Here is a 49,292-nt window from a genome sequence, read left to right as displayed (position 1 = left end):
AACGTGCTGCCCGATAGCAAGCCAGCCCACCATTGCGACGGACTTCACGACTGATCGTAGAGGGAGATCGACCTAATGTGCGGGCGATCGATCGTAAAGAACACTGCGTGCTGAGCCCTCGGGATATCTCCTCCCGTTCATTTAGACTGAGTGCCTTCGGCGCTCGTCGCCGCTCGGCTGGGCGTATGCCACCAGCGGGGGAGATCACGGAGAATACGGATGAAGATCCCCGATCAAAAAGGCGTCCGATCGACTTCATAGACTCGCCAGCCTGCCATCGGTCCCAGATCTCCGATCGCTGAGCAGCAGAAAAATACATGCGACGCCGACGCTTCATGTCCACACTCCTCTTTGACAAAAGAATAGTGTGTTGCATTCATCCCGTGAGCCCACCACGCTTACCGGACAAAGAAAACGGCACCATACGCGTTTCGCCTTGCCGTAACGGGCCCCAATAGCGATCGCAGCCAAAGTCGATCCGCCAAGAACGACGACGGCCGGCGCGGGATATTGGTAGACGCTTGTCAGCTGGCCGTAGATCGTGGTCATGATGAAGGCGACAGTCGGCCAGCCCGGCCATTTCAACCAGGCCGGGATCGCCCGCCCCGCGCCCCGCTCGCTCGCCCATTCCGAGAGCGCACCTTCGGGGCACAGTATTCCGCACCAGAAGCGGCCCACCAACGCGGTGCTTAGCAATACGAACGGCCACCACACTCCCCAGAAGGCAAACTGCGCGAAGCGGACCGCATTGTTCCAGATAAAATCTGTCCGCGTCGGCAAGGGCATCAGCGCCGGGCCTAGCAGAAGGGCCAGATAGACCGCGATCATGCCCCATTGCAAAAGGCGGATGAGCCGCTGCTGGCGGAGGAGCCATTGCCCCGCGCGATCCAGGTGATCCGGAACGGGTCTCAGCATCACAGTTATGCAGCGAGCGAAAGCTGCCGGCGCGGCCGCAGAAGATACCCGATTGCGAGCCAATAGGCGGCATAGAGAAGCAACGGAAAAAGTTCCGGTCGGGCCCGATAGCCGGAGAGACCCGCAATGAATGCCCCTAGTCCGCTGCCGTCATCAAGAACCCGGCTCGTGTCCCAGATCGGACCCGACAGTGGCGCCACAAGCCCCAGGCCGATCGCCCGGTCGACCGCAGTCATCAAGAGTCCCGCGCCCACGACGAGGAGCAGCGCTTCACTCACGCGGAAGAACAGGTTCCATGACAAAGCACTCGCCCCCCACCGCAGCATCAGGTAGCTAAGGCCCGCTGCAAAAATGCCGAGTGTTGCCGAAACCAGGTTCGAAAGTACACCCGTGCCAGACGCTCCTGCCAGCAATCCGTAGAGAAAGACGACCGTCTCGCTGCCTTCGCGGCCGATCGCAACTGCGGTGAGGATCGAAAGGCCCAGCCATTTGCCGAGCTCGCTCGACCGGCGCGCGACAGCCCCGAGCTCACTGCTCATCTGCCCTCCACCGCGGCGCATCCACATGACCATGTGCACGATGAGGCAGGCGGCGGCGGCGACCATGACCAATTGCAGAATGTCCTGCCCGTCGCCCGACAGAAAGCTCTCAAACGAGACCAGGACCACTGCCAGCGACAGGGCGAGGAGAAGACCGGAGGCGATACCGGCTGCCAGCGCCAAACATGCCTTTCGCTTGCGCTCTGGACCGCCTCTGAGCGACCATGTCGCCAGAATGCCAACCACAAGCAGCGCCTCGAGGCTTTCGCGCCAGACAACAAACGTCACCTGAAACGCCTGTGCTCCCGTCAGCGTCATCGTGCGATCAGCCTTGCCGGCGGCATATCAAGGTGAAAATCGTCAAAAAAGGCATAGTTGCCGGGAGCGAGGTTGCGAATGACGATGAAGCTCTTCGCACCTGGTGCTAGCACTTTTTCCTTCCGGAGCGGCAGGCTTTCAAATTCGACCGGGCTGGAGCCGTCGTTCTGAAGCTCGAGCTTGAAACGGGTGTTTGCCGGAACCTCGACCACCGCCGGCGATATCACGCCGTTGCTCATGTGAATGACGAATGTCGGATAGTCATCTTCGGCACCAGCTGGCATGGCGGTTGCCAATAATGATAGAACAGATAATGCCGGTAGGGCGGCGGAGACACGCTTTGCTGACATGGGTGGGGAAGCTCCACTACGGTCGTGGTTCAGACGGTAATCAGTATCCACCCTTCTTGCCGACGCCGGCAAAAACGAAATCGTAATTGAGCGTGAACTCGTTGGGCCAGGCGGCGACGCCGGTCTCCTTATCGACGTGGCGCCCGAATGCCATTTCGCCATGCCCGCCAGGATGCACCGTCAGGACGAGACGGTATTTGCCGGGGCCGAAGAGCTTGACGTTGTCGCCGTAATGCGGTCCGTCGCTGGCAACCATTGGTCCAAGCGCGCCCGAGGCTTCCCGACCATTTGCGTGGTTCGTCAACTGATATTCGACGTGCAGGTTGGGAAGCCAGTCTCCTTCCGCGAAACCGTTGGCATTGTCAGCGGTTGCGTGAATGTCGGCTTCAAGATGGATATCCGATTGCGAGGCCTCAAGCATCATTCCCGGCGGGTCCATTTCGACCGGTTGCAAAAAGACCGCCGCGACCTCCATCCCCTTAACAAGTTGCGGCTCGCCGATCGGATATTCGGCCGCCCGCACGAGCGCGGGCGCAGTTGCGAGCGAACCGATTGCGATGACCGTAGCCAGTGTAAATCTTGACATGAAAGAGCTCCGTTGCTGCCGCTGGACCCGTTGTTGTTTGAACTATTCAAACATGATTTGCTTACTCACCTTTATGGCCGTCAATCGTGCCGCTCTTTGTTCCAGCGCAAATACGAAGCCAGGCGCCGCGTTTGAGATTTCGCAATGAAGCGATGACTGAAGAAGGGATAGAGGATGGGGTCGACAACTACTTGAGGGTTGAACGTGCAGGAATTCGCAGCCGCCTTCGCAGTCTTCATCGCGCTGCATTCGATCCCGGCGATCCCGGCTCTGCGTTCGTGCATCATCAGCATCGTCGGAAGACCGGCCTACTTCGTCGTCTATTCCGTCATCTCAACGGCGGTTCTCGTCTGGGTCTTTCGCGCCGCGCTGATGCTGGACTACATCCCGCTTTGGGATTTTCGGCCCTGGCAGGCAATCGCGACGTTTGTCCTGGCCCCGGTGGGTATTTTTCTGGTGATTGCCGGGCTCTTGAGCGACAATCCGCTGTCGATCTCGCTAGCACGAGGATCGACGCCCGGAGCGGTCGTCAGCATCACGCGGCATCCGGTCTTATGGGGCTTTTTTCTTTGGGCGGCCGGGCACGTGATCGTCAACGGAGACCTTCGCTCCCTGCTGCTTTTCGGCGGATTTGCGCTCTTTGCCATCGGAGGCATCCCCATGGCGGAAAAACGCGCCCAGCGCCGCCTTGGCGCCGGCTGGGCGACTGTTGCAGCCCGCACATCAAATGTGCCGCTGCTTGGCGTTTTGACAGGGCAAATGAAGCCGCGCTTCGACATGCGTCTCGGCGTGGGCGCCTTGGCCACCGCTGCTTTGGTGGTGTGGTTGCTAGTGGCTGGCCACAGCTATCTGTTTGGGACCGACCCGCTTTCCCTGCTCGGTTGAGCCGGGCCAGGGCCGGCAGGCCGTTCTCCCTGCCAGGTCTGCGCAAGTGGCCGGATCGGCAATGCCAGTAGGTCGATTGCTCGTGAAGCAATGTGGTCCACGACATCAGCGACCGTTTCCGGCTTCTGATAGAAGGCCGGGACCGGCGGCATGATGATGCCGCCGCACTCGGTGACGGTAACCATGTTACGCAGATGGCCAAGGTGAAGCGGTGTCTCGCGAGCCAACAGGACGAGTCTCCGCCGCTCCTTTAGCTGCACGTCGGCTGCGCGCACGATCAGGTTGTCGGAGAAACCTGCGGCGATCCCCGCCAGTGTCCGCATCGAGCATGGCGCGACGACCATGCCATGAACGGGAAACGAGCCGCTGGCGATGGCTGCTCCGATGTCGGCGGCATCATGGGCTTTGCGCACCTTGAGCAGAAGCTTGCCATAGGCATCCGCGCTGATCTCATGGGCAAGCGTGCGCCGTCCCGCTTCCGAAACCACGAGATGAACGTCGATGCCGTGTGCAATAAGCTTGTCCGCAATTGCGACACCGAAGATAGCGCCCGAAGCGCCGGTGATCGACAACACCACGCGAGGTGCTGTCAGAGGGTCATAAATCACGTTTCACCCTTTCCCAAATGGCACCGGCGCGGGCCGAAACCTCGGGCGGCATCGACAAGACACGCCCCCAGTCGCGCTCCGTCTCCGAGCCGATCTTGTTGGTCGCATCGCAGCCCATCTTGGCGCCCAAGCCAGGTCTCGGCGAAGCAAAGTCAAGATAGTCGATCGGCGTGTTTTCGATGACGGTCAGGTCGCGGCTGGCGTCGAAGCGCGTCGACAGGGCCCAGATGACGTCGGCCCAATTGCGGACGTTGATGTCGGGATCGACCACGATGATTAGCTTCGTGTAGTTGAACTGCGGCAGCATCGACCAGAGACCCATCATAATCCTCTTGGCCTGTCCCGGGTAACGCTTGTCGATCGAAACCACGATCGCGCGATAGGAGCAGGCCTCCGGCGGCAGCCACAAATCGCATATTTCCGGAAACTGCCGCTTGACGATCGGCACGAAGAGATCCGTCATCACCTCTCCCAATCGCGACGGTTCATCGGGCGGGCGGCCGGTGAATGTAGAGAGATAGAAGGGTTTTTTCCGACTTGTCATGGCCGAGACGGTCATTACCGGGAATGGCTCGACGCTGTTGTAATAGCCTGTATGGTCGCCGTAGGGTCCCTCGGGCGCGCACTCCGTGGCTGACACCGTACCTTCCAGGATAATCTCCGCATTGGTCGGAATTGGCATCGGAACGGTCAATGCGGAGCTCACTTCTGTCCTCGCCGATCGCAGGAGGCCGGCAAAGTTGATCTCGCTGACGCCTTCCGGAAGGGGCATGACCGCCGAGAGAATGCTGATGGGGTCTGCGCCTATCGCGATTGTGACGGGCATGTCCAATCCTTTGCGCTGCCAGGCCTGATGATGTTTTGCTCCGCCGCGATGATCCAGCCAACGCATAATGAGTGAGCGTTGGCCATGCACCTGCATCCGGTATATCCCGACATTGATATCGGACGGATCGTCCGGAGAGCGCGTAATCACCATCGGCCAGGTGACGAGTGGCGCCGGCTCGCCCGGCCAGCACCATTGGATCGGAAGCAGCGAAAGGTCCACGTCCTCTCCTGCGCGCATCACCGCCTGCGCCGGCGACCTTGCCCGGCGCTTGGGTCGCATTGACATCGCCGCTCGCACAAGCGGCAACTTGTCCCAAGCCTCCCGGATGGTCTTCGGCGGGGTTGGCCGATGCAGCTCGCCCAGCATGGCCGCAAGGTTTGCTAGGCCTCCGGTCGGCAAGCCGAAGCCGAGTTCAATCCTTTCACGGGTACCAAAGAGATTGACGAGAACAGGAATGTCCTTGGTCCTGCCGGACGCATCGACCGGCGTCTCGAAAAGAAGGGCCGGACCGTCTTCTTCCATGGACCTTCGGTGGATCTCTGCCATCTCGTGGACGAGTGAGACCGGCTCGCTGATACGGTGAAGCAGGTTGCGCCGTTCCAGGTCGAGCGCAAAGCTTTGGAGGTCTGGAAATGTGGCAACGGGAGCGGCGTGATTATTCATCCGCATGCCCATCGGTAAAAAAATCCGGCCTGTCTTTGAGATGGCGCAAATACCGGCCGATCAGCCGGCGCTAAAACCGGTTCCCGCTACCAATGAGGCGCGCATGTTATTCCGACCACGGCTGATGGCTTCCTTGCACGCGGTTCCGTTACCGCTTGCTCAAGGCGTTTCGGCTTTCCTGTTTAGACAGATCCTCGAACGGTATCCAGGACTCTTTGACCGGCTGGGAGCTTTCAAGGAAAAGCGAATTGCGTTTGTTCCGACGGATTTGCCCTTTTCCTTTCTGGTCGATCCGTCCTGCAAGACGATAAAGGCGGTCCGAAAGAGCCACCCGATTACGGCAGACGCGACGGTCGAAGGTCCCCTGGCGCTCTTGCTGGCGCTGGCGGAGGGGCGCGTTGATGGCGACGCCGTGTTCTTTTCGCGCCGCCTGACGGTAACCGGCGATATGGAAAGCGTCCTTGCTCTTCGAAACGCTCTCGACGACTGCGATATCGACATTGCCGAAATCATCGCCAAGGCCGCCGGCCCTCTGCACCCGATGCTGAGGTCATTGATGGTTTCGATCCGCAAACGGGCCCTAACGTCGGAGGGGCTCTCATGGAACTGATTTGTCCCGCAGGGACTCCGGCAGCCTTCAAGGAGGCCGTCGACGCAGGCGCCGACGCCGTTTATTGCGGCTTTCGCGACGAAACCAATGCCCGCAATTTCCCCGGCTTGAATTTCACGCGGGAGGAGCTTGCCGCGTCAATCGAATATGCCCGGGCCAAAGGTGTCCGAACCTTCGTGGCGCTTAACACGTTCATGACGGCGGGCTGCGAGAAGCTCTGGTGTTCAGCCGCCGACGACGCTGTGGCGATCGGGGCGGATGCGCTCATCCTGGCTGACTTCGGCCTGATGGCCTATGTCGCGGAACGCCATCCCCAACAGCGCCTGCATGTTTCCGTGCAGGCGTCTGCGTCAAACCCTGATGCGATCGCCTTTCTCGTAGATATGTTCAGCGCAGCACGCGTCGTTCTACCGCGCACGCTGACAATTCCCGATATCGCCCGGCTTGCCCGCAAGATCAAATGCGAACTGGAGGTCTTCGTCTTTGGCGGCCTGTGCGTCATGGCAGAAGGACGTTGTTCGCTATCCTCTTATGCCACGGGAAAGTCGCCGAACATGCAAGGCGTCTGCTCGCCTGCCAGCCATGTGCGCTACCGCCAGGAGCCGGACGGCCTCGTCTCCGAGCTTGGCAATTTCACCATCAATCGCTTCGGGCCTAATGAGGCTGCGGGATATCCCACCTTATGCAAGGGCCGTTTCGACATCGCCGACAGCCAAGGCTACGCGTTCGAGGATCCGACGTCGCTCGACGTCATGGATGAGATCGATTCGCTGAGGGCAGCAGGCGTTTGCGCGCTTAAAATCGAAGGGCGCCAGCGCGGCAAAGCCTATGTCGGCGAAGTCGTATCTACGCTTCGCGCCGCGGTCGATGCGGCCCCGGCCGAACGGTCTCGCCTGCTTGCCCGCCTGCGGACATTAAGCGAGGGGCAGAAAACAACGCATGGCGCCTATGAGAAACGGTGGAGATAACGACGTGACCGATCATTCGACGACGCTTGTCCTCGGTCCCGTCTATTATCTCTGGGACGCCGATCGCTGGCGTGATTTCTATTTCCGCATCGCCGACGAAGCGCCGGTCGACACGGTCGTCATCGGCGAAACGGTTTGCTCGAAACGGCTGCACATCACCGAACCGGTTTTTGCGGATGTCGTCGACCGGCTGGAAGCGGCGGACAAGTCCGTCAGGCTTTCAACGCTTGCCCTGATTACGCTTGATCGCGAAAGTCAGTATCAGCGCGATCTTATCCGTGGCGGTGGCCACGTCATCGAAGCCAACGACCTGTCGGCCCTCAATTTGCTGAAGAGCCGCAACCACGCCGTCGGGCCTCTCGTGAATGTCTATAACGGCCCGGCGGCGCGGTTCCTTGCAAAAAGCGGAGCATCGACGATATGCCTGCCGCCGGAGTTGCCGGCGGTGTCCGTCAAGGCGATCACGACGGATTGCCCGGAACTCGCCTTCGAGCTTTTCGCATTCGGCCGCCTGCCGCTTGCGGTGTCGGCGCGCTGCGCGCATGCAAGGGCGAAAGGCAGGATCAAAGACAATTGTCAGTTCGTCTGTGGCGAAGAACCTGATGGTTTGACCGTAAAGACGATGTCGAACCAGCCGTTTCTTGCGCTGAATGGCGTTCAAACCGTTTCCTATACGTGCCAGGCGTTGCTGCAGACGGACGCGGATATCAAAGCGCTCGGCGTGTCGGCGCTGCGGCTGTCGCCGCAGGTCTGCGATATGGTCGAGGTCGCCGGGATCTTCCTCGATCTGACGAAAGACAAGATCGATCCTGACGAGGCGGCGCTTCGCCTGCGAACGGCCTATCCGGCCGTACCCCTGTCGAATGGCTTTCACCATGGTCACGCAGGGGCCGAATGGGTCGCCCGCAGCCGCAACGCCACGATGAGGGGCCCCAATGAGTGATTCCAATTCCGTTCTGGCCGCAGCCAACGTCCAAGCTGTCATCCACCAGGTCCGCGCGATTATTCGCACCAACGCTCTGGATTGCAAGTGCCGTGATGTGGTCGATGACGCGCTTGAGGATCTCGAGCGCCGAGAGACGGCAGTCGCCACCAAGGAACTGCTGAAAGCTGCCGTCGGGCAAAGGGACAAGATCATAAAGCTCACAGAATTGTTGCGCGACCTCGGTGATGTGTCGACCGGCTCCGATGGTGGGGTCATCGACGAGGCCGCGCTGCTGTTTGAAGATCTGGCCATGCAGGCGCAGATGGGATCGCAATTCCTGCACGCGATCGCACGCAGCAGCGATATCCCGGCCGCAAGCCCGAGCAACCGGGATGATCCGGGACGTCTGCACTGGAGCAAAGACCGACCCGCTTCGGCTTGCAGCGTTGAGGGCGCGCAATGAGATCGGGACTTCATTAATGGCCTGCGACCTTACGACACATCGCCGTGACACTGTGATCGCGATGGCCGCGTCCGGTATGGCGCTGTCAGGCGAGGCGATGTGTTTCATCGATGCTTTTGAAGACTGCAGTGTTCCCTCGGCATCGGCCTTTCGCCGACATGATCGGTCTCTGCTACTGCGCCTTTGCCGCCGCCTCAACACCTGTGCTGTCCACATTTTGACGCAGATCAAGATGATCCGCCCGAAATCGCCCTAACTATGATCGGCAGAGGAAGAACCCGGAGAACCAGGATGCAAAAAGAGAAATTCGAAAAGATTCTGCGGGGCCGATTGCAAGATCTGAACCGGCGCCTGCACCTCGTTGATAGCGATCTGGGGCGGCGAAAGGATGCCGACGATGAGGACCGTGCCGTCGAGCTCGAAAACAACGACGTGCTGGAGGGCTTTGGACGCGCGGGCCAGGAAGAGGTGCGCGCCATCAACGCCGCCCTGCAGCGCCTGGAAAGCGGAACCTTCGGCATCTGCGTAAAATGTGGCGCGCCGATTTCGGAAGCGCGTCTTGAAGCTGTTCCGTTCGCCGTCAAATGCCAATCGTGCCTCAGCGAATAAGCCGCACGACGATATTCAAGGAAGGCACGTGCCGGCGGTCGTCAGTGGATGTTACGCACTGCAACAAGGGGAGCACCAGGTCATGGAGTATGGCATCGTAGCAGCCAGGTTGGACGCGGACGAGAAGTCGGGATGCATCATTTTGCAAGTCGGTTTACAATGCCGGACCGTCCTGGTGACGCGCCGCGCCATACTGAACGTCGCCTCCCCGCCGCGCTCGAGCGAGGCGCATTTCCTGGAGCACGTCAGGACGTTTTGCGAGATTGCCGTCAATCGTATGCAGACGCTGATTGTCAATCAGGACATCGTTATCACGGCAGACGACGTGCGGGGCTGGCGCCGGCATTGGCCGTCATCTCCAGCGAAGCTTTTCTCTCGCTCGAATGAAACCCGCAACAGCTGGCGTCACATTGGCAAACAGCCACATCATCTGCGGCTGGTCTCAGCCAAATCCCCGGAGGAAAAAAGCTGTACCGTGGAAGGAAGCTGAGCGGTTGGACAGCCGACGGGGAAGGTCAGTGCCGCTGGCAGGGATCTGATTTCCACTTGGAGACATCGCCGGCAGAGATATGGATACGGCCGTCAGACGCAATATCCTTGACGCAGTGCTTCGCGCGCACGATGTCGCAGAAAAGCCCGATATCTTCCTGCAGCCGCGTCTCGTCAGCACGCGGCGGAGAGGCGACGTCGAGGAGCGCCTGTTTGTCGACAACGGCAATCTGATTGCATCCGGCCTCCTCAAGGATGATCATGGCATTTTCGCCGGAAGAGCGCAGGAAGGCTGTAACGAACTTCAAAGACATCGCGATACCTCATCGCTCGATGAACAAGCGCCCCAGGGGCGCTCATGGCGCATAGAATATGCCGCGCTGACAAATATCGCCGCAACGCGAAGCGATGTCGTTGAGGAAGATCAAAATCGCTAGATGTTTCGATGTTTGTGGGCGGGTTATTCCGATTCCATCATCAATGCCGTGCTGAGGTATCCGAGTGCGATCGTATCGCCAAACGCGAAAATGAAGACGCCCTGGGCCACGTAGCTTTCCACCGGGCCGAGCGAGGCTGCTGAATCCGAAAAACCTGTTGTCCAAAGAATTGAACCCGCTACGCTCCCGATGAGGAAGCCGATGGCCATTCTGACGATGATAAACCGGACGAGCTGGGGCATGGCGCAAAAAATCCTTAACGCCTCATACGGAAAACAGCAAAACGCCTAAAAAAGTTCCACAAGCAGGGCAAGCTCTTGACCTTCGTCAAAGCGGTCCCTCCCCTTTCCGATCAAATAGTCCCGATCAGATTGACGGGGAAAGCATGACCCAATTTTCGATGGCTGCCGGTGCCTTTGCGCTTATTGCAATGCCGGGTCCGACCAATACGCTTCTTGCGCTCGCTGCCTACCGACGGGGAGTATGGCAACTTGCAATTCTCGCAACAACTGTCGTTGCTGCTTACCTGTTAGTGGTGGTTTTGCTTACGGTCCTTACCGGAGGGTTGCTGCATTCCCATCCACAGGTCGCCGCCGCCCTCAAGCTGGTCTCCGCTACCTGGGTTTTATATCTTGCCTTCCGGTTGTGGTCCGCGGCCGGTCCACTATCGGCCGCCGACCTCTCGGTGCGTCATGTCCTGATAACGACGTTGCTCAATCCGAAGGCAATCATCATCGGGTTGGCCATGGTCCCTGCGGCCGGCGTTTCGACGCAAATCCCGCACCTCCTGGCCATCGCCTTTGCTGTCGCTGCAGCCTCGACGCTTTGGCTTGTACTCGGCAAGCTTGTGATTGGAGGGCAGGAAACGCTGTCGCTGCTCGTGCGCCGGTGCAGTTCCGCTGTCCTCATGCTGTTTTCAGCCAGCTTAGCCGCCAGCCTTTTTACCTGATGGAAGGCACGTCCTGTCCGGCCAGAGAGCCTCGGAATTCCTGAATTGGGGAGAAAATCGCATAGAGTGCTCAAAGCAGAGAGACAATAGCCTTTAGGCTTCTCTGCTGACCTTGACTGCATCGCATTTGAGATACATATATTCAAGTCATCTGACCAAATCGTCCTTGAAGTTGGTAGGCAATTAACTGTTATCCGTGACGCGAGGGGTCTTAGACATGGCTGCGAACACCAAAATGATTCATGTTCGGGTCGATGACGACATCCGTGAGGAAGCTTCCTCCGTTCTTGAGTCGCTTGGGCTTTCGGTTTCCGAGGCCATTCGAGTGTTTCTTCATCGTGTAGTCGCGAGCCAGAGTTTTCCTCTTGAACTCAAGGTACCCAACGAAACGACTCGTGCCGCTCTCGCAGAAGCTCGTAAGATCAGGAAGGCCCGTAAGGCTCGCTTTGCGACACCCGATGAGCTTTTCGCTGATCTCGATGGCAAGAAGTAATCAACTTCGATCGTAGTTGTGCGAGAAATCAAGTTGAAAAAGACAAGCGCTGCCAGACGAGCCCCGCGTCCAAGAGCCTCTGATTATACGAAGCAATTTAAAAAAGACTGGGACCGGTATGACAAGGCCGGCAAAATGGATATGAACCGCGTCATCGAATTGATGATGATGATCATCCTGAAGACGCCACTTGAAGCAGAGTGGGCCGATCACGAACTGTCGGGTAAAGAGTGGAAAGGGGCAAGGGAAGCCCATATAGGCGGGGACTTTCTCCTCGTCTATGATGCCGATGACGACTTCGTAGAATTCGTCAGGCTGGGTACGCATTCAGAGCTATTTGGGCGGTGAAGTCGCAAGAGGCGCGTTGCTCGCATGCAGCGCACTGAATCTTGTGGCATGTGCTCGATAATTCCGTGGATGCCTATGCGCACTGGATTTCGACCACAGTTTTCATAGGCCGTCCGTTACTGACACAGCCTCCGTAAGCAAACTCCCGAAGATGAGCGCGCCGAGCTATTCGAGCGCGTTGTTGAGATATGTCAAAGTCTGCCTCCTGAACGGCATATATTTACGCAAAGGTCTTGAGGCCAGTGAGGCAATCTCGCCGCGAACGCCGCAATTGCCTGAAGTAAGGAGTATTGTAATGGGTTCGTTCAGTGCGTGGCATTGGCTGATTGTAATGGCAATCGTTCTGCTGCTCTTCGGCCGCGGCAAGATCCCGACGTTGATGGGGGACGTCGCAGAGGGCATCAAGGCCTTCAAGAAGGGGATCGCAGACGGGGACAAAGTCTCTCCCGCGCCCGACGAAATAGCCTACGGCCAGATAGAGCAATGATCGGCAATCGCTGACGAACTGCCGCTTTCATGCAAGGGTCCGGCGGCTGGTCCTTTTCATCGTACCAGCCCGCGCAAAGGTCATTTCTTCGGAAATGACCGTATTGGAGCTGTCGAGGATCGCGCGCCAAATGCGGTTGCCGATCCTGAGGCTCAGCCGCCGCTTACCTGCGTCCTCACCTTCTCCCATTTCCACGGTACTTGCAACCAATCCCATTTGCAGCTTTCGCTTGAACTCACCTCCGGAGAGGCCGAACCGCGAGGAAAGCTCTGCAGGGTTCAGAACAAAATCGCCATTGTCGTCACACGTTATCTGCATACTGGATCCTCTTTCCGGCCTCGTCATGATCAAGTCTCTAGGCGACGCACGACAGACAGACAGTGAATAAGTTCGCCTGCGAACGTCTGCGCCAGCTCACGTGCCGCTTGATTCGTGTAGCTCTCGGCAAGTTCGAGATAACAGTCTAGCAGAAGCTCGCTCAGTCCACGAAGGTTTGGCGCTTCCTGGCAGCGCCGCCGTTAGAAATGATCGCATTGCTTGATGCGTGCCGAAGCTATTGGGAGACGACCAAGGGGATATTAGATCCGACAATCCAACCCTTTTTGCACTTTATGCTCACTATTTCTCGGCACCCGGTGCCGATGCGTCAGGGCCGCCGGCTGCGCAGTTGAAGGCGGCATTGGCCCGCATCGGCTTCGATGCCGTCAGGTTCAATCGCGACCGGATCGCCTTCATCCGCCCCGGCATGGCGACGTCGTTGAACGGCGTTGCACAGGGCTTCATAACCGATCGGGTCTTCGACTTATGCGCAATGCCGGTGTCACCAGCAGCCTCCTCAACATGGGCGAGGCTCGCGCGGTCGGCGCTCAGGCGGACGGCAGCCCGGGGCGCGTCGGGCTTGCATCGCTAGAAGACAGCTTGAAGGCAGATGCTGTGCTGGAGATCGTCGATCAAGCCGTGGCGACGTCGAGTGCGGCCGGTTTTCATTTCGACGCATCCGGCCGCTTCGGTCCATATTCTTGACCCGCGCACCGGAGCCGCCCCGCAGGTCTACCGCCGCTTGAGCGTCCTCGCCAAGGAGGCAGCCACGGCATATGCGCTGTCGACTGGTGCCGCCGCGACAGATCCCGGACATGCTGGCTCCTTACGGCGAGGTGAGCGTCGACTTGATGACGATGTCAGGCAAACGCCTTCGTTTTTGCTAACCACAGCCAGGAGCGGTTCATGCGGCCTTGGCCTTTTCCTACCTATTCATTTTGGACGGCCGGGCTTTTGATCCATCTCAAAGTGCAGGATGGACTTTTCTGTAAGCTGCCTTGCATCACACGAACAATGGGTGGGAGGTTCGCCATGCGCGTCAACACCATTATGACATCGACGGTCATCACGATCCAATCGACGGCGACGGTCGCTGAGGCAGCAAATATCATGTTGAGCAACCGTATCAGCGGTCTGCCGGTCGTCGATACACAAGGCACGCTTCTCGGCCTCATCAGCGAGAGCGATCTTCTGCGGCGCAGCGAACTTGACACCGAGCGCCAGCGTTCGTGGTGGCTGGCGCTGCTGGCAAGCCCCGGAAAAGTTGCGGAGGAGTATGTGCGGGCACATGGACGGAAGGTCAAGGAGGTCATGTCTGCGCCAGTGACGACGGCATCGCCCTACACGACGCTTGGGGAGGCGGTCGATCTGATGGAGAAATCGAAGGTGAAGCGGCTGCCGGTTGTTGCGAACGGCCGGCTTGTCGGCATTGTCACCCGCTCGGATTTTCTGAAGCCGCTACGCAAACCTCAGGCAGAACCCGGTCAGCCGCTGCCCGACGCAGCCATCGCAGCGGCGATTGCCGAAGAGCTGGCTGCCCAATCCTGGGCCAAAAATCGCCTTATCCGCGCCTACGTCAAGAACGGCGTCGTGACGCTCAACGGATCGGTGCTGGATGAGCGCGAGCGCGGTGCGGCGATCGTTGCGGCCGAGAATGTCCCGGGCGTCAAGATGGTTCGCGATCAGCTTGCCTGGATCGATCCGAGCTATGGTATCGTCGTGCAGGCACCGTAAGGCTTCCGGCCCGGGGGCTCTCCTGTTCTCGGCTGGAACATGTTTTGCTGGAGTACTCTCATGGCACTGACACTTCGGACTATGACACAAGGAGAGTGTGTTTCCCTGCTTGAACAGTCGCGTTACGGCCATCTTGCCTGCTGCAGCGATGGCCAACCCTACATCGTGCCGATCTACTTCTCCTACGATAAAGGTGTCCTCTACAGCTTTTCCATGCCGGGGCAAAAAATCGATTGGATGCGGTCAAACAGTAGGGTTTGCCTGCAGACGGATCACCTCAGCGACGTCGGCTGGCAAAGCGTCGTGGTGACGGGAGAGTACGAGGAGTTCCCGGATACCGATCTGCTGCACAGCGAGCGTCTGCATGCCTGGTCGCTACTGCAAAGGCATTCGGATTGGTGGGAAATGGGATCGCTCAAGCCGCAGCCTCAGGCGATGCAATCCCATTCTCCGCACATCTTCTATGGTATCCTGATAAGGGAAATGGCAGGACGAGCGGCGCTTTCGGGCGATTGAACCGCCGAAACCTGTGGGCGAGCGGCTTTAACCGGAGTAGAGGTTTTCTATCTGCGCGGCAGATGGTTAGGCACCAAATTGGCCTTCCACCCGGACGATCGTTTAACGAAAGGATATTCCGTGCGGCTGCTGCTTGCTGCCTTTGGTTGGGGTTTCGTTGCAATCGGCGTTGTCGGCATCTTCGTGCCGCTGTTGCCGACAACACCATTCCTGATCGTTGCCGCCGCGATATTTTCTCGCTCCTCCCCGCGCTTTGAAGGCTGGCTGCTTGCCCATCCCCGCTTCGGTGAGCCGCTGCAAACCTGGCGCCGCCAAGGAGCGATCCGGCGGCGCCATAAATTTGTCGCCTGCGTCTCGATGGCGTGCAGCTTTGCAATTCTGCTGGTGTTTTTCACACTTCCGGCAGTCGCGATGATTGCTGCTGGAGTTCCGATGGCAACTGCCGCAGTCTATGTCGCGTCCAGACCTGAACCGGGACACTGAGAAACCGCTAACAATTTTTCGCTCAGCCCCGCTTGGAATGCTCCTGCATGCATGTGGCGCAAGGCGCCTATCCGGGGCTTCCGGTAGAAGAGCATGCGGATTTCGCTAAATAAGGACATCGGTTTCAGAAAGTCGCGGACAAGCGTTTCGCTAAGTCGCGGACAACGGATGCGATCGAGTTCCGGTTGCCATGTTTCTGTTAGGAGTGATTGATTTCGGTTATTTCGCCGCCGGTCAAGAGCGTCGGTGTTTTTCGCTTTCGCATGCTGTCGCCTTCGAGCGTTATGCGGTGTGCGTTGTGAACGATACGGTCGAGTATGGCATCGGCTAAGGTGGCTTCTCCGATCATTTCGTGCCAGGCGGCGACGGGGAGTTGAGCCGTGATCAGTGTCGATCTGCGCCGATACCGCTCCTCGAAGATCTCCAGGAGATCGAGGCGCTGCCTGTCGTTCAAGGTATGGGTTCCCCAGTCGTCCAGCACCAGCAACTGAACACGTGCCAATTTGTCGATGAGGCGCGGAAAGCGGCCATCGAGCCGTGCAAGTGCAAGGTCTTCGAACAACCGTGGCATGCGAACGTAAAGCACGGAATAATCGAGGCGGGCTGCCTGTCGCGCGAAGGCGCAGGCGATCCAGGTCTTTCCGGTGCCCGTTTGCCCTGTCAGGATCAGATTCTCATTTGCCTTCAACCATGCTCCTTGCGCCAAGGCGAGAACGTTGCGGCGATCGAGGCCACGATGGGCGCTAAAATCGATGTCTTCGATTGAGGCATTGGCAAAACGAAGCTTTGCCGCTGCCAATCGATTGGTCAGCCGCTTGTCCGTTCTCATGGCAATCTCACGATCGAGCATCAGGCCAAGCCGTTCGTCGAAGCTAAGATCATTTCCATGAACCTGTTCGCTCAGCTCGCGATAGGCAGTCGCCATTCCGGCAAGGCCAAGGGCATTCATCTGGTCGAGGGTTGGGTGTGTCAGCATCTGGTTTCCTTTCTCATTGGTAGTAGGTTTTGCCGCGGATATTGCCGTGCGCCGGCGCCGGCTTGACGGCCTCACTCATCGCCGGGGCTTGGTCGAGACCGGATTTGAGAATGTTGGCGACGGACGAGTAGCTCAGGGCGTTGATGATCAGCGCACGCTCGCAGGCCATTTCCAGGCGCTCGGATTTGTAGCGCCGCGCAAGGGAAAGAACCCCTTGCGCAGATCGGTAGCCTTGCTCGGGATGCGGCCGGTCGCTCAGCAAACGCTCGATAAAGATCGCCGTATTGCTCCCGACTTTTGCCGCTTCCTTGCGCAATGTGTGGGGTGTCGTGTTTGCATAGCGCTGGTGCGACTTCGGCATATGCTCATTGACGGTAACATGGCCGGAGCGCTGAGAGCTGCGGATATGGCTGGCAACCCGCTTGTGATCAACGAAGATCTCGACGGCCCGATACGACAGCCTAACATCGACCCGCCGGCCGATGAGACCGTGCGGAACGGAATAGAAGGTCTTGTCGACTTCGACGTGGTAATCGGGATGGACCTTGGCGACCTTCCACTCCGCATACTCGAATGGTGTGGCGGGCAGCGGTTTGAGTTGGTTGCGTTCAACCTCGTCGAACAAAGCACGCCGGGATTTGCCGTAGCGGCGCATGGTGCGGTTATTGAGATCCTCGATCAAAGAGGTGATCCGAGTATTGAGATCGGCAAGGCTGAAGAAGCGGTCGTTTCGAAGCCTGGCCAGAACCCATCTCTCGACGATCAACACCGTCCCTTCGGCCGATGCTTTGTCCCGAGGACGTTTGGGCCGGGCTGGAACGACGGTTGTGTCGTAATGCTCGGCGAAGGCGGCAAACGTCGCATTCAATGTCGGCTCGAACCAGAGAGCTTTTGCTACGGCAGATTTGAGATTGTCGCAGATCGTTGTCTTCGTCACGCCGCCGAAGTAGCTGAAGGCCCGTTGGTTCGCCTCGATCCAATCCGGCAGCTTCTGACTGAGGCTCGCATAGGAAAAGGTCAATTGCGACGCGCTCAACACCGCGACGAAGATCTGGGCCGCGCGGATCTCGCCGGTCAGCGGATCAATCAACGGAATCGTATGGCCGGCATAATCGCATTCCATCGCAACACCAGCCACGTGCCGGCTGCGATAAGTGGGTTTGACGCGGCTTTCATATTCGGCAAAGCGGCAGCAGAACCACGTGTAGCCGTATCCGTCTGGATGGGTCTCACGATATTCCTGCCATAGCAAATTGAGCGTTACGCCTTTGCGCTTCAGTTCGCTGGCGATCTTCGGCCAATTCGGCTCATCGGTGTCGCGCGGAGGTCGTCCCATCCGGCGGAACAGCCGCTGCTCGAGAACGTAGTCTTCGTTCAGGCCAGGTGGCAGCGGCCACACTGCAAGTCCTGCTTCTCGAGCCCGCAGCAAGTACGTCGAGACCGACGTCTTGCTTATCTTCAGACGTTCCGCGACTGCCCGTATCGGCAGTTCTTGCTCAAACGTCAGCCGCAATATCGACCGGATGTCCTTCACGTCAGTATGTCTCGCTTGCTTCCGTCTGGGCATCGGGTCCTCGCTCAATACACGAGGGCAAAATGCCAGATCGGCGCTCACGAAAATCGATCTAAATCCGCCAACAATTTTGTCCGCGACTTAGTGAAATCGCTGTCCCGGACTTACTGAAATGCGTGTCCGCGACTTACTGAAATCCTTGTCCCGAACTTTGTGAAACCCGCAGAAGAGCACGCGCATCGTGTTGGTTGAAGCGCAATGGAACCGGAGGATTAGAGGTGCGTTTCGAGGTATGACCTGAGGACCGAATGCGCCAACAACCGCTCCCGAAGGAGCCGCGAGGATGAGTATCGAAGGGCATACGACAGCGCCAGGTGCGAACGTCCATGAGAACCATTACTGCGGCTATGAGGATGCATCTGGCATCCGTTGCACGGAATGGGGCTGTTATGGCTTCGAGGAGCGCACTGGCGCCATGCGCTGGTATTGCCGCAAACACCAGCCGTTAATCTATCGCGGACTGCCTCCACACGGCAGCGTGCAAGGCTTGAGCGGAAATTAGCCTCCGCTCGTTTACTGCTCTCGGCACGACCGGACGTGCGTGGCTTGATTAGCCAGCAGCTCTAATGGTCGCTCTGTTCGCCGGATATGAAGGCGCTGCTGGCGTCGCTGACGATGGCGACGTGAGAATATGCCGCCCGTGCCGCCGCAGCCCCGTCGGCGCGCAGGATCGAGGCGACGATCATCTCGTGTTCGCTGAAGGATTTTGAAAGGCGGCCCGGCAACCGGAACTGCGCTCGTCTGAAGGGTGCCAGACGAGCTCTCGTCTGTGTGACCAACTCGTATATGTGATCATTGTGCGCGCCGCGATAAAGCCGTGTATGAAACTCGACATTGTAGACGGCATAATCTTCATAAGCGCCCTGATGAACCAGGCGGGCGGAATTGCGGTGCCCGAGCTCCATTTCCCTGCGCTCGTCGACCGTCATTCTTTCTGCGGCCAGCCGGGCGCAGATGCCTTCCAGTTCCGCCATCGCCTCGAACATACCGTGTAGGTAAGCCCCGCTGACATTGGAGACGACGGCGCTCCGATTGGGCTCGCGCCCGACCAGCCCCATGGCTCCGAGCTCGCGAAGCGCTTCCCGGACCGGCGTTCGAGAAACCTCGAAGCGCGAGGCCAAGGAGATTTCGTCGAGCCTTTCTCCCGGGTGCATCTCGCCTGTCACAATCATGTCCGCGATAGAGCGAACAAGCTGCTCGACGGTCGTTCCCTGGCGAATGACTTCCTTGCGTCTGTTATGCTTCAATCCAAGAATCCATGCATCTCCATCTGCATACAGATGCGACGCGCTTCCACGGATGTCAAATCATGCGTGCATCACTCTGGTTTTATCTGCTTTTTTCCCTTCGTCTCTCCGTTTGATACGCATACCGCAGAGAGCTGCAGATGGAAGGAACGGCGAAATATTTTGCATGCCTATTTAATAATCTCATTGGCGTGAATCTGCATACACTTTTTGCACCTGTTCCTGATCTTCGCGGCGCAGTGCAATGATATCAATCGCTTAAAATCTGGCATGGGTATTGCATACACTTTCATGCAGCATTTTAACTGGCCACAGGCCGACAGGGGGCACTTCCAATGACCAAACTCCTTTCGATGAACCGCCGAAATTTCCTCCAAGCCTCGGCAGCGGGCGCTCTGCTGAGTGCGGCGCCTGGCTTCCTGTCTTCGCAAGCATCCGCTCAAGGCGCACTGACCGTCGGATTCATCTATGTCGGCCCCAAGGATGACTACGGCTACAACCAGGCGCATGCCGAAGGTGCGGCAGTTATCAAATCCATGCCTGGCGTTACGCTAGTGGAAGAGGAAAACGTTCCCGAAACCGTCGACGTTCAGAAGACGATGGAGTCGATGATCAACCTCGACGGCGCGGCGGTGCTGTTTCCGACCTCGTTCGGCTACTTCGACCCCCATATGCTGGCCATGGCGGCCAAATATCCGGAGGTCCAGTTTCGCCATTGCGGCGGGCTCTGGCAGGAATCCAAGAACCCGATGAATACCGGATCGTATTTCGGCTATATCGGCCAGGGCCAGTATCTCAACGGTGTCGCCGCCGGCTACGCAACGAAGAGCAAAAAAATCGGTTTTGTTGCCGCAAAGCCCATTCCGCAAGTGGTCCAGAACATCAATTCCTTCCTGCTGGGCGCGCGATCGGTCGATCCCTCGATAACGTGTCAGGTGATTTTCACCGGCGAATGGTCGCTGGCGGTCAAGGAAGCGGAAGCGACCAATGCTCTTGTCGACCAAGGCGCTGACGTCATCACGTGCCATGTCGACAGCCCGAAAGTGGTCGTCGAAACCGCAGCCGGGCGCAATGCCTTCGTATGTGGTTACCATGCCAATCAGAGCCCGCTTGCACCGGAAAAATATCTGACGGGCGCCGAATGGGCGTGGGGGAACGTCTATACAAGCTTCATCAAACAGGCACAAGCAGGTGAAAAGCTTGGCAATTTCGTCCGTGGCGGGCTGAAGGACGGCTTTGTGAAGATGAGTCCCTTAGGCCCGGCGGTCTCCGATGAATCGAGGAAAAAGTTCGAAGCAACGCTTGCCGAAATCATGGCCGGCAAATTCAGCGTGTTCAAAGGACCGATGAAGGACAACAAGGGCAACGTTATCGTTACCGCCGGCAGGAGCTTCGCCGAGGACGCGATCGAGCTGGAAAGCATGGATTATCTCGTCGAAGGTGTCATGGGTTCGACGGCCTAGGGCTTGGGAGACGCGCCATGACGGTCGATGCGAACATTCCCGCAATCATTACGCCGGACAAATTTTCCATGCTCGACGCGGTTCGGGAATGGGCAGCAAGGCGTGCCGAACCGATCGTGATCAGCGTGGGCGCCGTCGTGATTGGCCTCGGGCTTTTCTGCCTCTTCATTCTGGCCGTCGGAAAATCGCCGGTCATGCTTTTCCAACTGATGTACACGGGCGGTTTTGGTAGCTGGTTCTCGCTGCAGAACAGCTTGAGCCGGGCCGCGCCCCTGCTCCTGACGGCACTATGCGTCGCGCTTCCGGCGAGACTCGGTCTTGTCATTATCGGTGGCGAAGGGGCCGTGGTGCTCGGCGGCGTCGCGGCTGCGGCTGCGGCACTTCCCATTGTCGGCATATTGCCGCCGCTCGTGGTTTTTGCGGCGATGGGGATCGCCGCGATGACTGCGGGCGGCGCCTGGATCGGCCTTGCCGGATTTCTTCGGCACAAACGCGGGGTCAACGAAACCATCTCCTCTCTGCTTCTCGCATATATTGCGATTGCGCTGATGAACCAGTTCGTCGAAGGGTTGCTGCGCGATCCGGCCAGTTTGAACAAGCCGTCCACAAGGCCCTTGCCACCGGACTATATGCTCGGAAACATCCCGGGGATGGACGTGCATTTGGGATTGGTAATCGGGATCGTCGCCTGCTTGTGCACCTGGATATTGATCGAGGCAACCAGTTACGGTTTCGCGGCACGGATCGCAGGCGGCAATGTCCGCGCCGCCCAGATCCAGGGCCTGCCTGTCGGGCGGCTGATCGTCGGCTTTACGGCAATCGCCGGAGCATTCGCGGGTCTAGCAGGGATGATCGAAGTGGCGGCAGTCCAGGGCAGCGCCAATGCCTCGCTTGCGGCGGGCTACGGCTATACCGGCATCCTCGTTGCCTTCCTCGCGCGGCACGATCCGCTGGCGATCATTCCCGTCGCAATCCTGCTGGGAGGCATCGATGCATCGGGCGGCTTGATCCAGCGTCGGATGGGACTTCCCGACGCCACGGTTCTGGTCATGCAGGGCACGCTCTTCGTCGTCATATTGTTCTGCGAGACATTTTACGGGCGTTTCAAGGTGTTTAACCCCGATCTCTGGAAAAGGACGGCATGATGGACGAGACAGGAGTAGGTCTTTGGGGCGTGCCGCTTGCCATACTTGCCGGCGCGGTTCGCGTCTCCACCCCTTTCATCTTCGTCAGCCTCGGCGAAACTATCACCGAGCGCTCCGGACGCATCAATTTGGGCCTGGAAGGAACACTCGTCTTCGGAGCGATGACGGCCTACGCGGTGGCAGTGATCAGCGGCTCGCCCTGGCTCGGCGTTTTGGCCGCAATGTGCACGGGAGCGGTCTTCGGCCTCGTTCATGGATGGATTTGCAAGTGGCCCAAGGTCAACGATATCGCAATCGGCATTGCCCTGATGCAGTTCGGGCTAGGCTTGGCGTTTTTCCTCGGCAAGCCCTACATCCAGCCCGCTGCCCCGCGCCTACCTTCGATCCCATTTGGTGCCTGGTCGCAGGTTCCGCAGATTGAGGCGGCGCTCAACATCAACGTATTGTTTCTTATCGGAGCCGTTCTTGCGGCCGTCCTGTGGTGGGCATTTCGCAATACGCGGATCGGCATCGTCCTTCGCGTGGTCGGTGACAGCACGGACGCCGCACGTGCCATGGGCATCGACCCCGATCGAGTGCGGCTGCTTGCGACTGCCGTCGGCGGCTCGCTGGCTGCGATCGGCGGCGCGTACCTCTCGCTCTATTATCCCGGCTCTTGGAATGAAGGTATCTCTTCGGGTCAGGGGCTGATGGCCGTGGCACTGGTGATCTTCGCCCGCTGGAACCCCATCGGCTGCTTTCTGGCGGCTCTCCTTTTCGGCGGAGCGGGAGCCCTGGGACCGGCGTTGCAGTCGGTCGGCGTGTCGCAGGGATACTATCTCTTTTATGCCACCCCCTATGTGCTGACCCTCATCATATTGATCGCGACCTCCTCTCCGACACGCGCGCTTGCCGGAGCACCAGGCGCCCTGTCGCTCACCAAGTAGTAGGAAGGGAATATTCGATGAATGCTTTGGGTGGAATGGACGCGATGGTGGAGACAGAAGGCACATATGTCACGGCGGACCCATACCCCTGGCCCTATAACGGAGACTTGAGGCCGGACAATACCGCGCTCATCATCATCGACATGCAGACGGATTTCTGCGGTGAAGGCGGATATGTCGATCATATGGGCTACGATCTTTCCCTGGTCCGCGCGCCCATCGAACCGATCAGAAAGGTCCTCGCCGCCATGCGTGCGAAGGGATACCACATCATCCACACCCGCGAAGGCCATCGTCCGGACCTCGCCGATCTTCCGGCAAACAAGCGCTGGCGTTCGCGGCGCATCAATGCCGGCATCGGCGACCCCGGCCCCTGCGGCCGGATCCTCGTGCGCGGCGAGCCCGGCTGGGACATCATCGACGAGTTGAAGCCGATCGACGGCGAAACGATCATCGACAAGCCCGGCAAGGGCTCCTTCTGCGCCACCGATCTGGAGCTGATCCTCAATCAGAAGCGCATCGAGAACATTATCCTGACCGGGATCACCACCGACGTCTGCGTGCATACGACGATGCGCGAGGCGAACGATCGCGGCTTCGAATGCCTGCTTCTGCAGGATTGCTGCGGCGCTACCGACTACGGCAATCACCTCGCCGCGATCAAGATGGTGAAAATGCAGGGCGGGGTCTTCGGTTCCGTGTCCGATTCCAAGTCGCTGGTCGCCGCCCTTCCCTGATCACATTTCTGGAAATGCCGTCCTCATCAGCAAACAGGAAAGCAAGCCCGAATGAGCACTGTCCGCGATACACCGCTGCCCGAGGCAGGCAAAGCTGTTGGGATCGAGACGCATGGAATGACCATGCGCTTCGGAGGCTTCACCGCGCTCGACAATGTCTCCATGAAGATCCCTTCCGGCACGTTTCACGCGCTCCTAGGCGAAAACGGGGCCGGCAAATCCACGCTCGTCAAATGCATCATGGGTTTTTATCATCAAACGTCCGGGTCACTGTCGGTTGGTGGCAAAGAGGTTGCGGTCGCCTCGCCGAAGGATGCAGCGGCATATGGCCTCGGCATGGTCTATCAGCATTTCACACTGGTGCCGTCGCTCACGGGCGCGGAAAACCTGGTGATCAATCGCCCGAACGTCCCTGCTGTCATCAACTGGGCGAAAGAGCGTGCAGATCTCTTAAAATTCATGGAAAAGATGCCGTTCAAGATCCCTCTCGACCGCCCGGTCAGTCATCTGGCGGCGGGCGAGAAGCAGAAGCTGGAAATCGTCAAACAGCTCTATCTTGGGCGCGGATTCCTTATTCTCGACGAGCCGACATCGGTGCTGACGCCGGCAGAGGCCGATGAAATGCTGGGCCTTGTGCGTGGCATGACCGAGCGTGGCGAACTCAGCGTTTTGATGATTTCCCACAAATTCCACGAAGTGACGAAATTTGCTGACGCCATCTCTATTCTTAGGCGCGGCAAGCTCGTAGGAGGCGGGAACGTCGGGGAATTGAGCATCGCCGATATGGCCTCGTTGATGATCGGCGACGTCAAGCTCGCCTCGCTGGACATGCGCATCCCCGTCGCCGAAACCGCAAAGCCGGTGCTGAAAGTCGAGCAGGTAAGGGCCTCTGATCGCTCCGGCCTCAAGACCATCGAAATCGACAAGCTTGGCATCCGATCCGGCGAGATCGTCGGCATCGCCGGCATTTCGGGAAACGGTCAAAAGGAACTGACGGAGATATTGGCAGGACAGCGGCTGGTGAGCGCCGGCACCATAGAGGTGCACGGTGAAGCCTATGGCGCGACACGCGCCGAGACGCGCAGGAACAGAGTTCGCTTTATCCCGGAGGAGCCGCTGCAGAACGCCTGCGCACCGCGCATGACCGTCAGCGAAAACCTTGCCTTCCGCACCTTCGATCTCAGGGACGGCGGCAAGGACGCCATCTGGCTGAACAAGGGGCGGATGCGAAAGCAAGCCGTCGATCTGATCGCCGACTTCAAAGTCAAGACGGCGTCCTCCTCGTCGCCGATCGCAGCTCTGTCCGGCGGCAACGTGCAGCGCGCAGTCCTTGCCCGCGAACTCACCGGAAAGGTCGACCTTCTGATCGTCTCCAATCCGTGTTTCGGACTCGATTTTGCCGCGGTCTCAGAAATACGCGCACGCATCATCAAGGCACGGAACGCGGGGGCAGCGGTCCTGCTTATCTCGGAAGACCTCGACGAACTCCTGGAACTGTCGGATCGCATCATGGTCATTTCCGAGGGGCGTCTCGTCTACGAAACGCCCGCACGCGGCGCGAACATCGAGGTGATCGGAGCGCATATGGCGGGGCACCACTGATGGACCAGATCCGCGCGTTGCCGTTCGCATTCCCGCTGCAAAAAGGTCATCTGGCGCTCATCGTCATCGACATGCAGCGCGATTTTGCGGAGCCGGGCGGTTTTGGCGCGAGCCTCGGCAATGATGTGAGCCGGATCACCAGGATTATTCCGGACGTGAAGCGATTGATCGAAGGCTTCCGGCGCGCCGGGCTTCCTGTCATCCACACGATGGAATGCCACAAACCGGACCTTTCCGATCTTCCTGATGCGAAACGCAACCGCGGTAGCCCGAAACTTCGCATCGGTGACGAAGGGCCGATGGGACGGATTTTGATCACAGGCGAGCCGGGAACCGCGATCCTTCCTGAGCTTGCTCCTACTAAGGGCGAGGTCGTCATCGAAAAACCGGGAAAAGGCGCCTTCTATGCCACGGATCTCGGGAAAGTACTCAAGGAGAAGGACATCCGGCAGCTTGTGTTTGCCGGTGTGACGACGGAGGTCTGCGTTCAGACCACCATGCGAGAGGCGAATGACAGAGGCTACGAGTGCCTGCTAGCGGAGGAAGCCACCGAAAGCTATTTCCCGGAGTTCAAGGAGGCCGCGATCGCCATGATCCGTGCACAAGGCGCGATCGTCGGCTGGACTGCGCACGTTGATGACATATTGGAGGCGATCGGTGCCTGAGACAACACGCGAGCTGTTAACCTCCAGCGGGTGGAAGAATTTGCCCTTCAACACCTTTCGCGACGGGGTGACGATTCACTGGATCAAGCCTTTCGACGGTGACTCGCCAGGTGTTGCCGTCTTGAAATACGCAGCAGGCGCCTCCGTTCCGCGCCACCGTCACGAGGGACTGGAAACCATCCTGGTGCTTGAAGGAACCCAGTCGGATGAAGCAGGCGATTACGCTAAGGGCACCTACATCGTGAATGCAGCGGGCACCGAACATTCTGTCTGGAGCGAGACGGGGTGTGTTGTTCTGATCCAGTGGGATCGGCCCGTAACAATACTGGGAGGCTAAAGATGAGAGATTTTCCTCCCCTGGACATCGCGTCGCTTCACGGGTTTTACGCTGCGGGTGGCAGTCCGATGGAGATCGTAGAGCAGGTTTTTGCTCGACATGCCGAAGTCAACGATCCCGGCATCTTCCTGCACCTCGCCAGCAGATCGGCGCTCCTGCAGGAAGCGGCGGATCTCGGCGAGTTCGATCCGGTCGCCAAACCGCTCTGGGGAATTCCTTTCGCGGTGAAGGATAATATCGACGTCGGCGGAATGCCGACGACGGCAGCCTGCCCCGCTTATTCATATTTGCCGGAGAGCGATGCGACGGTCGTCCGGCTGCTCAGAAACGCAGGCGCCCTGGTCGTCGGGAAAACAAATCTCGACCAGTTCGCCACAGGCCTCGTCGGCGTGCGGACACCCTATGCCATACCAAGGAATGCGTTTGATCCCAAGCTTGTGCCTGGAGGATCGAGCTCCGGGTCGGCGGTCGCCACAGCTCAGGGCATCGTCAGCTTCGCGCTTGGCACCGACACGGCCGGATCGGGGCGTATCCCCGCCGGTCTTAACAATATCGTCGGATTGAAGCCCAGCCTGGGCGCGATATCCACAACTGGCGTGATCCCAGCCTGTCGGACGCTCGATTGCGTATCTATCTTCGCCTTGACGGTTGATGACGCATGGAAAGTGTTTCGAGTTGCTGCGCGCGAAGACGCGGCCGATCCCTATTCGAAACCGATCCGGGCAGCCGAGCTGACTAAACTCCCGAAACTGGTCGTCGGGATTCCCCAGCGGAAGGATCGCCAGTTCTTTGGCGACACGGCGATGGAGGCGTCCTATTCAAAAGCGCTCGATACGCTGCGAAGTCTCGGTCACGATCTCGTGGAAATCCCCTTTGAGGATTTCGACCGTGTTGCCAAGCTGCTTTACGAGGGGGCCTGGGTCGCTGAGCGTTATGCCGCGATCAGGGATTTCTTCGACAGAAATGAGGCGTCGCTGCACCCTGTCACGCGCAAGATTTACGGCGATGCCAAGCGCTTGTCGGCGGCCGACGCCTTCGGCGGCTTTTATGCGGTGCAGACACTGAAAAAGCAAATCGCACCGATCGTCGCGTCGGTCGACGTGATTTGCGTGCCGACCGCGCCGAGGCATTATACGACCGCCGAACTCGACGCCGAGCCCGTTCGTGAAAATTCCCGGCTCGGTACCTATACGAATTTCGTGAATCTGCTCGACATGTGCGGCATCGCCGTTCCGACAGGGACCCGAACGGATGGACTTCCGGCGAGCGTCACGCTGCTCGCCCCTTCCGGCCGGGATCATGTGACAACCTCGCTGGCTCGCGATCTTCACATCGCAAGCGAAGCAACGCTCGGCGCTACCGGACGACCGCTGCCTCCACAGGGTGCTGATGAAACCGCAAAGGTCGAAGGCATTGAGTTGGTGGTCGTTGGGGCGCATCTGAGCGGAATGCCGTTGAACAGCGAACTGCGGGCGCTTGGTGCCCGCTTTCTAAGAGAAGTCCGCACATCGCCAGACTACAAGCTATTCGCTCTGATAGGTCAAACGCCTGCCAAACCCGGTCTCATCCGCGTCGAACCGGGCGAAGGGTCAAAGATTTCCGTTGAGATTTGGAACTTGGTGCCTGCCGCATTCGGCGCGTTTGTGGCGCAGATCCCCTCGCCCCTGACGATCGGTACGATTGCGCTGGAGGACGGTTTGGCGGCCAAGGGCTTCCTGGTCGAACCAGCGGCGCTCAAGGAGGCCGAGAACATTTCGAACTATGGCGGGTGGCGCGCCTATATTCAAAGCCAGGCAGCGGGCATATTGCAGGATCCATCAGCGCCGAAATCCGCAGCGAGCACAATCGTCTCAAGCTCATGATAGATGCGTTTGGCGGGTGTTCTTCAGCGGTCGGGTGGCTGAATTGAAGACGTTACGACCATGTCCGGTTTCTGCGCCTGTAGTCGAACCGAGCCAAATTCGATCTTTGCAAGGATTAGCGGAGGATCAGGTTCGGTCGGGCGCAACAGGCCCCCTTGCGGCCAGACGCGCTTCAGCTCTTCCCTCGACATCGCTGCGACGTTCACGTCGATGTCGGTAAGCGTGCCCGGCACACGATAGGGACAACGCCGCTTTGAACAATTGCTGGCGGAAGAAAACTGCCAGAGAAAGTAGTTCTGCCAGTTTCCAAGCGGAAAGACCTTGCGGATGTCCGGCTTGTATCGCGCATACCACAGCGGAAGCCTCGCCAACACACTGTAGTCCCGGCGATATGCGGCAATATAACGTGCAGTGTCATGGTTGGTATAAAGGATCGGATAGCGTCCGGTTCTCGCCCTGATATGGCCGACAAATATCTGCGCATCCTCGAGCGACATGAACTGGTTGGCATCGATCCCCTCGATGTCGAGGATCATCAGATCGTTCGCATCAGGCGTCGCGTAGTCGAGAAAGTGATTGGCCTGGTCGATGGGGTTGCCCGGACGAGCGACATGGTAGGCGCCCCACAGCAGGCCGTTTTGGCGGGCAATCATCCGGCGGCTCGTATAGAGTTCGCGGCTTACCGCGTATTTCCGCCACATGGTCTTGCAATGCGCAAAGGTGTCCCCACGGTGCTCTCCGTCGCAGCTGAAGCTCTCGGGCAAGCCATCGGATGCCTTGGAGATAAAGGCCGCGATGCGCTCGTCCTTGAGCAGCGCCTGCCAATCGATCGCATTCATTTCGTAGGCGTCGACAACCAGCGCATTGTTCGAGCTTTTCCACGGTGACACGTCTGCCGCACGCAGGGCTGCTGCATCCATGATGAAAGCAAGCAGACTAAGGCAGGAGAGAATCGATGTTCGGAGCCCCTTCATCGATCCAAAGTAGAATATCCTAAGTTTATAATATATTAAGAATAAAATCTTCTTAGTGCCCCGCATTGGGCTGCTGGTTGAGCGCCACCTCCGTGGCGCTCAGGAGCACGACGTATTCCTGCCGCGTTCGTGAAAACATTTCAGTTTTCACCTCACGCTTCAGTCTCCGTCGTTCAAATGTGCCAGTCCGTTGTCGCAGACTGGGCGCTGGCAGTGGCAGGAGCGTCATCGAGCGAATAGGCATGGATGTAGTCTATCTTCATCTCAGCGCCGTCGCTAAAGCTGGCTCCCGGAGTTCCGGCGGTACCGCCCACGGCCAGGTTGACCAGCATGTACATCGGGTCGTGCATGTCGGCCGGCGTATCGGCATGCGCAACGGCGACGTCATCGAAATACCAGACGATCTGATCTTCGTCCCACAAGACGCCATAGGTGTGAAAACCGTCGGTGCTCGGGACCTTGACCGGCGTCAACTCCGATGTGCGCGAGCCGGTTTCGTTGCTGTGGACCGTCACGTTGACGGTGTTCGGGTCCTGCCCCCGCATCTCGACGACATCGAGTTCGGGTGGCCACGATCCGTCCGCAGGAAGGAGCCAGAAGGCCGGCCAGGCGCCCTGTTCGGCCGGCATGTCGGCGCGAACTTCGAAGTAACCGTAGGTCTGGGCGAAAGAGGAATGCGTGTTCAGGAGCCCCGACGTATAATCGTAACCATCTATCTGCGATTGGATCGCTGCAGAGGCCGGCGCCGCCTTAATTGTCAGCACCCCGTTGTTGACAGAGAAGGGATTGACGGCCGAGGTCGCAGAATAGGACGGGTTGATATACCACTGGAGCTCCCCATTGGCGGAGAGAGTGCTGCCCTTCTCCGGCGCCCACCAGAATTTGGCATCCCAAACGCCCTGGTCGCCATTGCGCAGCGACAGGCTGTTGAATTCGTCCGCAAATGTGGGTGTGAGTGCGGACCGGTCGAGCGTCAGCTGGAATTGATCGGCATCAAGGTCGGCAACCGTCTTGTTCGCAAAGACCAGGCTTTCTCCGCCGCCAAGATCAAGCCGGAGGTTGGAACCCTCCTGCGTCAAGTGGCTCACGACCTGATCGAAGGTCGAAAGTCCGTAGCCGTTCAATCGGACAGTATCGTCGGTGCTGAAATCGACGATAAGGTCGCTGCCATTGCCGCGCGTGAGGATGAAGGTATCAGCACCGCCGGCGCCAATGAGGACGTCATTTCCCCCACGACCATCTATCGTCTGGCTGCCGGACCCGCCGGTGATGATATTATCCACAGCATTGCCAAAGGCGTAGCGGCCACTGCCGGTCACGGTCAGATTTTCGAAGTTCGCAGGGAGCGTATAGCTCATCCAGGTGCTGATCGTATCGACCCCGGCGTTCGGGGCCTCGACGGCGCGATTGATGCTGGAATAGAGATAGTAGATATCGTCGCCCGTTCCACCCTGCATGGTAACGTTTACGGAGCTGTCGCCCCAGATCGAATCATTGCCGCTCGTGCCGTTCAGCACGGAGCCTGAACCTTTGGCCGAGAACCAGGCGCTCGATGCACCGCTATAAAAGAGTGATTTACCAACGGCGTTCGTAACCGAGCTTGCCATATATAATTCTCCTTCGTTTTCTGCCTTGTGATCAATAGACGACGATTTAGGCGGTTTTGACACCTGTCGATTTGGTTTTGAGCGTCAGCCTCCACGGAAAGCCTGCAACAGACCTAATGGAAACATGGCCGCGCGCTCGCTGCTGTGCCATCATCTGGCGTTCGGATCATGTTGATCCATTGTGAGACGGCGAATATTCGCGCGCCCAATCACTCAATCCTCCTTGAAAGCACGAGCCACCTGATCGGTCAGCGGCTTCGTCAGATAGGCGAGAGCGGTTCGTGCGCCCGTTTGCACGAAAGCTTCCACCGGCATGCCGGGGACCGGAATCAGATCGCCCAATCGTTTCCATTCGTTCTCAGGAACAGAAATCCGGACTGTATAGTATGCCGTGCCCGTCTGCCGATCCGTCGTCAGGTCAGCAGCCACCTGCTGCACAACGCCATTGATCTCGGGCGTGTTTCTTTGGTTGAAGGCGGAAAGCCGCAGCGTGACTTGCTGGCCGACGGAAACCTGATCGATGTCCTGGGGCAAAACACGGACTTCCGGTATCAGCCTGTCGCGGGCGGGAACGATCTGCAGGATCGGCTCGCCAGGCGGAACAACGGCGCCGGCGGCATGGACCGTAAGCTGATGCACGATGCCCGCCTGAGGCGCCCGGATGTCGACACGCTGCAGCTCGTCTTTCGCGGCAACCAATCGCTCGGAGAATTCACCGATGTCGCTCTGCGTCTTGCGCAGTTCGTCCGATACCTCACTGCGATGATCGTCGTCGACCTGAATGATCTGCAACTCCGTCTCGGTCACCTTGCCGTTCGTTTCGGCAAGGCTTGCGACGAGACTGCCGAGTTCACCCGTCAAGCGCGCCGATTCACGTTCAAGCGCATAGAGGCGGTTGACTGGGACGATACCTTGGTCGAACAGACGCCTGACGCTCGCAAGCTCTTTGTCGATGAGTGCCATCTCCGCCTTCTTGCCGGCCTGCTGTGCGAGAAGTCCCTCCATTTGCTGCCGCAATTGCTGGATGCGCTCGTGCAATTGAGCCTTCCTGCTGGCGCGCGATGTCCGCCGATCTTCGAACAATCGCCGTTCGCCATTGATGATGCCGCCCTCCTCGGCATCGATACCCTGCTCCAGCAGGCTAGCGGGAAAGGTGATCTCCTCAACGCCATCCCGTTCGGCACCCAGCCTGGCGGCTGCGGCGGACAGTTCGTTCAAACGCCGGGAAATGATCGCCCTGTTTGCCCGCAATTGCGTGTCGTCCAGATGCACCAGGATCTGCCCAGCCTCCACAAGCCCGCCGTTTTTGACGAAGATTTTCCCGACAGTGCCTCCCTTTTGATGCTGAACGGGTTTGACATAGCTGTCGACGACGAGCGTGCCACTCGCAATCACCGCGCCGGAAAGATAGGTCGTGGCTCCGAGGCCGCCGACCACGCCAACCAGAAGCAGGACCAGCGCGAGTGCGATCGTCGTAAGGCGGCTGATCGCGGCTTCGGATATCGGAGCTGGCTTGCCGGTCAACTGTCACCTCCCGCGATGACGGTCAGCGTGTTGCTGCGCTGAGTCGTCGAAACTGTTGCCTTTTTCAGAACCTCGTCTTTCGGCCCGAAGGCCTGGAGCTGGCCGTTTGCGAGAACGAGAACGAGATTGGCGGCGGCCAAAGCACTCGGCCGGTGAGCAATGACAATGGCAATGCCCTTGCGCGCCCGGATGTCGGCGATCGCCTGGGCAAGCGCTGCCTCGCCGTCGCTGTCGAGGTTCGAATTCGGCTCATCGAGAACGACGAGGAAAGGATCGCCGTAAAGCGCGCGCGCCAGGCCGATGCGCTGGCGCTGTCCGGCAGAGAGCATCGAACCGTTTTCGCCGATCTGTGTATCGAAGCCGTCGGGGAACTGCACGATCATCTCGTAGACGCCCGCAGCCTTTGCCGCGGCGATGATCTTCTCGGATGGGGCATTTCTGTCAAAACGGGCGACATTCTCGGCGATGGAGCCGTCGAAAAGCGACACCTCCTGCGGTAGATAGCCGATCGACCGACCGAGCGATGACGGGTCCCACTGATCAAGCGATGCCTTATCGAGACGTACCGCGCCGCCCATAGGTCTCCAGAGGCCGACAAGTCCGCGGGCAAGCGACGACTTCCCCGATGCGCTCGGTCCGATGATGCCGACGGCATCCCCGGCCTCCGCCTTGAACGAGATTCCCCGCAGGACCATCGTGCGGGTACCGGGGACTGCAAGGTGAAGCGCTTCCACGGCAAGACTTGCGGTGGGTGCTGGCAGGTCGACGTGCCGTTTGTCGGCTGGCAGCAGATCCAGATGCTTCGTCAGCCTGCTCCAGCTTTGCCGGGCGGCGACAAAGCCTTTCCATTGTCCGATTGCAAGCTCAACTGGCGCCAGTGCCCTGCTGACGAGGATGGAGCTTGCAATCATGATGCCGGGCGTCGCCTCTTGCCTGACGACGAGGACAGCGCCAACCGCCAGAACGCCGGATTGCAGCATCATCCGAAGGACTTTCGAGATCGCTGTCAGACTGGTGGTGAGCGTTGTCGCCGAGATATGATTCGCAAGATACCGGTTGTTGACCTCCGTCCATTTGGCGGCCAGCAGCGAGCCGAATCCCATGGCCAGCACGGCCTCGGAGTTCCGCCGTGTCGCTTCGGCAAGGTTCAGCCGCCGCGCCGCCAGCTCCGCGGCAATCTTTGCGGGCCTGCGGGATTTGTATTCGGCAAGCGCCGCGAGGCCTATCAAAAGAATTGCCCCCCCAAGTGCCGTGACGCCGATCCAGAAGTGAAAGAGAAAGCACAGGCCGATGTAGAAAAGCATCCATGGCATGTCGAACAATGCCGTAGGCCCGGGACCTGAGAGGAAGCCTCGCACGGTGTCGAGATCGCGGATCGACTGCAGGCCGTCGCCCGGCATTCGCATCCGCGAGGGCAACAGGATGAGGGAGCTAAAGATATCGCCTCCCAGACGTTCGTCGACGGCGGCTCCGGCGCGCATCAAAAGCATCGACCGGATAAAATCGAGCAATCCCTGGAAGATGAAGAGGGTCGCCGCAATGATCGCAAGCCCGGCAAGCGTCGGCAGGCTTCGGCCCGGGATCACCCGATCATAGACTTGCAGCATGAAGAAAGAGCCGGTGAGCGCCAGTATGTTGACGATGCAGCTTGTCGCTCCGACACCGAGGAAAGCGCGCTTGAGGGAAAAAAGCGCCGCCACAAGGAAAGCCTGTGGTGGGCTGGATTTTTCATTCGCCATGCAGCGCTCCGCGGTTACATCATCGACGAAGCGGAAGCCGTCTTCGTACGGATATTCAATATTGCGTTCTTCAGCTTGAGGCCATTGTTAGCATCCCATGTGGCCGACGTGACCCCCTTAAAAAATTTCTTTCGGTCTAAATTAAGGACCGCTTTATGTCGGACGCAGGTGAAGGCCCGCTGTGCAGCAACGAGATCGATTGCACACACGCGGCTCGCCTTGCGGATGAAGTTCTCGCCCACTATCTCGATGTCGGTGTAAGGCTGAAGCCAGCCACGCGACCTGCGGTGCCCTAGCCTGGAGCGTTTGTCAGCGGTGTAGGTTGCGGGGCACAATCTGGCCTCGCCGGTAACCTTTCATTAACCTTGTCGGCCTATCGATGGCTGGCTGCTTTTCGGCGATAACAAAGCAGCATGCGGCGTCCTGAGTCTCATAGATTCGTGCCTGCCGCTCTTGGACTGGACATCTTCTCCAAGGAGGTTGCAATGCAACTGATCGCTCTACCAGATACGTTCAGCCTGATCGGCAATGATGCGATTATCGTCATGAAGGCCGACGATACGCATCAAGCCGTATGTGTCACGAAAGACGCGCTCGCAAATGTTCAGGCCGCGCCTGACGCGCGGTGGCTGCCGCAGGATCTCAGCGTGCTCGAACACATCGCGAGCCGGAAATTCGATCATGGCGAGATCGCCTTCGATGGCCGAATCTGGATCACGGCGAAGGATATCCAAAACTGGCATAAGATGACGCGGCATTAGCGTCCAGAGTACTCCACCCGCCGCCTCGATAAGAATACCCGACCCGAAGGTGCCGAAAAGGCAGTTTGTCGCATTTCCGTAATGTGGCAGCCCTAAGTTTAGAATGGCTCCAAAACTAGGGGCCAATTCTCAACTTTGGAGGCATCCCATGAACGAACATCTTTCTCAAAAGATATTCCCCACGACGCAACTTGAAGACGCGGATGGCGAAGGCCACAATTCAAGTCTCAATCCGACGATGGGCGAGATCATCAGCAAACGTTTTTCGCGCCGTAATTTCCTCCAGGGTTCGCTTGCCGTTGCCGCCATTACCGCGACCGTCAGCCCGGTCGCCTTGATGACGGCGGAAAAGGCGCGTGCGAACGGCGCTTCGGCCTTCTCCTTCCCGGAAGTCGAGGCAGGCGTCGATGCCAACCATCACGTCGCCGAAGGTTACAACGCCGACGTTCTCCTGCGTTGGGGCGACGCGCTGTTCCCAGACTCGCCGGCCTTCGATCCGGCCAAGCAGACCGCAGAAGCCCAGCGCCGCCAATTCGGCTACAATAACGACTATGTCGGTTTCATCCCGCTCGAAGGCTCTTCGACACACGGGCTGCTCGTCGTAAACCACGAATATACCAACCCGCACCTGATGTTCCCCGGCATCGTCAAGATCGTCGATGGGAAGATCTCCCAGGACAAGCTCAGCAAGGAACAGGTCGACGTCGAAATGGCCGCGCATGGCGGTACGATCGTCGAGATCCGCAAGGTCGACGGAAAGTGGCAGGTCGTTCCGGAAGGCAGCCACAACCGCCGCATCACAGCCACCACGGAAATGCAGCTTACCGGCCCGGTCGCCGGTCATGATCGCGTCAAGACTTCAGCGGATACGACGGGCACACGTGTCATCGGCACGCTCAACAACTGTGCCGGCGGCGTGACCCCTTGGGGCACTTACATCATGGCGGAAGAGAATTTCCACGGCTATTTCTCCGGCGAACTGCCGGAAGGCCATAAGGAAGCTGCCAATTACAAGCGCTATGGCGTGCCGGAGGGGAGCTACGAGTGGGGCAATTACTACGACCGCTTCGACCTCTCCAAGGAACCGAACGAGCCGAACCGTTTCGGATGGATCGTCGAAGTCGACGTCATGGATCCGACTGCAACTCCGAAGAAGCGCACTGCTCTTGGCCGTACCAAGCATGAGGGTGCCGCATCGATCGTCAGCAAGGATGGTCGCGTGGTTTTCTATCTCGGCGACGACGAACGCTTCGACTACGTCTACAAGTTCGTGACTTCGGGAACGCTCAATGCGACCGATCGTGCTGCCAATCTTGATCTCCTCGATGAGGGCACGCTTTATGTGGCCAAATTCGCAGAAGACGGGACCTTCCAGTGGCTGCCGCTCGTCTTCGGCCAGGGGCCGCTGACGGCCGAAAACGGCTTTGCCAGCCAGGCTGACGTTCTCATCGAAACGCGCCGCGCCGCCGACATGCTCGGTGCGACGAAAATGGATCGGCCGGAAGACATCGAGCCGAATGCCGTTAACGGCAAGGTCTATGTCATGCTGACCAACAACAGCAAGCGCAAGGCCGATCAGGTGGATGCCGCCAACCCACGCGCCGAAAATGCCTTCGGCCACATCATCGAGATCACGGAAGAAGGTGGCGATTTCGCTGCGACTTCAGGCAAATGGGAAGTGCTCTTGAAGTGCGGCGATCCTACGGTTGCCGAAGTCGGCGCGACTTTCTCGACCGAAACCTCGAAGAACGGCTGGTTCGGCATGCCGGATAACTGTGCAGTCGATTCGGCCGGCCGTCTTTGGGTCTCAACGGACGGCAACAACAACAAGGCCACCGGCCGCACTGACGGCCTGTGGGCAGTCGACACTGAGGGTGACGCCCGCGCCACCTCGCGCCTCTTCTTCCGCGTCCCGGTCGGCGCCGAGCTCTGTGGCCCGCTCTTCGCCCCGGATGACGAAACGGCTTTCGTCGCTGTGCAGCATCCCGGCGATGGCGGTGATGACTGGGCTGGCCACGGGCGTCCGTCTTATTACGAGGATCTTTCCACCCGTTGGCCGGATTTCAAGGACGACATGCCCGTGCGCCCGTCCGTACTTGCCATCACCAAGATCGGCGGCGGCAAGATCGGCGTCTGAGACGGCGCTTTTGACAGAGCTTTTGGTAGCCGGGACGAGCACGTCGTCTCGGCTACCTTTATTCGCACGAACACCATCCCGTCTGGATGTGCGCCCTCTCCGCGTCACAAAAGCTTCATGCGCCTCTGCGAAAGCTTCGAGGCAAACGAAATCCGCCATCCGATTCATAAGAATTCTCTTCATGACATCCTCCTCAGTTTCCACCCGCTTGTCACCGGCGGCCTCGCCACGCCTTGAGCTCCTCGCGAAAACCGCGCTGAAAGCAGGAGAAACCGCCCGCAAGTCGCTAAAGCGGCGGCTGGTGAGCGAGATCGTATCGAAGGCACCGCGTGACTATCAGACGGAAATTGATGTGGCCGTCGAACGGATCATCGTCGATGAAGTGACGAAAGCCTTTCCTACCTACGCGATCAGGGGGGAGGAAGCCGTCGGCAATCGTGATGCCGACGCAGGCATACCGACCATCTACATCGACCCAATCGACGGCACGACCAACTTCGCCTGGGGAATTCCGCATTTCGGCATGACGATCTCGATCGCCGAGGGCGGCCGCATCGTGGCTGGCATCGTCTATGATGCGATGCAGGATGAATTGTTCAGTGCCGAGGCCGGTGGCGGCGCTTATCTGAACGGCGAACCGATCCGCTGCATCGAGAACGCGGAAATCGAAAATGTCCTCATCGGCGCCGGACTGCCCGTTCCGGGACAAGTGAAAGCCGTCACCGAGGATATTTATTTCAACGCGCTCAAGCGGCTGATGGCCAATACGGCAGGTGTACGCCGGCTCGGCTCGGCAGCACTTTCGATTGCCTATGTGGCATGCGGACGGCTGGACGGCTTCTTCGAAGACGGCCTGTCGCTGCATGATTATGGCGCGTCGGCCCTTCTGGTCGAAGAGGCAGGCGGACAGGTTTCGGCCTTTTCCGGCGGGCCGGTCACGGCAAACGGCGATATCCTCGCCGCAAACAGGGCGATCCATCCGTGGCTTGCCCAGGGCTTCAACTGATCTCGACTTACAGGTGCTTGAGCAGAAGCGCTTCCAGCCCGACCGGATCGTCGGTGGTGATCTGATCCGCTTTCAGCGCAAGGAGCCGTAGAATCTTTGGCAAAGCCTCGGGGACGGCTGCCGTGATGGTATAGGTATCGACGCGGCGGCCGATGCGGTGGAAGGCGCCAATGAGATCATAACCTGCAGCGTCGGCGAAGAGCACCAGCTCGTGGTCCAGATAGATCATTTTCGCGCGCGGCGATGCCGCCAGCGCCGTTTCCACGAAACCCCCGAAATCGCGACTTTCCATCAAGCGCTCAATGGCTCCGTCGTAACAGGGATCATAGCCAACAAGCATGTCGGGAACCGCACGGGAAAGCCGTTCGACGGCTCTAGCGTCACCGCCCGACAAGATGACCGACCGTGCCACCGACGACATCGCCGAGGTAAAGGCGGTGATATCCACATCGCGGATGCTAGCCGACTCCTCCTTGAGATCCAGCTGCAGAACGGCGTTCTCATGGCATCCGCCCGCGAGAAGAAGCTGTCCGAGATCGCCGATCAGCATCACCGGGTGATCCGTCGGCAGACCGGCCTGATCGCGCAACTGCAAGCCGCGCAGATACTCCTCCGATGCATCGAGGACACGGCCCGTGCCCGTCGTTGCGCGATCGAGCGTTTCATCGTGAAGAACCGCGAAACCTTCACCGCGAAAACGAACCAGATCGATCTCGACGCTGGCGCCGAGCAGCATGCCTTCTGCGATCCGCCGGCGCGTGAATGAGATATCACCGGCAAAGCGATGGCCGCGATGCCATTTCAGCCAGGTCCGGTGCCCGTCCCTCTCGATGGCGATGCCCCTGCGGTCAGACATGGCCGAACACCCGATTGGTTTGCAGCTCGCCGGAAGCTGCCGATTGATGGATGAGCTTGTTGTCGCGAAAAGCGAAATAGGCGGTGGCTGTCGGTTCGACAAGGGAACCCCTTGTCCAATCGACATCCGGTGGCGTCATTGCCTTCAGCCGCGCTCCATCCGCAAGGTCGATGTCGACGATCCTGTGCGTGCCGAAATCGATGCTGCGATGGACAATGGCAGTGTTTGGCTTTTTGGAGGGACTGAGCAAGAGCGCTTCCGGACGGAAGGCAAGCACGGCGTCGCCGTCCTCGACAGGGACGGCAAGCGGGAAGTCTGGATGCTCGCTGATCCCGTTGCGGATGTTTGCGCGAACAAAATTCATGGAGCCGATGAAACCTGCCACGAATTCGGTTTTCGGTTCGCGGTAGATTACGTCCGGTGGCGCGATCTGGTCCGTGCCGCCGTCGCGCATGACGACGATCCGGTCGGCAAGGGCGAGCGCCTCGTCCTGCCCATGCGTGACAAAAAGCGTCGTGATACCGAGGCGCTGCTGGATGTCGCGCACCTCCTCCCGCAGGCGCTCGCGCAAATGCTGGTCGAGACTGGCAAAGGGCTCGTCGAGCAGCAGGATCTTCGGCTCGAGTACGAGGGAGCGCGCCAGCGCCACACGCTGTTGCTGCCCGCCCGAAAGCTGCGTCGTCATCCGGTTTCCATAGTTCGAAAGGCCGACAAGCGCGAGCGCGTTTTCGACGCGCTCCTTGATCTCGGATTTCGGCATCCTGCGAATCTTCAACCCGAAGGCGATGTTGTTGAAGACGTCCATATGCGTCCAGAGGGCATGGCTTTGAAACACCATGCCGGTCGGGCGTTTTTCCGGCGGAAGCGCCGTGATATCCTTGGCGTCGACAAGAATAGAACCCGCGCTTGGTCGCTCGAAGCCGCCGATCATGCGAAGGAGCGTCGACTTGCCGGAACCGGATGGTCCAAGCAGGCAGACGAGCTCGCCATCATCGACGTCGAGCGAGAAATCGCGCACCGCGAATGAAGCGCCGAAGGTCTTCGAAACCCCCTTGATCGTCAAGCGTGCCATCTCAAGCCTTTCTTCGGGTCGTACCCGATCTGCGCGTCACGCGCCGAAACCGCGGGCAAAGGCGCCTGTTCCGACGACGCGGCGGGCAAACATCAGCGCGATGAAGGATGGCACCCACAACATGACCGAAAGGACCGCGCCATACTGCACGACGATCTGGTTGTTAATGAAAGTGATCATCAGCACTGGCATCGTGCGGATCTCCGGCGCGCCGATCAGCCACGCGCCCTCCGTTTCGTAGAAGGTACCGACGAAGGTGAGCAAAAGCGCGGCCACGATTGTCGGTGCGGCCTGCGGAAGGGTGATCGACCAGAATACCCGCAGCGGGGCTGCCCCTGCATCCTGCGCCGCTTCCTCCATGCGCCGGTCGACATTCTGAAATGCCGCGACGGGGATCCAGATCATCAGCATCAGCGTACCGACGAGCTGGATCAGGACGACGCCCCAGAAGGTGCTGATCAGGCCGAGCTGCAGAAAAATTCCGGCGATCGCGACAAGCAGTCCGAACTTCGGAAAGGCGTGCGACGCGAGAAAGGATAGAAAAAGGATGTTTTTGCCGGGAAAGGTCAGGCGCGCAAAGGCGTAAGCCGCGGGAAGGCAGATCACGGCCGACAGCAGCGTCACCGTCGCCGTCAGCCGCAGGCTAAGAAAAAGCGATTCCCAGACGTCGCTGCGCGATAGCGTCTGCGACCAGAAGCGCAGCCCGAACTGCTGCGGGATAACGGAGGGATAACGCCAGACTTCCGTGAAGGCCCAGGTGCCGACGACGATCAGCGGAAGCGCGATGAACAGCGTCAGCAGCGCCGCAAACAAGATGCCTGTCCAATCGATCCTTGCCGCACCAAGGCTCATCGGACGGCCTCCCGGTTTTTTGCGATCGAGCGAACATAGAAGATCCCGAAGATCAGGCAGAAACCGAAGGTGATGACGGCTTGTGTCAGCGCATTCAGCGGATCATTGAGGTCGGAGAAGGTGCGCTGCATGAAGGGACCCATCATCTCCGGCGAAGCAGGGCCAAGCACATAGGGTAGCGTGAAGGACGAAAAGATGCCAAGCACCGCGAACGAGGCCGTCACGAGAAACGAATTGCCCATGCGCGGCATGATGATCGAAACGAAGACCCGCAGCGGCGAGGCGCCGACATCTCGAGCGGCTTCAATCGAGCTTTTTGCAATGTTGCCCAATCCGGCCGTCAGCATCAGTACCGTCAGGGGAAGATTGTCCCAGACGAGACCGATCACCGGCCCCCAGGGCGTGAGATAGGGAGAAGGCAGCTTCGGAAGCCCGACAGCGTTGAGCAGAATGTCGACAGTGCCGTTCGGACCTATGGTGCGGATGAGCGCGTAAGAAAGGATGATCGACGGGACGAACATCGGAAAGATCGCGAGACCTTGGACATAGGCTGGTAAGCGTCCTTGCGAAAAGCGCAGATAGAGGGCGATCGGCAAGCCTGTGACGAGAAGCAGCAAGCCGCAAACCACCGTCGTCCAGAGCGTGAGCCAGAGATTGGTCAGGCTATAGGCATCGCTGAAGAAAAAGCGGTAGGAGGCGAGCGAAAATGCCGTAGCACCATCCGGTTGGCGTACGAAGATCGTGCCGATGACTGCGGCGATGATCGGATAGACGATCAGCCAGCCGAGCAGAAGAACCGGCAGGGCGACCAGAAGAAGCCCCGCCGAAGCATTCATGCTGACTGGCGCGCGCCAGCGCGTCAGCGATGGTAGCGCAAGATCCCTGCGCATCAGGTGCGGCTGATGCCTGGTGCGACATTGCGGTACCAGCCGTCGTTGATCGCTGGCTCCCAATCGCCGCTCGGGAAGGTCGGGATCGATGCCGGGACGACGTCGGCATATTTCTGGCGGAGATCATCCGAGATGTGATCCCAGGAGATGCCGGGGAAGCCGCCGATCTCGGTAATGATCGCTTCCTGCATCTCCTTGGTCAGCAGGAAAGCTGCAAGCTTCAAGGCGACGTCCTTATGCGCGCCGTTCGACAGCACCGTCATGCGCGAGAAATTGCCGCAAAGCGCGAGATCGCCAAGCTGAATGAGGCTGGTCGTTTCCGGCAGAACGCCTTGCGAAATCGCCTGCAAAACCTGGTCCGACCAGACCGGAACCATGGTGACGACGCCTTGGGCAAGAAGTTGGATCGATTGGGTGTTGCCGGCCGTATAGGCGCCCTTTTCGTAAAGCGACGGGGCAAGATCATTGAGGATCGCCCAGGCAGGCGTCAGCGTCTGGCTGGCATAATCGGCCGAGAAGTTGTCGATGGTGAACTTCTTCGGATCGCGACCGTTGGCCTCATGGATCGCACGGCGAACGAAGTTGCTGCCCGAACCGCCTTTGTCGGGACGATTGTAGATGAACTGGCCGGGATTGGCCTTGATCCATACCGTCAGTTGCTCCCACGTCTTCGGCGCATCCTTGGGATCGAGCTTTGTGTTGTCGTAAGCAAGAAGAACCTGCGAGCCGCGATAGGGAAGCGAATACTCGTTATCGAAACCCAGCGGATTGACGCGGTCGAAGCCTTCGATGTTCTCCGCCGAGAATTTGACCCAGAGGCCGGCGTCGATCCCGCCTTTCGGCAGGCGCGGGTCGAAGGTTTCGAAAATGTCTGCCTGCGGATCGGTCTTGGTCTGGAGGGCCGCCAGCGCGCGATCGGCAATGGCGCGCAGGCCGGTGTTGTCGCCGGCGTCGGTTACCTTCAGGGCAATCTCAGGGTGGGCCTTTTCGAAAGCCGGACGCACGATATTGTTCCAGAAGTCGACGATATTGGCGTCGGAGGGGCTGTAGAGGTCGATCGTCTGTGCTGCCGCCGAAGCGAAACGCGGCACGGCCAGAAGAGCTGTTGCGGCTGACGATGTGATAAGAAACTCGCGTCTGTTCATGACCGTCTCCATTCGGTTTTTCGAGGCCGTGCCCCTCGTGGCTGATGGAGCTAGCTAACGCTGACGCGTGACATCGGGATGACAAAAGGGTCTATGTGCGGGATTTTTTGCACAGCCGTGCATTTCATCTCCTCGAACTGGAAAAACATCGAGTGCGCAGGCGGATTCGAGGCTTTTGATGCGGCCTATGGTTTAGGCCCGTCCTGCGGCCATCTTTTCGCCGTCGCTTTTACATTAGATTGTAATCAATCGCGGTTAGATTGTTTTCCTCATCAGGAGGCAACTATGCGCGATATGACCATGTCAGAGATATTGAGCGATCCGCTGATCCGTCAGCTTATGCGCGCCGACAGGGTATCACTTGACGTTCTCGCAACATTGCTTCGAGACGCTGCAGAACGCGTTGACGCGCAGGCGAACAAGAGCATGACCGCCGTCGTGCGGCCAGATCACAATAACAATGCGTTACCGAAGACGCTCGGCGAGGTCATGCAAACGGAAGCAGTCTAGCATTGAGAGCCTGGCGCGGCCCTTGTGGACAACGGCCGTACACCTCAATCGGCTGTAGCCGCAGCAGCTTGTGATTATGCCGGAGGGGTGATAGGTGCGTTTTCATCCCGAGGGAGCATGCTGTGTTTGCCGTAGCGGCAATTTTAGCACTCACCCGCCACGGCGCTGGAAGTGATGGTCCTTAGGCTTGCTACAGGCGAAACGCCAGCTCCCCGTTCCGCCTCAGCGCACCCCCCCCCGGGCCACACGAGATGTCGAGAAAGAATGATCGTCGAAGCAACTACTTGTGACTTTGAAGCGCTGCTGAAAGGCACCGCGCCTCGCAATCTTCGCGTTGTTCGCGACGGCACGATCGCACCTCCAGACGTGCTGGAAATGCTGAGTAAGCTTGCCGACGAGATTCGCCCCTGGTTCGCGCCGTCGGCCTGGCTGATCGTAGGCGAGGATGAGGTCGTTGGTCTTTGCTCCATAGTCAGAGTTCCCCAGGGCGGGGATATCCATATCGGCTACGGGGTGGCGCCAGCGCGACAAGGCCGTGGATACACGAGCAGGGCTATTGGCGAACTACTTTCATGGGGGCGTGCTGACCCGCGCGTCGTCCAGATATCCGCGGAGACAGGCGTCAAGAACATCGCGTCCCAACGCGTTCTGGAGCGCAACGGGTTCATCCGCATCGGCGAACGTGTCGACATGGAAGATGGCCCGCTGATCTGTTGGCGAGCAATGACCGCCTAAGTCCGCATGCTGGGTCCTATGTGGATGCCATCTACCGTGGTTGGGGTGCGCTGCATGGTTGTTACTCCCCGCCGAGCCTGCGGGTGACAAACACGGCCACGCCACCGATCCCCAGGACGATGAGTCCCCACAGAATCCAGATGCTTTGATTGATCATAAAACTCGAGGACGGGTACGGGAAAAATCCGCTCCCCTGGCCGATCCAGATCAATCCGAGCAGGATCAAAATCGTCCCGAGTGTGTAACCGAATTTCCGTCTCATTTGCCATCCCTCTCGCATACCACTGGATGCCGACGATAGACCGATCATACGCCGGCGCTGCCTCGATAGCACCTACAACTCATGGCCCCTCAGGTGCGGGTCGAACTTAGATGCTGGCGCTATCCCTTTCCGATAATCTCCTCGAAGCGTCTCGGCAGTGCATCGCCCGATGCTGCCGATGAAGCCAATACGACTTCCCAGCATGCATCGGCGTCTTTCAGACGGCAAACACTCAGTATCTGAGCCCGGCTGCAGGCTACCGATTCCGGCACGAGTGCGATGCCCAGCCCGTGTCCGACGAGTTCCATCAATGTGCCGAGGTCGCTCACCTCGAATGCGATCTTGCGATCAATATTCGCTCTCAGAAATAGATCATCTATGATCTTGCGCGTACCCAAATCCTGCTCGAATTCGACAAAGGCATGAGATGCAATTTCGCCAAGAGAAACAAACTCGCTTGATGCAAGCGAATGCGTCTTGTTGCAGACGACGACCAGTTCTTCGCAGGCGATCGTGACGGTTGCAATGTCGCTCGGGGGATCGAACATCGGCAGGAACGCGAGGTCGAGTTTGCCGTTCCTGACCTTCTCCAGCAGATGGGCCGCCCCGCCCTGTATCAGGCGCACGTCGATATGCGGATGACGCTCATGAAAACGGGCAAGCAGAAGCGGCAGATCGAGAAATGCCGGAAGGCCCTGAACGGTTCCCAGGTTCAGCTTGCCAGATTTCGCCTGGGTAACGGCACTTACCGCTTCCCGTGCATCCTTCGCTGCCTGAAGGACGATCTCCGCCTTCTCGAGCAGCGCCCTGCCGGCGGCTGTCAGCCGCACCTTTCGAGTGGTGCGGACGAAGAGCTGCGCCTTCAGCTCGTCTTCCAATGCCCGGACCGAACTCGATAGGGCGGACTGAACGATGTTTAAGCGTTGCGCGGCTTTCGTAAAATGCTCGGCCTTTGCTGCAGCGACAAAATATTGGAGCTGGCGTAGTTCCACTGGATCCTCATTATGCAAAGAAATCGATCAATCTTATCTAAATCTTCCGTTTGAATGATGGAAGCGCCTGACGCATTCTCTCGCTGTGTTATCGGCACAGCTTCTTCCTCACGTGACCCATCCTATTCTTCACTCACCCGATTCACGAGTGCCTTCTCAGGCCTTGCACTTCGAAGGCTGCAGAAGAAAAGGAAGCAATGGCTGCGGCACCGCCGTCAGTGCCGATGATGCTGAGATAGTGGCCGCCCTTGGTGTCGCGGCCTTGATGTTCATTGGAGGTAAGCATGGATTATCGCAAACTCGGTCCGAGCGGCACGATCGTGACCGCATATTGTCTCGGCACGATGACCTTCGGCGCAGAGGCTGACGAAGCCGCCTCTCACAGGTTGCTCGACGACTATTTCGCCTGGGGCGGCAATTTCATCGATACTGCCGATGTCTATAGCGCCGGCAAATCCGAAGAGATCATCGGGCATTGGCTGAAGGCGCGGCCAACCGAGGCAAAGCAAGCTGTGATCGCGACTAAAGGTCGCTTTCCGATGGGTTCGGGTCCGAACGATATCGGCCTTTCGCGCAAACACCTCCACCAAGCGCTCGACGACTCCCTCCACCGTCTCGGCGTCGAGCATATCGATCTCTACCAGATGCATGCCTGGGACGCGCTGACGCCGATCGAGGAGACGCTGCGTTTCCTCGATGACGCCGTTTCAGCCGGCAAGATCAGCTATTACGGCTTCTCCAACTATGTTGGTTGGCACATTGCCAAGGCTTCCGAGATTGCCAAGGCGCGCGGCTACACACGACCGGTGACGCTTCAGCCGCAATACAATCTGCTGATGCGCGATATCGAGCTTGAAATCGTCGCCGCCTGCCAGGATGCCAGCATGGGGTTGTTGCCCTGGTCACCGCTCGGCGGCGGCTGGCTGACGGGCAAGTACAAGCGCGATGAGATTCCGATCGGCGCAACCCGCCTTGGCGAAAATCCAACGCGCGGCGGCGAGGCCTTCGAAGCCCGCAATGCGCAGGATCGTACCTGGGCCATCATCGGTGCGGTCGAGGACATCGCGAGAGCCCGCGGCGTCAGCATGGCGCAAGTTGCCCTTGCCTGGACGGCGGCGCGTCCTGCGGTGACCTCCGTCATTCTGGGCGCGCGAAACCCCGAGCAGCTCGCCGACAATCTTAGCGCCGCCAGTCTCGTGCTTTCGATTGAGGAGACTGCCAGGCTCGATGAGGTCAGCGCACCGACACCCGGGCAATATCCCTATGGTGAGCACGGCATCAACCAGCGCCACCGCAAAATGGAAGGCGGCCGCTAGCTTTTGAAGGCGGCGTCAGATCCTGACGCCGCTTGCCTCGTCGAAGAGGTGCAGCTGAGCCGGATCGACGACCGCGCCGACGGTGTTCCCCGCCTGCGCGCTGCCACGGCCGGTTTCGACGATGGTGAGTTCCGGCTCGGTTGCCGCGGTGATGAAGGTCGAGGAACCGGTGGATTCGACGACGGCGACCGGGACATCGAAGGTGCCCTGCCCTTCGCCGGTGATGCCGATATGTTCGGGGCGGATGCCGGCCGTCACCTTGCGGCCGGGCTGCAGTTTGCCGGCAAGCGCCAGCTTCTGCTTGAGCGGACCGAGGTCGAGCGTCAGGCTTGCACCATCTTCGCCGACGATCGCCGGGATGAAGTTCATCGCGGGTGAGCCGATGAAGCCGGCAACGAACTTGTTGGCGGGCGTGTCGTAAAGATCAAGCGGCCTGCCCTGCTGCTCGATGATGCCCTCGCGCATGACGACGACGTGATCGGCCATGGTCATAGCCTCGATCTGATCATGCGTGACGTAGACCGATGTCGCATGAAGCCGATCGTGCAAGGCTCTGATTTCCTTGCGCATATGAACGCGCAGCGCCGCATCCAAATTGGACAGCGGTTCGTCGAAGAGGAATGCCTTCGGATGACGGATGATGGCGCGGCTCATGGCGACGCGCTGACGCTGGCCACCGGAAAGCTCGCGCGGATAGCGCTTCAGGAGATGCGACAGGCCGGTGGTGGTGGCGACTTCCTCGGCGGCTTTCTTCGCCTCGGCTTTCGCGACGCCACGGATCCGGAGACTGTAAGTCAGGTTCTGCTCGACGGTCATATGCGGATAAAGCGCGTAGGACTGGAAGACCATGGCCACATCGCGCTTGCGCGGCGGCACGTTGTTCATCAGCTCGCCAGCGATCTTAAGGTCGCCTTCGGAGATGCTTTCAAGGCCCGCCAGAGACCGCAGAAGCGTGGATTTGCCGCAGCCGGAGGGACCGACGAGGGCCACGAACGTTCCCTTGGCGATCGATAGGTTGATGTTCTTGAGAGCGTGGAAGGCGCCATAGTGCTTGTTGACGCCGGCAAGCTCGATCTGAGTGGTCATTTGAGGGCTCCCGAGGTGAGGCCGGATACGATGCGGCGCTGCAAGAGAACGAAAATGGCGAGGATCGGCGTCACATACATCGTGGCGTAGGCCATGATATTGTTCCACTCGTTGGTGTTCGGTCCCATGAAGGAATTGAGACCGACGCTCGCCGGCTGAAGCTCGGCGGCCTGGATCATCGACTTAGCGTAGACGAATTCGCCGAAGGCCTGCATGAAGATGAGGATCGCACTGACAAGGATGCCGTTCCGGGCAAGCGGCAGGACAATGTTGAAGAAGGCGCCGACGCGGGAATTGCCGTCGACGAGGGCGGCCTCCTCGAGTTCCTGCGGCACCGCCATGAAGGTGGCACGGACGAGGACGACGAAGAATGGCATGCTTTTCGCAGCAATGGCGATGATAACAGCAAGGCGCGGATAGTTGAGCATGCCGAACTGCGAGAAACCGACGAAGATCGGCGTGACCATCAGCGAAGCAGGAAGAACCTGCAGCATCAGGATGAGGAACAGGCCGATATCCACCCAAACATTGCGGTAGCGCGCCAGCACGTAGGCGCAGCCGACGCCGAGAACGGTGATGAGCGTGACGGAGCCGATGGCGATGACCAGCGAATTCCAGAGATAGCGGCCCATGTTCCGGCTTTCCCAGACATAGGCGTATGTGCCCCATTGCGGCGAGGAAGGCCAGAAGCTCGGCGGCGTGGCAAACATCTCCGAGCCGCTTTTGAGCGTCGTGATATACATCCAGTAGAGCGGAAAGAGATAGATCGCCGCCATGACGATGGCGATCGCGAGCATCAGGCGGTTGCGGTTCGTCTCGCTCATCCGCGCACCTCATGGCGTGTCGAGCGTACATAGACGACCGCGGCGATCATGACGAAGACGATCATGATCACGGAGATTGTAGCCCCTTTGGCGAAGTCGTATTGGCGGAAGGACAGGTCCCAGGCCCAGTATTGCGTCACGTTCGAGGAATTGTTCGGCCCGCCGGAGGTGATCGCCGCGAAAAGGTCAAACTGCTGCAGCGTGAAGATCAGGCCGAGCGCGACGATGGCGCCGATTGTCGAGCGCATCATCGGCAAGGTGATGGTCCAGAAGCGCTGCCAGGCATTGGCGCCGTCGAGTTCGGCTGCCTCGTAGAGATCGCCTGGAATGCTGGACAGGCCGACGGAGAGAAGGATCATGTTGAACGCAGTGCCGAGCCAGACATTGGCGATGACGACGGCATAAAGAGAGTAGTGTGGGTCCGAGCGCCAGAAGATGTTGCCGCTGATGATGCCACTTTCTTTCAGGATGAAATTCAACACGCCGAAGTCACCGGAGAGAATCCAGTTCCAGATGGCGCCGACAACGAGGCCGGGCATGACCCAGGAGACGAGGAAAAGACCGCGCAGCCACGATGCGCCGGGAAAATTCACCCAGAAAAATAACGCCAGGCCGAAGCCGATCAGGAACTGGCCAGCGATGGATCCGATGACGAAAATTGCCGTGTTGCGAAGGATCGGCCAGGTTTCCGGCAGCGCGAACAGGTCGGTGTAGTTCTTGAAGCCGACGAAAGGACGCGAGAAGGTGCCGAGGCTGAACATATCGACCTCTTGGAAACTCATCACGACGTTGTAGATGAGTGGCAAGCCTGCCATCACGAACAGAAAGATGAGCGGAAAGGCGACTAGCGCGATATCGAAACCGCGGCCGTCCCTGACGCTGGAAAGAATCCTTTTCATCGGTCCTCCGATACTCCGAACGGGGCTGCCTGATGCTTTCGCTTATAGGC

The 49,292-nt window shown here is 59.0% G+C and carries 55 protein-coding genes and 2 pseudogenes; 29 read left to right on the top strand and 28 right to left on the bottom strand.

Annotation, left to right across the window (positions count from 1 at the left end; genetic code table 11):
* The 5 genes and pseudogenes from BN1800_RS42410 to BN1800_RS15910 form a co-directional block, all read right to left on the bottom strand.
* The coding region (locus BN1800_RS42410; protein WP_425299019.1) for a helix-turn-helix domain-containing protein at window positions 1-259 on the bottom strand (259 nt) is incomplete at its 3' end.
* A 131-nt stretch (window positions 260-390) separates the two neighbouring features.
* Window positions 391-915 (bottom strand): annotated as a pseudogene (locus BN1800_RS15925) (4Fe-4S binding protein); the annotation flags it as partial.
* A 5-nt stretch (window positions 916-920) separates the two neighbouring features.
* Window positions 921-1,772, bottom strand: coding sequence for an FTR1 family iron permease (locus BN1800_RS15920; protein ID WP_086999264.1), 852 nt, complete (start codon window positions 1,770-1,772; stop codon window positions 921-923).
* A complete protein-coding gene (locus BN1800_RS15915) occupies window positions 1,769-2,122 on the bottom strand; it encodes a cupredoxin domain-containing protein (RefSeq protein WP_179213802.1) in 354 nt (117 codons plus the stop codon). The genes BN1800_RS15920 and BN1800_RS15915 overlap by 4 nt, the downstream gene beginning before the upstream one ends.
* Before the next feature lie 40 nt (window positions 2,123-2,162).
* Window positions 2,163-2,708 carry an iron transporter gene (locus tag BN1800_RS15910; RefSeq protein WP_086999258.1) on the bottom strand — a complete coding sequence of 182 codons (546 nt, stop codon included), beginning with the start codon at window positions 2,706-2,708 and terminating at the stop codon, window positions 2,163-2,165.
* A 204-nt stretch (window positions 2,709-2,912) separates the two neighbouring features.
* Here BN1800_RS15910 and BN1800_RS15905 point away from each other — a divergent pair, with 204 nt between their 5' ends.
* Entirely contained in the window at window positions 2,913-3,593 is a 681-nt protein-coding gene (locus BN1800_RS15905; RefSeq protein ID WP_086999255.1) for an NnrU family protein, read from the top strand.
* On the opposite strand, the gene BN1800_RS15900 is transcribed toward BN1800_RS15905, so the two are convergent.
* Both BN1800_RS15900 and BN1800_RS15895 read right to left on the bottom strand, forming a co-directional pair.
* Complete coding sequence (locus BN1800_RS15900; protein ID WP_086999335.1) at window positions 3,554-4,186, bottom strand: UbiX family flavin prenyltransferase; 633 nt, start codon at window positions 4,184-4,186, stop codon at window positions 3,554-3,556. The genes BN1800_RS15905 and BN1800_RS15900 overlap by 40 nt on opposite strands.
* Before the next feature lie 4 nt (window positions 4,187-4,190).
* Window positions 4,191-5,693 (bottom strand): UbiD family decarboxylase, encoded by a 1,503-nt coding sequence (locus tag BN1800_RS15895; protein WP_086999332.1) that lies wholly within the window; start codon window positions 5,691-5,693, stop codon window positions 4,191-4,193.
* Between the two features lie 124 nt (window positions 5,694-5,817).
* Here BN1800_RS15895 and ubiT point away from each other — a divergent pair, with 124 nt between their 5' ends.
* The 6 genes from ubiT (at window position 5,818) to BN1800_RS15860 (ending at window position 9,758) form a co-directional block, all read left to right on the top strand.
* Window positions 5,818-6,303 carry a ubiquinone anaerobic biosynthesis accessory factor UbiT gene (ubiT, locus tag BN1800_RS15890; RefSeq protein WP_244564520.1) on the top strand — a complete coding sequence of 162 codons (486 nt, stop codon included), beginning with the start codon at window positions 5,818-5,820 and terminating at the stop codon, window positions 6,301-6,303.
* Window positions 6,294-7,271: a ubiquinone anaerobic biosynthesis protein UbiU gene (gene ubiU / locus BN1800_RS15885; RefSeq protein WP_086999252.1), complete on the top strand. Its 978-nt coding sequence runs from the start codon at window positions 6,294-6,296 to the stop codon at window positions 7,269-7,271. Before ubiT ends, ubiU begins: the two co-directional genes overlap by 10 nt.
* 4 nt (window positions 7,272-7,275) lie before the next feature.
* Window positions 7,276-8,214: a ubiquinone anaerobic biosynthesis protein UbiV gene (gene ubiV, locus BN1800_RS15880; protein ID WP_244564519.1), complete on the top strand. Its 939-nt coding sequence runs from the start codon at window positions 7,276-7,278 to the stop codon at window positions 8,212-8,214.
* Window positions 8,207-8,659, top strand: coding sequence for a hypothetical protein (locus tag BN1800_RS15875; protein ID WP_086999247.1), 453 nt, complete (start codon window positions 8,207-8,209; stop codon window positions 8,657-8,659). The genes ubiV and BN1800_RS15875 overlap by 8 nt, the downstream gene beginning before the upstream one ends.
* Before the next feature lie 291 nt (window positions 8,660-8,950).
* Window positions 8,951-9,268: a TraR/DksA family transcriptional regulator gene (locus tag BN1800_RS15865; RefSeq protein ID WP_086999241.1), complete on the top strand. Its 318-nt coding sequence runs from the start codon at window positions 8,951-8,953 to the stop codon at window positions 9,266-9,268.
* Complete coding sequence (locus tag BN1800_RS15860) at window positions 9,219-9,758, top strand: hypothetical protein (RefSeq protein ID WP_179213801.1); 540 nt, start codon at window positions 9,219-9,221, stop codon at window positions 9,756-9,758. The genes BN1800_RS15865 and BN1800_RS15860 overlap by 50 nt, the downstream gene beginning before the upstream one ends.
* Before the next feature lie 25 nt (window positions 9,759-9,783).
* Here the strand turns inward: BN1800_RS15860 and BN1800_RS15855 are convergent, their stop codons facing one another.
* Window positions 9,784-10,071 (bottom strand): hypothetical protein, encoded by a 288-nt coding sequence (locus tag BN1800_RS15855; RefSeq protein ID WP_086999236.1) that lies wholly within the window; start codon window positions 10,069-10,071, stop codon window positions 9,784-9,786.
* Window positions 10,072-10,217: 146 nt separating this feature from the next.
* Window positions 10,218-10,436 (bottom strand): hypothetical protein, encoded by a 219-nt coding sequence (locus tag BN1800_RS15850; protein WP_086999233.1) that lies wholly within the window; start codon window positions 10,434-10,436, stop codon window positions 10,218-10,220.
* A gap of 158 nt (window positions 10,437-10,594) precedes the next feature.
* Between BN1800_RS15850 and BN1800_RS15845 the strand changes: the two genes are divergently transcribed.
* The 4 genes from BN1800_RS15845 to BN1800_RS15830 all read left to right on the top strand — a co-directional run bounded on the left by BN1800_RS15845 (window position 10,595) and on the right by BN1800_RS15830 (window position 12,471).
* The gene (locus tag BN1800_RS15845; protein ID WP_143533986.1) at window positions 10,595-11,143 is read left to right on the top strand and encodes a threonine transporter RhtB; all 549 of its coding nucleotides are present in this window, start codon (window positions 10,595-10,597) and stop codon (window positions 11,141-11,143) included.
* A 217-nt stretch (window positions 11,144-11,360) separates the two neighbouring features.
* Window positions 11,361-11,636 (top strand): type II toxin-antitoxin system RelB/DinJ family antitoxin, encoded by a 276-nt coding sequence (locus BN1800_RS15840; RefSeq protein WP_207917210.1) that lies wholly within the window; start codon window positions 11,361-11,363, stop codon window positions 11,634-11,636.
* Between the two features lie 33 nt (window positions 11,637-11,669).
* Window positions 11,670-11,984, top strand: coding sequence for a type II toxin-antitoxin system YafQ family toxin (locus BN1800_RS15835; RefSeq protein ID WP_244564518.1), 315 nt, complete (start codon window positions 11,670-11,672; stop codon window positions 11,982-11,984).
* 295 nt (window positions 11,985-12,279) lie between these two features.
* Window positions 12,280-12,471, top strand: a complete 192-nt coding sequence (locus BN1800_RS15830) for a twin-arginine translocase TatA/TatE family subunit (RefSeq protein WP_086999226.1) — start codon at window positions 12,280-12,282, stop codon at window positions 12,469-12,471.
* 27 nt (window positions 12,472-12,498) lie between these two features.
* Here the strand turns inward: BN1800_RS15830 and BN1800_RS15825 are convergent, their stop codons facing one another.
* Window positions 12,499-12,789, bottom strand: a complete 291-nt coding sequence (locus BN1800_RS15825; RefSeq protein WP_086999223.1) for a DUF6522 family protein — start codon at window positions 12,787-12,789, stop codon at window positions 12,499-12,501.
* A 226-nt stretch (window positions 12,790-13,015) separates the two neighbouring features.
* On the opposite strand from BN1800_RS15825, the pseudogene BN1800_RS43910 reads away from it, so the two are divergent.
* From BN1800_RS43910 to BN1800_RS15805, 4 genes and pseudogenes are all read left to right on the top strand, one after another.
* Window positions 13,016-13,494 (top strand): annotated as a pseudogene (locus BN1800_RS43910) (FAD:protein FMN transferase).
* A 327-nt stretch (window positions 13,495-13,821) separates the two neighbouring features.
* Complete coding sequence (locus BN1800_RS15815) at window positions 13,822-14,523, top strand: CBS domain-containing protein (protein ID WP_086999217.1); 702 nt, start codon at window positions 13,822-13,824, stop codon at window positions 14,521-14,523.
* 60 nt (window positions 14,524-14,583) lie between these two features.
* Complete coding sequence (locus BN1800_RS15810) at window positions 14,584-15,039, top strand: pyridoxamine 5'-phosphate oxidase family protein (RefSeq protein WP_086999214.1); 456 nt, start codon at window positions 14,584-14,586, stop codon at window positions 15,037-15,039.
* Window positions 15,040-15,159: 120 nt separating this feature from the next.
* Window positions 15,160-15,522, top strand: a complete 363-nt coding sequence (locus BN1800_RS15805; RefSeq protein WP_086999211.1) for a YbaN family protein — start codon at window positions 15,160-15,162, stop codon at window positions 15,520-15,522.
* Window positions 15,523-15,721: 199 nt separating this feature from the next.
* Here the strand turns inward: BN1800_RS15805 and istB are convergent, their stop codons facing one another.
* The 3 genes from istB to BN1800_RS15785 form a co-directional block, all read right to left on the bottom strand.
* The gene (istB, locus tag BN1800_RS15800; protein ID WP_027507544.1) at window positions 15,722-16,498 is read right to left on the bottom strand and encodes an IS21-like element helper ATPase IstB; all 777 of its coding nucleotides are present in this window, start codon (window positions 16,496-16,498) and stop codon (window positions 15,722-15,724) included.
* 13 nt (window positions 16,499-16,511) lie between these two features.
* Entirely contained in the window at window positions 16,512-18,065 is a 1,554-nt protein-coding gene (gene istA, locus BN1800_RS15795) for an IS21 family transposase (protein WP_086999210.1), read from the bottom strand.
* 569 nt (window positions 18,066-18,634) lie between these two features.
* The gene (locus BN1800_RS15785; protein WP_086999205.1) at window positions 18,635-19,318 is read right to left on the bottom strand and encodes a GntR family transcriptional regulator; all 684 of its coding nucleotides are present in this window, start codon (window positions 19,316-19,318) and stop codon (window positions 18,635-18,637) included.
* Between the two features lie 335 nt (window positions 19,319-19,653).
* Here BN1800_RS15785 and BN1800_RS15780 point away from each other — a divergent pair, with 335 nt between their 5' ends.
* From BN1800_RS15780 to atzF, 8 genes are read left to right on the top strand one after another with little or no spacing between them, the layout of a single operon-like run.
* Complete coding sequence (locus tag BN1800_RS15780) at window positions 19,654-20,781, top strand: BMP family ABC transporter substrate-binding protein (protein ID WP_027509696.1); 1,128 nt, start codon at window positions 19,654-19,656, stop codon at window positions 20,779-20,781.
* A 17-nt stretch (window positions 20,782-20,798) separates the two neighbouring features.
* Window positions 20,799-21,926 (top strand): ABC transporter permease, encoded by a 1,128-nt coding sequence (locus BN1800_RS15775; protein ID WP_027509695.1) that lies wholly within the window; start codon window positions 20,799-20,801, stop codon window positions 21,924-21,926.
* Complete coding sequence (locus BN1800_RS15770; RefSeq protein WP_027509694.1) at window positions 21,926-22,852, top strand: ABC transporter permease; 927 nt, start codon at window positions 21,926-21,928, stop codon at window positions 22,850-22,852. The genes BN1800_RS15775 and BN1800_RS15770 overlap by 1 nt, the downstream gene beginning before the upstream one ends.
* A 35-nt stretch (window positions 22,853-22,887) precedes the next feature.
* Complete coding sequence (biuH, locus tag BN1800_RS15765) at window positions 22,888-23,589, top strand: biuret amidohydrolase (RefSeq protein ID WP_027509693.1); 702 nt, start codon at window positions 22,888-22,890, stop codon at window positions 23,587-23,589.
* Window positions 23,590-23,640: 51 nt separating this feature from the next.
* Window positions 23,641-25,191: an ABC transporter ATP-binding protein gene (locus tag BN1800_RS15760; RefSeq protein ID WP_086999202.1), complete on the top strand. Its 1,551-nt coding sequence runs from the start codon at window positions 23,641-23,643 to the stop codon at window positions 25,189-25,191.
* Complete coding sequence (locus BN1800_RS15755; protein ID WP_086999199.1) at window positions 25,191-25,856, top strand: cysteine hydrolase family protein; 666 nt, start codon at window positions 25,191-25,193, stop codon at window positions 25,854-25,856. The genes BN1800_RS15760 and BN1800_RS15755 overlap by 1 nt, the downstream gene beginning before the upstream one ends.
* The gene (locus BN1800_RS15750; protein ID WP_086999196.1) at window positions 25,849-26,193 is read left to right on the top strand and encodes a cupin domain-containing protein; all 345 of its coding nucleotides are present in this window, start codon (window positions 25,849-25,851) and stop codon (window positions 26,191-26,193) included. Before BN1800_RS15755 ends, BN1800_RS15750 begins: the two co-directional genes overlap by 8 nt.
* A gap of 2 nt (window positions 26,194-26,195) precedes the next feature.
* Window positions 26,196-28,055 carry an allophanate hydrolase gene (atzF, locus tag BN1800_RS15745; protein ID WP_086999194.1) on the top strand — a complete coding sequence of 620 codons (1,860 nt, stop codon included), beginning with the start codon at window positions 26,196-26,198 and terminating at the stop codon, window positions 28,053-28,055.
* A 23-nt stretch (window positions 28,056-28,078) separates the two neighbouring features.
* On the opposite strand, the gene BN1800_RS15740 is transcribed toward atzF, so the two are convergent.
* The 4 genes from BN1800_RS15740 to BN1800_RS15725 all read right to left on the bottom strand — a co-directional run bounded on the left by BN1800_RS15740 (window position 28,079) and on the right by BN1800_RS15725 (window position 33,899).
* The gene (locus tag BN1800_RS15740) at window positions 28,079-28,975 is read right to left on the bottom strand and encodes a glycoside hydrolase family 25 protein (protein ID WP_051336542.1); all 897 of its coding nucleotides are present in this window, start codon (window positions 28,973-28,975) and stop codon (window positions 28,079-28,081) included.
* Window positions 28,976-29,202: 227 nt separating this feature from the next.
* Window positions 29,203-30,636: an endo-1,3-1,4-beta-glycanase EglC gene (eglC, locus tag BN1800_RS15735; RefSeq protein WP_086999191.1), complete on the bottom strand. Its 1,434-nt coding sequence runs from the start codon at window positions 30,634-30,636 to the stop codon at window positions 29,203-29,205.
* Between the two features lie 213 nt (window positions 30,637-30,849).
* Window positions 30,850-32,160: an HlyD family type I secretion periplasmic adaptor subunit gene (locus tag BN1800_RS15730; protein WP_086999188.1), complete on the bottom strand. Its 1,311-nt coding sequence runs from the start codon at window positions 32,158-32,160 to the stop codon at window positions 30,850-30,852.
* Window positions 32,157-33,899 carry a type I secretion system permease/ATPase gene (locus BN1800_RS15725; RefSeq protein ID WP_086999185.1) on the bottom strand — a complete coding sequence of 581 codons (1,743 nt, stop codon included), beginning with the start codon at window positions 33,897-33,899 and terminating at the stop codon, window positions 32,157-32,159. Before BN1800_RS15725 ends, BN1800_RS15730 begins: the two co-directional genes overlap by 4 nt.
* 485 nt (window positions 33,900-34,384) lie before the next feature.
* Between BN1800_RS15725 and BN1800_RS15715 the strand changes: the two genes are divergently transcribed.
* From BN1800_RS15715 to BN1800_RS15705, 3 genes are all read left to right on the top strand, one after another.
* Window positions 34,385-34,660, top strand: coding sequence for a hypothetical protein (locus BN1800_RS15715; protein ID WP_086999178.1), 276 nt, complete (start codon window positions 34,385-34,387; stop codon window positions 34,658-34,660).
* 148 nt (window positions 34,661-34,808) lie between these two features.
* Entirely contained in the window at window positions 34,809-36,797 is a 1,989-nt protein-coding gene (locus BN1800_RS15710) for a PhoX family protein (RefSeq protein ID WP_086999175.1), read from the top strand.
* 181 nt (window positions 36,798-36,978) lie between these two features.
* On the top strand, window positions 36,979-37,803 hold the full coding sequence (locus tag BN1800_RS15705) for an inositol monophosphatase family protein (protein ID WP_086999170.1): 825 nt from the start codon (window positions 36,979-36,981) through the stop codon (window positions 37,801-37,803).
* A gap of 7 nt (window positions 37,804-37,810) precedes the next feature.
* Here BN1800_RS15705 and BN1800_RS15700 read toward each other — a convergent pair whose 3' ends face one another.
* From BN1800_RS15700 to BN1800_RS15680, 5 genes are read right to left on the bottom strand one after another with little or no spacing between them, the layout of a single operon-like run.
* Window positions 37,811-38,659 carry a glycerophosphodiester phosphodiesterase gene (locus tag BN1800_RS15700; RefSeq protein ID WP_086999167.1) on the bottom strand — a complete coding sequence of 283 codons (849 nt, stop codon included), beginning with the start codon at window positions 38,657-38,659 and terminating at the stop codon, window positions 37,811-37,813.
* The gene (locus tag BN1800_RS15695) at window positions 38,652-39,731 is read right to left on the bottom strand and encodes an ABC transporter ATP-binding protein (RefSeq protein WP_086999164.1); all 1,080 of its coding nucleotides are present in this window, start codon (window positions 39,729-39,731) and stop codon (window positions 38,652-38,654) included. The genes BN1800_RS15700 and BN1800_RS15695 overlap by 8 nt, the downstream gene beginning before the upstream one ends.
* Before the next feature lie 36 nt (window positions 39,732-39,767).
* Window positions 39,768-40,583 (bottom strand): ABC transporter permease, encoded by an 816-nt coding sequence (locus tag BN1800_RS15690; RefSeq protein ID WP_086999160.1) that lies wholly within the window; start codon window positions 40,581-40,583, stop codon window positions 39,768-39,770.
* The gene (locus BN1800_RS15685; RefSeq protein ID WP_086999158.1) at window positions 40,580-41,473 is read right to left on the bottom strand and encodes an ABC transporter permease; all 894 of its coding nucleotides are present in this window, start codon (window positions 41,471-41,473) and stop codon (window positions 40,580-40,582) included. Before BN1800_RS15685 ends, BN1800_RS15690 begins: the two co-directional genes overlap by 4 nt.
* A complete protein-coding gene (locus tag BN1800_RS15680; RefSeq protein WP_086999320.1) occupies window positions 41,473-42,618 on the bottom strand; it encodes an extracellular solute-binding protein in 1,146 nt (381 codons plus the stop codon). Before BN1800_RS15680 ends, BN1800_RS15685 begins: the two co-directional genes overlap by 1 nt.
* A gap of 285 nt (window positions 42,619-42,903) precedes the next feature.
* On the opposite strand from BN1800_RS15680, the gene BN1800_RS15675 reads away from it, so the two are divergent.
* Together BN1800_RS15675 and BN1800_RS15670 are read left to right on the top strand one after the other, a co-directional pair.
* The gene (locus BN1800_RS15675) at window positions 42,904-43,128 is read left to right on the top strand and encodes a hypothetical protein (protein WP_037141715.1); all 225 of its coding nucleotides are present in this window, start codon (window positions 42,904-42,906) and stop codon (window positions 43,126-43,128) included.
* A gap of 264 nt (window positions 43,129-43,392) precedes the next feature.
* Window positions 43,393-43,863 (top strand): GNAT family N-acetyltransferase, encoded by a 471-nt coding sequence (locus BN1800_RS15670; protein WP_086999155.1) that lies wholly within the window; start codon window positions 43,393-43,395, stop codon window positions 43,861-43,863.
* Between the two features lie 61 nt (window positions 43,864-43,924).
* Here BN1800_RS15670 and BN1800_RS15665 read toward each other — a convergent pair whose 3' ends face one another.
* From BN1800_RS15665 to BN1800_RS41405, 3 genes are all read right to left on the bottom strand, one after another.
* On the bottom strand, window positions 43,925-44,125 hold the full coding sequence (locus tag BN1800_RS15665; RefSeq protein ID WP_086999152.1) for a hypothetical protein: 201 nt from the start codon (window positions 44,123-44,125) through the stop codon (window positions 43,925-43,927).
* A 119-nt stretch (window positions 44,126-44,244) separates the two neighbouring features.
* On the bottom strand, window positions 44,245-45,117 hold the full coding sequence (locus BN1800_RS15660; RefSeq protein ID WP_143533982.1) for a LysR family transcriptional regulator: 873 nt from the start codon (window positions 45,115-45,117) through the stop codon (window positions 44,245-44,247).
* Window positions 45,118-45,259: 142 nt separating this feature from the next.
* Entirely contained in the window at window positions 45,260-45,403 is a 144-nt protein-coding gene (locus BN1800_RS41405) for a hypothetical protein (protein WP_179213799.1), read from the bottom strand.
* Between BN1800_RS41405 and BN1800_RS15655 the strand changes: the two genes are divergently transcribed.
* On the top strand, window positions 45,402-46,433 hold the full coding sequence (locus BN1800_RS15655; protein ID WP_086999145.1) for an aldo/keto reductase: 1,032 nt from the start codon (window positions 45,402-45,404) through the stop codon (window positions 46,431-46,433). The genes BN1800_RS41405 and BN1800_RS15655 overlap by 2 nt on opposite strands.
* A 15-nt stretch (window positions 46,434-46,448) precedes the next feature.
* Here BN1800_RS15655 and BN1800_RS15650 read toward each other — a convergent pair whose 3' ends face one another.
* From BN1800_RS15650 to BN1800_RS15640, 3 genes are read right to left on the bottom strand one after another with little or no spacing between them, the layout of a single operon-like run.
* Window positions 46,449-47,519, bottom strand: coding sequence for an ABC transporter ATP-binding protein (locus BN1800_RS15650; protein ID WP_086999142.1), 1,071 nt, complete (start codon window positions 47,517-47,519; stop codon window positions 46,449-46,451).
* The gene (locus tag BN1800_RS15645; RefSeq protein WP_086999139.1) at window positions 47,516-48,343 is read right to left on the bottom strand and encodes a carbohydrate ABC transporter permease; all 828 of its coding nucleotides are present in this window, start codon (window positions 48,341-48,343) and stop codon (window positions 47,516-47,518) included. Before BN1800_RS15645 ends, BN1800_RS15650 begins: the two co-directional genes overlap by 4 nt.
* Window positions 48,340-49,242 carry a carbohydrate ABC transporter permease gene (locus tag BN1800_RS15640; protein ID WP_086999135.1) on the bottom strand — a complete coding sequence of 301 codons (903 nt, stop codon included), beginning with the start codon at window positions 49,240-49,242 and terminating at the stop codon, window positions 48,340-48,342. Before BN1800_RS15640 ends, BN1800_RS15645 begins: the two co-directional genes overlap by 4 nt.
* Between the last annotated feature and the right edge of the window lie 50 nt (window positions 49,243-49,292).

Source organism: Rhizobium sullae (genome assembly GCF_900169785.1).
GTDB lineage: Bacteria > Pseudomonadota > Alphaproteobacteria > Rhizobiales > Rhizobiaceae > Rhizobium > Rhizobium sullae.
Note: the sequence above shows the minus strand (reverse complement) of the source record. Positions and strands in the feature narration are given on the sequence as shown.

Excerpts from the sequence above, each read along its gene's own strand:
- BN1800_RS15920 (WP_086999264.1), bottom strand. The coding sequence starts at position 1,772 with ATGACGCTGACGGGAGCACAGGCGTTTCAGGTGACGTTTGTTGTCTGG.
- BN1800_RS15915 (WP_179213802.1), bottom strand. The coding sequence starts at position 2,122 with ATGTCAGCAAAGCGTGTCTCCGCCGCCCTACCGGCATTATCTGTTCTA.
- BN1800_RS15910 (WP_086999258.1), bottom strand. The coding sequence starts at position 2,708 with ATGTCAAGATTTACACTGGCTACGGTCATCGCAATCGGTTCGCTCGCA.
- BN1800_RS15895 (WP_086999332.1), bottom strand. The coding sequence starts at position 5,693 with ATGAATAATCACGCCGCTCCCGTTGCCACATTTCCAGACCTCCAAAGC.
- ubiT (WP_244564520.1), top strand. The coding sequence starts at position 5,818 with ATGGCTTCCTTGCACGCGGTTCCGTTACCGCTTGCTCAAGGCGTTTCG.
- ubiU (WP_086999252.1), top strand. The coding sequence starts at position 6,294 with ATGGAACTGATTTGTCCCGCAGGGACTCCGGCAGCCTTCAAGGAGGCC.
- BN1800_RS15875 (WP_086999247.1), top strand. The coding sequence starts at position 8,207 with ATGAGTGATTCCAATTCCGTTCTGGCCGCAGCCAACGTCCAAGCTGTC.
- BN1800_RS15865 (WP_086999241.1), top strand. The coding sequence starts at position 8,951 with ATGCAAAAAGAGAAATTCGAAAAGATTCTGCGGGGCCGATTGCAAGAT.
- BN1800_RS15855 (WP_086999236.1), bottom strand. The coding sequence starts at position 10,071 with ATGTCTTTGAAGTTCGTTACAGCCTTCCTGCGCTCTTCCGGCGAAAAT.
- BN1800_RS15850 (WP_086999233.1), bottom strand. The coding sequence starts at position 10,436 with ATGCCCCAGCTCGTCCGGTTTATCATCGTCAGAATGGCCATCGGCTTC.
- BN1800_RS15845 (WP_143533986.1), top strand. The coding sequence starts at position 10,595 with ATGGCTGCCGGTGCCTTTGCGCTTATTGCAATGCCGGGTCCGACCAAT.
- BN1800_RS15840 (WP_207917210.1), top strand. The coding sequence starts at position 11,361 with ATGGCTGCGAACACCAAAATGATTCATGTTCGGGTCGATGACGACATC.
- BN1800_RS15830 (WP_086999226.1), top strand. The coding sequence starts at position 12,280 with ATGGGTTCGTTCAGTGCGTGGCATTGGCTGATTGTAATGGCAATCGTT.
- BN1800_RS15825 (WP_086999223.1), bottom strand. The coding sequence starts at position 12,789 with ATGCAGATAACGTGTGACGACAATGGCGATTTTGTTCTGAACCCTGCA.
- BN1800_RS15815 (WP_086999217.1), top strand. The coding sequence starts at position 13,822 with ATGCGCGTCAACACCATTATGACATCGACGGTCATCACGATCCAATCG.
- BN1800_RS15810 (WP_086999214.1), top strand. The coding sequence starts at position 14,584 with ATGGCACTGACACTTCGGACTATGACACAAGGAGAGTGTGTTTCCCTG.
- istB (WP_027507544.1), bottom strand. The coding sequence starts at position 16,498 with ATGCTGACACACCCAACCCTCGACCAGATGAATGCCCTTGGCCTTGCC.
- istA (WP_086999210.1), bottom strand. The coding sequence starts at position 18,065 with ATGCCCAGACGGAAGCAAGCGAGACATACTGACGTGAAGGACATCCGG.
- BN1800_RS15780 (WP_027509696.1), top strand. The coding sequence starts at position 19,654 with ATGACCAAACTCCTTTCGATGAACCGCCGAAATTTCCTCCAAGCCTCG.
- BN1800_RS15775 (WP_027509695.1), top strand. The coding sequence starts at position 20,799 with ATGACGGTCGATGCGAACATTCCCGCAATCATTACGCCGGACAAATTT.
- BN1800_RS15770 (WP_027509694.1), top strand. The coding sequence starts at position 21,926 with ATGGACGAGACAGGAGTAGGTCTTTGGGGCGTGCCGCTTGCCATACTT.
- biuH (WP_027509693.1), top strand. The coding sequence starts at position 22,888 with ATGGACGCGATGGTGGAGACAGAAGGCACATATGTCACGGCGGACCCA.
- BN1800_RS15760 (WP_086999202.1), top strand. The coding sequence starts at position 23,641 with ATGAGCACTGTCCGCGATACACCGCTGCCCGAGGCAGGCAAAGCTGTT.
- BN1800_RS15755 (WP_086999199.1), top strand. The coding sequence starts at position 25,191 with ATGGACCAGATCCGCGCGTTGCCGTTCGCATTCCCGCTGCAAAAAGGT.
- atzF (WP_086999194.1), top strand. The coding sequence starts at position 26,196 with ATGAGAGATTTTCCTCCCCTGGACATCGCGTCGCTTCACGGGTTTTAC.
- BN1800_RS15740 (WP_051336542.1), bottom strand. The coding sequence starts at position 28,975 with ATGGATGCAGCAGCCCTGCGTGCGGCAGACGTGTCACCGTGGAAAAGC.
- eglC (WP_086999191.1), bottom strand. The coding sequence starts at position 30,636 with ATGGCAAGCTCGGTTACGAACGCCGTTGGTAAATCACTCTTTTATAGC.
- BN1800_RS15725 (WP_086999185.1), bottom strand. The coding sequence starts at position 33,899 with ATGGCGAATGAAAAATCCAGCCCACCACAGGCTTTCCTTGTGGCGGCG.
- BN1800_RS15715 (WP_086999178.1), top strand. The coding sequence starts at position 34,385 with ATGCAACTGATCGCTCTACCAGATACGTTCAGCCTGATCGGCAATGAT.
- BN1800_RS15710 (WP_086999175.1), top strand. The coding sequence starts at position 34,809 with ATGAACGAACATCTTTCTCAAAAGATATTCCCCACGACGCAACTTGAA.
- BN1800_RS15705 (WP_086999170.1), top strand. The coding sequence starts at position 36,979 with ATGACATCCTCCTCAGTTTCCACCCGCTTGTCACCGGCGGCCTCGCCA.
- BN1800_RS15700 (WP_086999167.1), bottom strand. The coding sequence starts at position 38,659 with ATGTCTGACCGCAGGGGCATCGCCATCGAGAGGGACGGGCACCGGACC.
- BN1800_RS15695 (WP_086999164.1), bottom strand. The coding sequence starts at position 39,731 with ATGGCACGCTTGACGATCAAGGGGGTTTCGAAGACCTTCGGCGCTTCA.
- BN1800_RS15690 (WP_086999160.1), bottom strand. The coding sequence starts at position 40,583 with ATGAGCCTTGGTGCGGCAAGGATCGATTGGACAGGCATCTTGTTTGCG.
- BN1800_RS15685 (WP_086999158.1), bottom strand. The coding sequence starts at position 41,473 with ATGCGCAGGGATCTTGCGCTACCATCGCTGACGCGCTGGCGCGCGCCA.
- BN1800_RS15680 (WP_086999320.1), bottom strand. The coding sequence starts at position 42,618 with ATGAACAGACGCGAGTTTCTTATCACATCGTCAGCCGCAACAGCTCTT.
- BN1800_RS15675 (WP_037141715.1), top strand. The coding sequence starts at position 42,904 with ATGCGCGATATGACCATGTCAGAGATATTGAGCGATCCGCTGATCCGT.
- BN1800_RS15670 (WP_086999155.1), top strand. The coding sequence starts at position 43,393 with ATGATCGTCGAAGCAACTACTTGTGACTTTGAAGCGCTGCTGAAAGGC.
- BN1800_RS15665 (WP_086999152.1), bottom strand. The coding sequence starts at position 44,125 with ATGAGACGGAAATTCGGTTACACACTCGGGACGATTTTGATCCTGCTC.
- BN1800_RS15655 (WP_086999145.1), top strand. The coding sequence starts at position 45,402 with ATGGATTATCGCAAACTCGGTCCGAGCGGCACGATCGTGACCGCATAT.
- BN1800_RS41405 (WP_179213799.1), bottom strand. The coding sequence starts at position 45,403 with ATGCTTACCTCCAATGAACATCAAGGCCGCGACACCAAGGGCGGCCAC.
- BN1800_RS15650 (WP_086999142.1), bottom strand. The coding sequence starts at position 47,519 with ATGACCACTCAGATCGAGCTTGCCGGCGTCAACAAGCACTATGGCGCC.
- BN1800_RS15645 (WP_086999139.1), bottom strand. The coding sequence starts at position 48,343 with ATGAGCGAGACGAACCGCAACCGCCTGATGCTCGCGATCGCCATCGTC.
- BN1800_RS15640 (WP_086999135.1), bottom strand. The coding sequence starts at position 49,242 with ATGAAAAGGATTCTTTCCAGCGTCAGGGACGGCCGCGGTTTCGATATC.